This is a genomic window from Blautia sp. St.27G3 (assembly GCF_059728505.1).
In genome coordinates this window covers 806,773-863,700 of record NZ_BAAGFO010000002.1, presented here as the reverse complement: position 1 = coordinate 863,700, position 56,928 = coordinate 806,773, and the positions used below count along the sequence as shown (strand labels likewise).

Below are 56,928 nucleotides of genomic sequence, written 5' to 3'. Positions count from 1 at the left end.
GCGATAAGGCATTTGCGGTAAAAAATTTCCGACTAATACCATTAAGCCCCCCACGATAAGCACAATGCCTTTCATGTAATTCATTTGCAAACCGCAATACTTAGCTATCGTGACAAAATAGAAAAGAAAAATTCCAAGTCCAAAGAGGTTAATTACAGTTAGAGTAATATCATTTCTCACTTCATTGTCGTTTTTGGAGATTTTGTGAGGAAAAAAGGCTGCAATAGATAACGCAAGCAAAATAACAAAACAAATCCCAATAAAAACCCAACGGGGAGGGCTTTGCATAAACAAAGGTATTTCGCTGGGAAGGTATTTAAAGCATAAGGCTGTCCCTATAATGAATATAATCAAGAATATCATATTCAGACTTCTATATAGTTTCATTCTCGTTTCCCTCTTTTCCTGTCGATTTATTTGTATCAAAAAACTCCAAAAATGCGCCTAAAGTTGTTTGCAATACAGAAGCATTAAGGGAATAAGTAACGGACATCCCCGTCCGTTCGCCTGTCACTAACCTTGCTTCTTTCAAAATATCAAGGTGTTTTGATATAGCAGGCTTTGAAATCGTAAAGTTTTCACAAATTTCCTTCGCCGTCATATCACCATTTGCGAGCAGCTTTAGGATCTGTCGTCTGGTATCATCAGATAGAGCTTTGAACACAGTAGTCATCTAAACAAATCTCCTTTCCACATAATACTGTATTCATTTTTTCTTGTGTGTAAATTGATGGTAAATCAAATACGGAACAGGTGTAAGCAGCAGGAGAAAATAGTTACTTGCATACCAGCCTGCTTCTCCATTCACATCAAAATGGAAGGGTATCTTGTCTGGAAGGAAAAATGTTGCCACAAACAATATGACAAAGGTTCCAATCAATAGCATCGCAGGGATGATTTTCTTCTTACTCATAGCCTCTTCCTCCTTTTGATTGACATATTTTGAAAGATTACTCTTGATGAGACGCAATTCCTTTACACAAAAGTAAAATTAGAATACATACACTGCACAATAGAAAGGTTATAATGCTTCCGGCAGCGAATCCGTTCTGAAGCATTTTTGCTACCGCAAAGAAATACCCTATTGAAATTGCGATACAAAGCAAAATAGACAAAACCACATTCACATTTTGCTTGATTGCTTCTGTTTCATTTGTCCATTCCAATTTTGGACGTTTCATGTCGATAAATACTCCGATCAAGTTCCATAACGCTGCAAATAATATGCCAACGAAAGAGATTACTCCAATCTGGATAAAACCATAGTTAAAGTAAACCTTGAATATTAAACAATTTATGATAATCCCCATAATCGAGATACTTGTAGAAAACAGGGCTTTCACAAACGCTTGCTGCTTTAATGAATATGGAATGATCTTCGTTATCCAAAAACTTGCCCCCTCTCTGGAAAAACTGCTTGAAGCCACTATATTGATCGCGGATGTAAGTACAATTACCGCAAGTGCAAACAGTACCGCATAAAAGGAAAATTCCGGGGCTGATACCAAGGCTCTTATTTGTTCTATACTCTCTGCGGTTGTACTAATCCGAAAAGACAGCGGCAATAAAAAGGGGGTAATAAAAATCCCAAACAATCCGTTTATGACATACACCGGATTACGGAAAAAAGTTTGATACTCTTTCTTAAAATAGCTTCTCAGCTTTGACGACGAGTTGTATTTCATCGCCTTTAAGCGAATCCGTCCCTCTTTATCATAAATGGCATATTTCTTTCCGATCACAAGCTTACTCAAATAGTAGTATACGCCCATAAACACAGCAGCAAGTATGATGCAGAATAGCTTTAGTCCGGGATGAAAATGGATATACGCATTATAGAACGGGAATGGTACAATAAAATCATTAACCCAGTTCAATAAGTCTCGTTCTGCGCCTATTTGCCCATTTGATAATAGAACGCCGATCACGCTGCCTGCAAAATACACTATGATTCCTGTGACTACCAGCATTGTTCTCGTACGTTTAAGAAGCATGGCAATTTTCAGGCATATTGTCACAAGAACCGACAAAGGGAACACAACAATATGAGGAAGTATCGCTGCCGCAGAGATATATGTAATTATCGCAGAAATGTCTCCCATGTATTGGGTTTGGATTATACACACAGGAAGCAGCAGTAAAATTTCAATCCCATAGCAAAACAAGATTACTGTAATGTACTTACTTGTAAAAATGTCGCATGGCCTCACTGGAAATAGCAGTAAGTGTTCTATATCCTTTGAAAAGCAAAAAATATTTATCAGTAGGAAGGCGCTCACTATCGAGAGTATCATCGCCACTACAAACAGTGCAAGCCGACAAAACAAAGCTCCCAACCCCAGCTCGGAAAGTCCATCATAAAGCTGCCCAAGCATTTGAAAATAGTAGTAATAGAACACGCCTATAATACTTAAAACAAAGCAAGTCAGCACAATAGAGTAGGTATCATGGCGTGCTTTTAACTTATACCGAAAATTCAAAAAGGTGAAATTGATCTTACTTATTGTTTTGCTTAATTGAAAAACCTTTATCCATCGGTACATCATTAACCACCTCCAAATAAATATCCTCCAAAGAAATACAGGAAGGGTTATCTCGAAGCTCGATTGTTTTCTTCATCGTTCCAGCTTGCATGATGACAATTTTATCACACAAATTCTCACAAATTTCTAATATGTGAGATGAAAATAGAACAGATTTTCCGTAAGCCGCTCTGGATTTAATCAATTCCTTTAAGACCTGAACAGCTTCTACATCCAGTCCCGTCATTGGCTCATCTAACACCCAAAGTAGGGGATCATTAACCAGGGATGCTATAATAGCAATTTTTTGCTTTGTCCCATGAGATAATTTTTTAATAGGGCTATTCAGATATTTTTCAACCTGAAACGCTTCTATCAGCGGAGTATAAATTTTAACTCTTGTTTCAGAAGGTACTTCGTACATATCCGCTATAAAATTCAAATATTCCTTTCCGGTAAGATTGTGGTATATATCGTGGCTGTCAGAAACATAGTTAATTTGTTTCTTGTATTGCATGGGATGTAGATACAGCGAGTAGTTACCAAGAAAGATAGAGCCTTTTTCAAGCGGTAGTAACCCCAAAATCAGCTTCAAGGTTGTAGTTTTCCCAACACCGTTTTTCCCTAACAGGCCAACGATTTCTCCATCTAATACGGAAAAAGTAAGATCGGTCAGCACAGGTACAGGAGGTTGATAATGAAAAGACAGGCCGGACACTTCTAACAAAGAGAATACCCCCTTCACAGCTTTTAACCTTTTAGTTAATTAGTTGTTTGTAGTATAGCACTTGGTCTGAGAAATGTCAATACAAGAAGCTAATACCACCACACCAGTACTAGTCTGAAAATCACATTGAACAGTCCTCGGGTTTTATTGCCGCAGACAGGGCAAAGTATCCATTGTGTTTTGCTCAAAACTTTTCCCTCCAAACTATTTTGCTTTTTGTTTTTTCAAAACTATTCCACATACAATTACCGCTGCAAAAAAGATAAAGATTAGATACCATAGATTTTCAAAGCAAAATCCATGATTCAACATCAATCGGTATCCCCAAGAGGCTGGGAAAATTAGTCCTATCGTTTCCCCAAAATCGGGTAGAAACTCAATGGGAAACATAATTCCCGAAAGCATAATTGAGGGCAAAAACACTAATTGTGATGTTGTATCATTTTAGTTGACACCTTACACTCAAGGATTTGATGTATAATCAAAGAGAAATAAGGAGGCAACTACAATGGCAAAAAAACAACGGAAATACGACATGGAATATAAAATCCAAGCCGTAAAATTAGCAAAAGAGCTTGGCGGTGCAAAAGCTGCAGCCGAGTTAGGTATCCCTGAAAACACTATATATGCGTGGACAAAGGCTGCCAGAGAGGGAAGACTGAATGTCGGTTCCGGCTCACATACTCCGGAAACTGCCTTGAATCTTGCAGAAGAACTGGCTCTCCTACGCAGACAGGTCAAGGAGCAGGAAAAGGAAATCCGCCGCCTGAAAGAGGAAAACGAATTTCTCGAAGAGGCAAGCGCTTTTTTCGCCGCCAGCCGTCGGAAGTCTGCAAAAGGCAGAGAATGATGTTCCTTGCCATAAAAACCAAGGACGGCGTTATAAAGGGAAAGATTTCTTTCTACTGCCGGATGCTGAAAGTAACCCGGCAGGGATTTTATAAATATCTGGCAGACAAAGACCGTCCGTGGAAATACCAGCAGTTAGCTGATGCCATGAGGACAGTCGTGTCTGAGGATGAATGCAACGACACTTACGGACGGATCCGTATGTATCAGGCGCTTCTTTTAAAACAGACGGAAGGTGTCCACCTTCCCAGTGAACGCACTGTCTACCGCATCATGGAAGAGATCGGGCTGAGCCATCGCCCGAAACACAGACCAAATGGGATCACCAAAGCAGATCGTGAGGCGCGTAAATCTGAGGACCTGCTGAAAAGGGATTTCAAGTCCAGGGAACCACTCAAAAAATGTATCACGGACATAACCGAGATCAAAGCAAGAGATGGAAAACTCTATGTATCTGCCATATTTGACTGTTTCGATGCTGCAGTTCTGGGCATGGCAATGGATACAAACATGAAAGCCGTACTATGCGAGCGTACGCTTACCAATGCGGTCCGGTCTTACCCGGCGCTCAGGGGAGCCATCATCCATTCTGACCGTGGATCTCAGTACACCAGTGAGACCTACCGCAGAGCAGTAGCAAAGTATGGCATTCTCCAGAGCATGAACAGCGCCGGCGGACGCTGCCATGACAATGCCCGTTGCGAGAGCATGTGGGCTCGGATGAAGGAAGAACTCATCTATGGGAGGCATGACACAGAAAAAATGACAGTAGAGGAACTGAAAACCCTCATCTGGAGATATTTCATCAGTTATTGGAACAACAGGAGGATATGCTCTTCCAATGATGGGCTTCCTCCTATGGTCAAGCGGCAGAGATATTATGAAGCTCTGGATACTGCTGCTTAGGCATTGATATCCTTGCAAAAAAAGTGTCAACCAATATTGACAATATCATTGTGCTATCATCGTCAGTTTCGCTTGATTTTTTACTGTCAATCCTAAAACACTTCCAATGCTTAACGACACAATAATGTATATAGCAAGTGCAAGAAAGAAAACCGGAAGTTGTGTCGGCAAAGTTGCTTCAAATAGAATAGGGGCAAGTAGCACTATCACAACACAGGTAATCATCAAATGAACAAATGCGGAAAGGAACATTGTAACAAGTCCTAAATAGATAGGTACTCCGTTTGCTTTATAGACCTTTTTTATGTCGCTTCCGTAAGTTTCAATCAACGACGGCGGCAATCCGATAAATGCCCCCATTGAAACACTCATTACAATCATAGATTGTATTAGCGTACTTCCCATTTCGGGCATAACGGAAGTAAAAATACCGCTCATAAGTAGAAAGAAAATAAGCGGAACGATATAGCAGGTAACTAAGAGGGACTTACTTCGTATATCCAATTTCCACTGTAACGCAACACCATATAAAAAAACGTTCATTTTGTTTCCCTCCCTGCCATTTCGATAAAATGTTGTTCAAGTGTACCACGGTCAACTTTAATATCTAATATATGAATTTCTTTTTGCTTCAAATCATTAAGCAAGGAAATCAAAGTATCTTCAATATGATCTGTTTCAAAAGTGCTGTTCCCCTGCCTCGTTTTGATATGAATAAAATACTTTTCCCCAATCTTATCTGTCAATTCTGTCGCTGTGCCACAAAAGGCAATATTCCCATTATTCAAAATTGCAATGCGGTCACATAGGTTTTCCACTTCTGCCATATCGTGACCTGCCAAAACAATCGTTTTCCCCTGTGACTTGAGTTTACGAATTTGTTCATGAAGTGAAACCCTACCCAGGGCATCAAGCCCCGCAGTCGGCTCATCGAGAAAAATAATATCTGGATTACCGATAAGTGCAAGGGCAAGATGTAATCGCCTTTTTTGTCCTGTAGATAGTTGGATGTACTGTTTTTTCTCAATTTCTTTAATGCCAAGAGCGTTAAGCATAGTGAAATCAATCTTTGCCCTGTTCCATTTTGAAAATAATCTTACAGCCTCCATCGGTTTGATATGGGCAGGTAAAGAGGATGATTGCAACTGAATGCCCATTTTCCCGTTTACCGTAATTGTACCGCTGTCATATTTTCTCAAGCCCTCAATACATTCAAGGGCTGTCGTTTTTCCCGCGCCATTTACACCGAGCAGAGCGAAAGTTTCTCCCTTTTCAATTTCAAAATCCAGTCCATTGAGAACAATGTTGCTGTCATAGCTTTTCTTTAATCCACGAACTTGTATTGCGCGATTCATCCTTCCACCCCCTCAAACGGATTTTCCCCAAGTCTTGAAAAGTAGACTTGCAAAGCCGGCTCTAAATAGCCGTTTACAATTTTTTGTCTTTCTTCCCAGGCATTTGCAGCGGTATCAATATTTCCGACCTCCATCAATTTTAGAAGCATGCTCATATCACCCTTTGTAAATTCTGTAATTAATCCCCAATATTCTTTTACAACTCGTTGGCATTTTTCACTTTCAGGGGACACGCCTGCCTTTTGAAGTTCTATAATTTCATCACTCAAATGATTAAATCTATCCATAAAATTCAAACCGCTTTCCTTATCAAAACGATTACGGATATGGTCGAGCGTATCATCATCAAAACGTTTAATGAGATAGTAAGAGTCGTTTTTCATTTGCAGATTGACAATAATATCTGCATACTTCTTAAAATTGACTGTCTGCATTTGTAACACTTCTTCCTTTAACTGTTCGATTGCTGTCAAAGAAGCGGTTAGTTGTTCTATTTTCTCTCGTATGCTATCTGCCTGTTCGGTAAGGGCAGTTGCTACATCAGTCGGCGTTTCTAAAGAAATTAAGCGATGCTTTATATCATCCAAAGAAAAACCCAATGATTTCAAAGATATAATTTGATGAAGTATAACTAAATCTTTATCTGTATAAAGTCTTCGCCCACCTTCACTTTCTGCCGAAGGGGATAACAAACCTTCTTTGTCATAGTATTGCAATGTACGGACAGTAACTCCTATTATACTTCATTACGTTACGTCACAAACAAGACCTTTTTCAAAAAATTTGTGGCAGAGATTTCTCCCTGCCGCCGTTCTACTTATGCGAAGATTGTAATACCTTGCGACTGTTTCAGTTGTTCTGTGGGCCTTTCCATATGTTCTTGCGCTTGTATATCAATGTCAGGAAGGTAAGGGTGTTGTGGTCAAGCATTTTTGTAACGCTTATGACTAAAAAAATCAGCTTTTAATTTAAGATGCAAACCGTACCTGATAAGGGGTGCGGTATCCATTATAGCTGTGAGGGCGGATGTGATTATACGTGACATAAGCAAATTCTTCCACTGCCCGATACAGTGCCTCCTCTGTCTGGAAATCGTACAGATTCACACATTCATTTTTCAATGTATTGAAATATCTTTCCATAGGGGCGTTGTCATATGGACATCCTGCTTTGCTCATACTCTGTGTCACATGGACAGATTCACAGAATTCTACAAATGCCTTTGACGTATACTGGGAACCCTGATCGCTGTGGAGTATCAGTTCTCCATTGATCCGGGACTGTGATTCCAGTGCTTTCTTCAAAGTCCGGATAGCAAGACTGCTGGTGATCTGGCGGTCTGTCTCGCTTGCAATGACACTCCGGTCATACAGGTCAACAATGCTGCAATTGTAGCGCACTTCTCCATTTTTCAAAAACAGATACGTGAAATCTGTACACCACTTCTGATTCGCCCTGCCTGCACAAAACTTTTGCTGCAGCCTGTTTTCAAAGATTTTGTGCGGTTTTTCACGCCGGCAGCCCGGTTTCTTTGGGCGGACAAGGGAATACAGCCTCATTTCCGTATTCATGTACTTATGTACGGTAACCGTGCTGTAATGGCAGCCCCTGCGCGCCAGATAGACAGTCATGGTCCGGTATCCTGCTACCCCGTTATGCACATGGTAAATTTCCCTGATCTGCGCTTTTACTGCTTCTTTTTGGGCATGATAAGCCGCCTTCCGGTGTTTCCGGTAGTTGTAATACGCATTCGGACAGATGCCAAGCCGCCTTAGCAGCCAGCGGACCCCGAATTCTCTGTGATGTTCTTCTATAAACCGATAAGCCTCTAATCGATTTCTTTTGCGAAGAATGCCGCTGCTTTTTTTAGAAACAGGTTCTCCTTTCGGAGCTCCTCATTTTCTCTTTTGAGCTTAAGCATCTCCTTCATGTTATCATACTCTGTTTTTGTATCGGGGCTTGTCCGGCATTCTTCTTTGAATTCATTGCACCAGCGGCGCAGCGTTTCTTTGGAGATGTTATACTCCGCGGTGATGCTTTTGATTGTTCTTCCTTCTTCCAAACGGAGACGGACAATCTTTTTCTTAAACTCGGGAGTGTAATTCTGTGGCATAATAGGTACCTCTTTTCTTGTGATTTTGATTATATCTTATTAGCCACTTCTGTTACAACCTTACTTTATCACAACAGAATGGTATGCTATACTTAAACAACAAATCACAATTAATGGAGGGGATACAATGCTTGAAAAGATACCGTCTCAATCAATTATGACTGAATTGCTCGGGCAATCTTTGTTTGAAGTTTGGCAAGAGTTATGTTCGGCTATTGATGAAAAATACGAAATGGAACGATTATGGAATACTGGTGGTAAGAATTGGACTTACGAGTATAAATACCGCAGAGGTGGAAAAACACTTTGTTGCCTATACGCAAAAAATAATTGTGTTGGTTTTATGGTTATCTTTGGAAAAGATGAAAGAACAAAATTTGAAGATATAAGAAGTACTCTTTCTACTGCTGTTTGTAGGCAGTATGATGAGGCAAAAATCTACCATGATGGAAAATGGGTAATGTTTGAACCGACCAATACTGCTGAATTTGATGATTATATGAAATTGTTGGCTATTAAAAGAAAACCGAACCGGAAATAACAATTCATATTTATAGAAAGAGGCAAGCAACTAAAAATGCCAAAAGAAAAATATATTTTTCCGGAATCTGGCGTTATTATTTCCATTCACGATAGAGAATGTAGCGAGTGTCAAAAAATAAAATAGACAACGTACAGTTTACAGAGGTATATTAATGGACGCACAATCATTTTTAATGCGTATGAGGATATCATTCTTTTGCTTGTAGGCGTATACGGTATGATACTTTTGATAAGGGAAATAAGGCAGTCTAAGGCGGTATAATCAAATTGCGGTTTGTAGGGATGAATTAGATTATATTTATGAATCATCACATGAAAGAATATCCACATATTCTTTGTTACATATAGGTTCAGCGCTGGAATGTGGAGTGAGTATTATCGTACAGATAAAAAGGCCTCATATTTAAGAAGGGAAGCTTATGGAATATAATACTACGCTTGGTTACTATGATATCCATGCGGATCGATTTTATAAAAGTACAGTGAATGTTGAATTTGCTACAATGCAAAGGCATTTTTTAGCAAAATTGCGAAGAGGTTCTTACATACTTGATTTTGGTTGTGGTTCTGGACGCGACACAAAATTTTTTCTGGAACAGGGGTATCGGGTAGATGCCGTTGATGGTTCTAAAGAATTGTGCAAGTTAGCGAGCAGATATACGGAAATTGAAGTCAAAAATATGATTTTTCAGGAATTGTCAGAAGTAGGCCGGTATGATGGCATCTGGGCCTGTTCTTCTATATTACATTTACCGATTGACGAACTGGCTGAAGTAATGAGAAAGATGGTAATCGCCTTAAAGGAGAAAGGGATTATCTATACATCTTTTAAATATGGAACTTTTGCAGGTGAGAGAGATGGACGATTTTTCACAGACATGACAGAGGAGACATTTGCCGAATTTTTAAGTAAAATAAAGGGTTTGGATGTGGAAGAGCAATGGATAACTTCGGATGTACGGCCGGGAAGAGGAGAAGAAAAATGGCTCAATCTGATTTTGCGGAAAAGACAGAGATAGATGAATTACAAATAGAATATACAGATGTTATGACTGGTGATAAAAATAGAAATCGATTTTTATACTACCAGTTAAAAAGAAGTATGTTAAACGCAAATAAGATTGATATAATTGTTTCCTTTCTTATGGAATCCGGCGTGAGAATGCTTCTGAAGGATTTGAAAGCGGCGTTGGAGCGTGGCGCTGAGGTAAGAATTCTTACCGGGAATTATCTTGGTATCACGCAACCGTCAGCCTTGTGTTTGATCAAAAAGGAATTAGGCAATCGGGTGGATTTGAGATTTTATAATAATAAGGAACGTTCTTTTCATCCGAAGTCGTATATTTTTCACTATGGTAATATCGGGGAAATATATATTGGGTCTTCCAATATATCAAGGAGTGCGTTAACTTCCGGCATTGAGTGGAATTATCGTTTTAACAGTCAGGATGATAAGAAAAATTTTGGTTTATTCTATGAAACTTTTTTGGATTTGTTTGAAAATCATTCTATTGTGATTGATGATGAGGAACTGACCAGATATTCTAAAAATTGGCACAAGCCAGCTGTATCAAAAGATCTGGCGAAATATGATCTTTTAGAAGAAGACACTGATACGAAAGTTGCGATGCTGTTTCATCCAAGAGGGGCGCAGATCGAAGCGTTGTATGCTTTGGAAGACAGCAGATCAGAAGGTGCAACAAAGGGATTAGTGCAGGCGGCCACCGGCGTGGGTAAGACATATCTGGCTGCATTCGACTCTGCAAAGTATGAGCGGGTCTTATTTGTAGCACATAGGGAGGAAATATTAAAGCAAGCAGCAGTATCCTTTAAAAATGTGAGACATTCGGAAGACTATGGGTTTTTCTATGGAAAACAGAAAGATACTGATAAGTCAGTAATTTTCGCTTCTGTTGCAACGCTTGGCAGAAAGGAATATCTGACAGAAGATTTTTTTTCACCGGATTATTTTAATTATCTGGTCATAGATGAATTTCATCATGCGGTAAATGAACAGTATCAAAGAATCGTAAATTATTTTAAACCGCAATTTTTGTTGGGGCTGACTGCTACGCCTGAAAGAATGGATGGAAAAAACATTTATGAAATCTGCGATTACAATGTTCCATATGAGATTTCTTTGCAAGAAGCAATCAATAAAGGGGCGTTGGTTCCATTCCACTATTATGGCATTTATGATGAAACAGACTACTCATCGCTGCATCTTGTAAAGGGGCATTATGACGAGAAGGAATTGAATGAAGCTTATATTGGCAATGTAAAACGCTATGATTTGATTTATAAATATTACATAAAATACCGCTCCAAGCGTGCACTGGGGTTTTGCTGTTCCAGAAAACATGCGGAAGAAATGGCAAAGGAATTTTGCAAAAGAGGTATAAAGGCTGTTGCAGTATATAGCAATGCGGATGGAGAATTTTCAGAAGAAAGGGATAAAGCAATTGATAAACTGAAGAATCAGGAAATCCGGGTAATCTTCTCAGTAGATATGTTTAACGAAGGTGTAGATATTGCTACACTTGATCTGGTTATGTTTTTAAGACCAACGGAATCCCCCATCGTATTTTTACAGCAATTAGGACGCGGTCTTCGTACCAGTAAAGGCAAAGAGTATTTAAATGTGCTGGATTTTATTGGGAATTATGAAAAGGCAGGACGGGCACCGCTGCTGTTAAGCGGCAGGAAGAGCTTGACCGAAAAATCTGGATATGATTACAGCGATATAGAATATCCTGATGATTGTATCGTTGATTTCGATATGAAATTGATTGATTTATTCAAAGAACTGGATAAAAAAACGTTATCGGTTAAGGAGCGGATAAAGCAGGAATTTTACAAAGTGAAGGAATTGTTAGACGGCAAAGTACCTACTCGAATGGAGCTGTTTACCTATATGGAGGATGATATTTATCAATATTGTATCAAACATGCGAAGGAAAATCCGTTTCGGAAATATATGGAATTTTTGAATGAAATGCAGGAATTGTCTGAGGATGAGAACAAAGTATATTCAGGAATCGGAAGAGAGTTTTTGTCGCTCATTGAAACTACAGATATGCAGAAAGTATATAAGATGCCGATTTTATATAGTTTTTATAACGATGGTGATGTGCGCCTGGCTGTGAAAGAGGAAGAAGTATTAGCAGCGTGGAAAAGATTTTTTGATAATGGAACGAACTGGAAAGATTTTTCTGCGGGCATATCTTATGCTGATTATAAAACGATGACAGATAAGCAGCATCTGAGCAAGGCAAAAAGTATGCCGGTTAGATTCTTAAAGGCCTCTGGAAAAGGTTTCTTTATTGAGAAAGACGGTTATGTGCTTGCGGTTAGGGACGATTTGAGCGAAGTAATAGGAAATGAGGCATTTAAAAAGCATATGAAGGATATTCTGGAATATCGCACGATGGAGTATTATCGTAGGAGATATACCGGGAAAGTGTAGTTGATACTATACATGTGATTGGAGGTACAAGATTTAAAGAGCAAACAGAATTGAAAATGTCACAAGGAAAGTGGCAATTCGCAGTAAAAGCGGATTGTCACTTTTTTATGGAAAAACAGACATTTATGTGATAATTTATTAAGACAAAGAGAAAAACACAACGCAGATAATCTTCCCGAACGGATAAATGAGAATGCAAAGTCCCATAATAAATGTTATAGTTCAACAAATCTGTCATATTTGTGATATCATCACAGAAAATGAAACGAAAAGCAGGTATATTGAAAACACAAAACAAAAACAAGGAGGTACTTAATATGAGATTAAAAGATAAAGTTGCGATCATCACTGGCGGAAGCCGTGGCATTGGGTTTGCCACCGCAGATAGATTCCTGGAAGAAGGAGCAACAGTTATTGTGACAGCAAGTTCTCAGGCCTCTGCAGATAAGGCGGTTGCTCAGCTAAAGGAAAAATATCCTGAGGCAATCGTTGCAGGTATCAGTCCAAACCTGGCAAGTATGGAATCAGTAAGAGAAGCGTTCAAAGAAGTTACCGGTAAATATGGATGCGTCGATATTCTGGTCAATAATGCAGGCGTTTCTGAAAGTACCCCGTTTATGGAATATACGGAAAATACCTTTGATAAAGTTATGGATTTGAACGTGAAGGGTGTGTTCAATGCAACTCGTGCTGCCGCTGAGTGTATGGTGGCCAGAGGAAAGGGCGTTGTTCTTTCCACTTCCTCGATGGTCAGCATTTCAGGTCAGCCCAGTGGTTTTGCTTACCCGGCATCTAAGTTTGCAGTAAATGGTCTGACCGTATCTTTAGCGCGGGAACTGGGGCCAAAAGGAATCCGTGTTAATGCAGTGGCGCCCGGTATTACAGAGACGGACATGATGAAGGCCGTGCCGAAGGAAGTGATTGATCCGCTGATCGCGAAAATCCCTCTGCGTCGCTTAGGACAGCCTGAAGATATTGCCAATGCCTTTGTTTTCCTGGCTTCGGATGAAGCGTCTTACATCACTGGTGTTGTGCTGAGCGTAGATGGTATGGCAAGAAGCTGATATAGGATAAAGACGGGCGGTTTTCGGCCGTCCCGTTTTATAAGGAGGAATCATATGAAAAGCTACATAATCGTGTTACTTTCTTTGCTTCTTTTAGGCGGCTATGGTGTGCCTGATGAGAAAGCGGGCTATCGTCAGATTACAATGGACGAAGCAGCTGTTATGATGGAGCAAGAGCAGAATTACATCATCCTGGATGTCCGGACTGTGGAAGAATTCGATGATAAACATATCCCTGATGCAATCAATATTCCAAACGAAACAATTGGTTCGGAAGAAATATCAGAACTTCCAGACAAGAATCAGCTTATTTTGGTATACTGCCGCAGCGGAAACCGCAGTAAACAGGCATCCGAAAAGTTAGTGGCTTTGGGCTATACGAATATCGTAGAATTTGGTGGTATAATTGACTGGACTGGAGAAACGGTATCGGAATAGATTGACCGGAGGTTGTCGGTCTACAATACGGTGACGAACGTTGTAGTTACAGCAACTAATGCAAAAATGATTCTGAAACAAATTTATGATTGAGATTTCACCTGTTTTAAGAAATTTAATAACTGTTATATTTTGTTATTAAATTCTCCGCAAACCATTGAAAACACTGGATTTGTCGCAGGTGAGCTTTCCCTTATTGTTTCCCTTGTGTTATATCGTCCCACCAGTGTTTACGAACTCTGATAAGGGAAAATACAAGGGCAAAAAAATTATATAAAACAGTATAACACAAAATAAAAGTGACATGGTGAACTGATTGAAATGCTTCTGATTTTTGTAGCAAATCATTGATTGAACGATAAGGAGATAAGATACGATGAGAACAATATTTGCAGAATATAATCCCGGACGAAACAGCATTGATGTTTATACCAGTGCAGACTATATGCTTCGCATTGACTGCTGGGAAGCAGAAAAGAATTTGAGAACCACACCCGGATCAGATTGTGCATTAAACACACTTGCCATTGATGAACCACTAGAATATGCGAGACTGTATCTTGATGGGAATTTACAGATGTGGGTAGATGCAGAAGATTCCTTGACATTATAGTAATGTTCAAAAAAAGCTCTCTGTGCAATGCACAGGAGCTTTTTATATGTAGACCTCTATTTATTTGTGCTGTCTGCATCAATTACAGACTGAATCTGCTTCATAAGGGCATCATAGTTGTCCTTGTTATCAATTCCGCCGAGCATTGGTTCGCCTACAATATTGCCATTTCTGTCAACAAGTATAGTTGTTGGAAAGGCCATGATTTCTGAGGCATATTTACCGGCAGCACTAGAGGAGTCAATTGACAGATTACGATATTTGACACCCTGGCTTTCAAGAACAGAGGCAGCCTCTTTGATAGCTGTTTTATTGCCATCGAAGGTCTCAGTGTTGATGCCAACAACTTCTCCGCCCATTGATTTGATAGCATCATTTAATTCGTTAAGCTTGGATAATTCAGCGACACATGGTTTGCAGCCGGTAAACCAGAAATTGATGACTGTTACTGCATTACCGGAAAACAGGCTGTCATCAACCTTATTGCCATCAAAATCCTCACCGGAAAAATCACTGAATACAGATGAGGCTTTAGAGCTGTCCTTCTTGTTATCGTCTGATGATGTATTTTTGTTTTCAAGCTCTGCTATCTGTTCCTCGATTTTTCGTATGGTTTCAATATCCTCATTAAGTGTTTTAAGCTCATCGTCTGTGAATGAATTCTTGTTTGATTCTACGGTACCGGCAAGATAATCAGCATAATTTCCGTTTGGATCGGCGTCACTTTTGTTCATCATGCCAAATGCCTTGTTCCACACATCAGCGTGATCTGCAAAAAGCTGATTTTCCTGCTGATATAAATCATCAAGCCTGGAATCTGATTTGCCGGATGCTTCTGAGCCGGCTTCAGTCTGAGTGTTCTTAGAATCTGTTGTGGAAGCTTGCTTTACGCCACATGCTGTAAGTGATAATGCTATGCAGAGTGTAAAAATAGAAATAAATGATAATTTGTTTTTCATGAGTAATTTCTCCTTTAAAATAATAGTAAAATGTTTAATAGCTATCTGTTGTCATTTTTTTGACATGATTTTCCCATAAACCGGTAGCAGATGGCGTCCTTCGGACAGGCCTTTATGCAGGCACCGCAGCGTATGCACTCGGGGTGATCCGGTGTCTTACACACATCCACATCCATCTTACATGCCTTTGAGCATTGACCGCATCCGACACATTTACTGCTATCAACGGTGATTTTGAGCAGGCTGACCTTATTAAATAATGAGTAGATTGCTCCAAGCGGACAAATCCATTTACAGAAGGGCCTGTAAAATAAGATACTTAGTACAATCACTGCAATTAAAATCATACACTTGAAAGAAAAAAGCTTTCCCAGCGCAGAACGGATAGCAGCATTTCCAATAGATAACGGTATAGCACCCTCTAAAACACCCTGAGGACAGATATATTTGCAGAAGAACGGGTCTCCCATTCCTATAGAGTTCGTTACAAGCATCGGAAGAAGTATAACGAAAACAATAAGAATGACATATTTTAGGTACCTAAGAGGCTTTAGTTTGGCTGTGGATAATTTCTTTCCGGGGATTTTATGAAGTAAATCCTGAAACCATCCAAATGGGCACAAAAAACCACATATAAATCTGCCGAGAGTTACACCGAGTAAAATAAAAAATCCGGTTATGTAGTATGAAAACTTAAATTTTGATGATCCGACAACTGCCTGAAATGCCCCTATTGGACAGGCTCCTGTCGCGGCAGGGCAGGAGTAGCAGTTTAATCCGGGTACGCATACTGTTTTTGCATTGCCCTGATATATTTTACCCTTAAATAAATTTGGAATATGAATATTGGTCAGCAGCGTTGCTGCGGCCTGTATCCAGCCACGTATTTTTGCCAGTTTTCTTGATAGTAATTTCTTTTCCTTATCCAATTCCGACACACTCCAGACATAGTTTTATTGCTTTACCAAGCACTGTAGCCGCCTCACCTCTGACTGCACCATAGCTTATCATGGATACACCAAGGATAAGCAGAATGATTTGACATGTTTTTTGGTATTTCAACATAATGTTGCTCCTTTTTGTTGTATTGTTGACCAGCTGACTTTGGTATTATACAATATAGGTTGTAAAATTATTGTTAAGAAGCAGGAGAACATTTTGAGATTATTAATTGTTGAGGATGAGAAACAAATATGTGATATGGTTGCAAAGAGTCTGTATGCTGCCGGTTATGAGGTGGATACCTGTTATGATGGGAAAGAGGCTCTTGAATGTATACTGTCGGAGAATTATGATCTGATAGTTTTGGATTTGAATCTGCCGGGGATGGATGGCATGGAGCTTCTTAAGGAGCTTAGAAAATACAATGATGAAACTAAGGTTTTGATATTATCTGCAAGAGGTCAGATTGCTGATAAGGTAGAGGGACTGGATGCAGGAGCAAATGATTACATGGAAAAACCATTCCATCTGCAGGAGCTTGAGGCACGTATCAGAAGCCTGACAAGAAGGAAATTTGTACAGAATGATATATGTCTTAAATGCGGAGAAATAAAGTTTGATACGATTAAACGCGAGGCATATGCAAAGGAAGAGCCGGTTCCACTGACAAGAAAAGAGAATGGTATTTTGGAATATTTACTTATCAATATAAGCAGACCGGTGAGTCAGGAGGAGCTGATAGAGCATGTGTGGGATGCCACGGCAGACAGCTTTAGCGGAGCAATCAGGGTACATATGTCTTCACTTAGAAAAAAGCTTAAGGCGAAGCTGGGATATGATCCCATTCAGAACAAGGTAGGTGAAGGCTATAAAATACGGGAGGAGTCTGACAGATGAAAAGAATGTCGCTACAGTGGAGACTTACGTGCATTACTACATTGTGTATTGCTATTATATGTGGCTGCCTGACTATGTTTGTCTATAAAAATGGTGTGCATTACATCGATTCTCTGCAGGATGCGGTAGAGTCACAGGGGGATGAAAAAGGAAACAAATCAGATGAAATATATATCAGCATACCGGACGATAAGTGGGATGAGTTTGCGGATGAATTTTCGTTTCAGGTGTACAATAATAAGGCCGACTATAAAAGAAACAGTCTGATAATCACGGTTTTGCTGGCGCTTTTGGGAGGTGTCGTCACTTATTTTATAAGCGGGCATGCACTCAGACCAATCAGGGAGTTTTCAGATAAAATTGAAGAGGTACAGGCTCAGAATCTGTCTGATTCAAGAATAGAGGAAAACAATGTTAAGGAACTGAACCAGCTGGGTATTTCTTATAATAAGATGCTTGAGCGTCTGTCGGAAGCATTTGAGATACAGAGACAGTTTACTGCAAATGCAGCACATGAGCTGCGTACTCCATTAGCGTTAATGCAGGTACAGCTTGATTTATATAATTCTGCCTCTCACCCGGGAAATGATGCAGACACTTTGCAGACCATAAAAATGGTTACGGAACAAAATGATAAATTAAACAGGATGGTAAAGACTCTTCTTGACATGAGTGAGCTTCAGACGGTGGGAAGGGATGATAAAATTATATTGGATGCTATTGTTGAAGAGGTTTTGGCAGACCTTGAGCCTCTTGCCGTGGAAAAGAATATAAAGCTGATTGGAAAATGTGAGGATTCCACTATGATAGGCAGTGATATCCTTATTTACAGGCTTGTATACAATCTGGTTGAGAATGCCATCAAATATAATCATCCGCTCGGACAGGTTACAGTAACCGCATATCAGAGAAACAAGCATGTTTATCTGTCTGTAGAAGATACGGGAAGCGGAATACCAAAGGAGCTTAGGGAGAGAGTGTTCGAGCCATTCTTCCGTGTGGATAAATCCAGAAGCCGGGAGCTGGGTGGCGTAGGGCTAGGTCTTGCTTTTGTCCGTGAAATCGTTAGAGTACATGATGGCAGTATTTGTATCAAATCAGGCAAGACTGGGGGAACGATTTTCGAGGTGACTTTTGCACAGCATTCAATGTAGCGTTCCATTTTACACATTTGTCAACGCTATTAAAACAGATTTGCTAAATGAGAAAAATAGAATAATTTGTTATTTGACTGAGAATAATTTCTTCTCAGCGTTTCCGACAACTATTTTCTTTCCTTTGACACCTTCTCACTTATTCTCTGATAGATTTCCTTTGTCTCTGCGTCATTTTCCCCATTTACAACTAATATTTTTCCATCTATGTTCACGACAACATATGAATGGCAGGAGGCATGAGTGTAGCGGATATAATCTCCGAAGATATCGTTTTTGAAGTTTCCCATAGCATACTTCAGGTTTCCAAAACCATTAGTTCTGTAATCATTATCGTTCTGCAATACATTTTCTTCATAAGAAATGCTGTCAATTTGCGAATACTCCCCTGTATAATCATTCCATCCTTTTGCTTCAATGTTAAAATCACGATCATTACAACGAATCTGAATGCTTCCCCAAAACAAAGTCCATATAGTAAACACAATAGCGGAAATTGCGATGATCAGATATATCACACTTTTTTTGTATTATACTGAATTTTTAAGCCTTCTCCGGTTGCCAGCTTTTTCTTATAAAAAGGTAGGAGTAGAGAATGCTAATGATTGCAGCTGCCATAATGCTTATAATATACACAACCAGTGCAGCCATGCTTTCCCCCAAAAGTCCACAAAGCATACATAAAATACCTGATGCCATCCATAATTTGCCGCTGAATCTATGTGTTGCATTCCAGTTTTCTTCATCCATTAAAGACCATACAACTCTTATTCCTATGGTATTATTCTGTTTCACTTTTGGCAAATAATTTCCAATAACCATAAACAGCAGTCCAGTTCCATAGTAAATTACTGCCATAAACAGATTTTCCATATCTGCACCCATATTGACCAGTCTTGCAATACCATTATAGAGTAATGTTATAATTGGTATAATCCACATCGTCATTCCTATAATCTTGCGGCTCTGCTGTCTGTTCCGGTTATCATAAAATATTATTGCCACCAGCGCACAATCCGTCACTACAAAAAACACATTTGCCCACATGCTCTGTGTACTAGTGAATCCTACTAAAACCCCGATGAGCATTACCAGAACAGAACAAATTAATGAACCTCTATATTTTTTTATCATTTCCTTCATCGTCCGATACTCCTTTCAAATCTATAATCCACAACATGACATCTTCCAATACGGAAGTGTTTAATTCATAATAAATAAATTTTCCCTCTCTTTTATTTCGGATTAAATCAGCCTCCTTCAATATTGCCAGATGTCTGGATATAGAAGCTCCCGTTACTGAAAAATGTTCACATATCTCTCCAGCAGAAAGCCGTCCATTCTTCAATAAATTTAAAATCTCACGTCGTATTGGATCTGCCAGTGCTTTTAATGTATCTTGTATACCCAAGAATTCATCACGCTCCTCGTTTAACATTTATCCTAATTGTTAAATGTATTATAATGCAAGATATGTTATCTGTCAACGACTAAATTTTTCTAAAAGAACGTGCTTTGTTCATTAAGGGCAGAGAGGCTTTTTGTCCCTCTGCCCTCAATAACAGATATCTCTTATAGCACTCATCTAACATATCGAAAGACTCTTAAAAATCTAATTCTCCATATCAACAGTATCCTCTTTCTTCCATCCAGTCTTTCACATAGCATCTGATTCCAATATAAACCACATGCACCAGTAATAATAGTGTAATGAGATTTATAGAAATAACAGATTTTATCCAATCTCCAAAATAAATTGCAATGGCTGTGCTTGTAATAACTTCCACAATGCTGATGATATCCCAACAATATTTCCGGTAGATTTTTCCTACCTGATAACCAATCCCAACTATCAGTAATCCGGTTATTATGAATAAAATCCCCATAACAATGGCTACGATCAGCCAGTACATAAGCCCGGAAAGGATACGGTTAGGTATTCCGCTGCTTAACTGTCCGAAAGAATCTGCCCCTATGACAAACTCCCGAAACAAGCTTCCCATTCCTTTTCCTAGCGCACCGAAAAAGATGTTACAGTCGTTAAGGAAAACTGGCGAAAGAATAGCAGTAAACAGTGTTGTAGTTATGCTGTACCATGCCAGCAGGAACAGGATACTTTCATAACCAATCGTCATTTTTTTATATTTCTTTTCCAACTGCCTTTTACGGTTATCGCATTTTTCTTTTGCTTTCTGGTAAGCAGTACGGTCACATTTTTCGCATTTCTCATAAGGCACTTTTTTCTCAACAGCTACCTCAACCGTCTTTTGGTGTGTCTGTGCATAAAGTTTTTCCTGTTCTGCTTTTTCGTACTTAAATTTCCATGCCACGACTTCTGCGTCGGCTCTTTTCCTGTTGTCTGTCTCGCTGATCAATCGTTCCTCTGTTTGCCTTAATCTTGTCCACAATGCTTCGATATTCTCGGCTCTGTTTTCGCTGTTCAATTTCTCGTTCAAGGTCAGCGATTCGCTTAGCTGCCTGTTCAGTTCCTGAATTGTCTGGTCTTTCTGATCCAGTTCGTCCTGCATCTGTTCTGTCATCTGCAGAAGTTCTTCCACCTGCCCGACGTTCTCTGAGTTTCTGCATCCGTTCATCAATCTCCCTCGCTTTCTCTATCTGCTGTTTAAGGTCAGCAATTCGCTGTTCTGTTTCTGCAATAAGCTGTTCTCGCTGTTCAGCTTCTGCGTTAATTCCTGCCATTGCTGATTCTCGGTTTCCAACTGTTCGATTCTGGTTTTCTGTTGCTCGATCTGTGAGAGCAGTTCTTCTGTATCTGGTAAAAGATTCAGCAGCCCGGATAATTCGCTGTTTAAGCTTTTTAAACTCTGGTTCTGTTCCTGAAAAGACAGGAGCTGTCGATCCCGTTCCTGCAATTCCTGTACCATCGCTGCCATAAGATTCTGCTGTTCCTCGATCTGGTTTATCATTGTCTCCATCATGGGAATGACTTCCCGGCTTTCTTCTAATGTCATCCAATCGCTCCTTCCATTGTGTCAATGCACCGGATACCTTTCCGAAAGAAATCTGTATTTTATTCAGCAGTGCATTTTGTCTTTTTATGATCTGGTTTTCTACCACTTTCCATGACGCTGATTGTGTCTGTCCGTTCTGAAATTTCTCATCAATTTTTCTGGCATCCGCACCCTCATGGATCGTCGGTATCTCTAATTTCCCCTGCCTTGCATAAGAACGGTGGTCAATGTGATTTTCCGTTTTCAAATGTGCATTACAGACGTTTGCCCATTCGCTCCGCCATAGTTCACAATTTTTTGGATTGTTCCATCCGGTAGCATCGGTTAATACACGTTTCCACTGTTTACGGTTCCTTGCACCGATTTTCTGATTGCCATTTTCGTCCAATACCGGGATTCGGATTCCATGACGGGCAGGGTTCTTTTTATCCTGCCACCAGTCCGGATGGGATTCATCCTCCACGATATTTCCATTTTCATCTCTGACAAAATCCCAATCCTTGACTTCTTTGTTCCCCCATGAGTGGTCTGGATTGAATGGTCTCATCGTCACAAGTAAATGCACATGAGGATTTCCATCTCCTTTATCATGGATACTCCAGTCCGCACACATTCCCTTATCTACAAAGGTCTTTTGAATATATTCGGTTGTATAATCAATCTGTTCCTGTCGGCTCCATTCTTTCGGAAGTGAAAATTCAAATGACCTGCCGAGTTGTGCATCCGAGGTCTTCTCAATCTTCAAAACTTCATTCCACAAACGCTGTTTCTGAAAAGTAAGTTTAAATTTTTCCAGTGTGGTTTCTTTGTTATCTGCCCTTTTATATCGGGCAGATTTCTGGAACCGTCTGATATTTTCAGCAGGTACATCCTGCCATTCCTGCGGTGCATTTTCACACATCAGCAGGCTGGTATAAACGACTTCTTTTTTCGAAGTATAGCAGCTGATCCTGCCTGTTTCTTCATTTTTCATCACATCGCCATTGAGATAGGCAGATGCCGATATGATGGATTTTCCTTTGCTGCGTCCAACAATCTTTACTGTATAATGAAAAATCGCCATGATCCGTTTCCCCCTTTCTGCCGTATCCGGCTTTGATTTCCGGCAGGTAACCTTTTCCCTAAAAGAAAATGGTATCTGCCGGAACACCCTCTGCATAAGAGTGCCCTGTGCATAACAGCCTGCATGGAATGCGCCCCTCTGGCGAAGAGTGCCTCCTGCGGCATGAGCAGGTCTGGCTGAAAGCCCCGCCGACGGAACGAGCCCGGCAAGCGTAAGCGCAGACCGGTTGCCACCTGTGGCAAACTTATACGGACGACCTCTGGTTGTCCATAAGTGTGCCCTTCATGAAAAAGCAATGAAGGGAATGGAAACTCCACTCCCTCCGGCATTACACTTCCTCCGTATTTGTAACTGGCTCTTTCTGCATTGCCTTTGAGAAGAATTTCCCATTTGCTTCCTGCCTTTTTAAGAAACCGACCAGCTTCGGAATATCTTCTTCCTCAATCGCAGAACCAAGCACTGATTCCACCGCACCGCCGATCTGACAGAGCCTGTGTGTTCGTTTTTTCGTTTCCACATCTTTCTGACGCTTCTTCAGTTCCCGTTTCTGTGCTGCGTACTGTTTCGCTTTTTCAAGGCTTTCCTGTTCTCTTTTTTCCAACTGGAGCAGACGCTCCTCATAACTCTTTGTTGATCTTGCCATAAATATCATCGTCCTTTCTTTTTTTACCAAACATAAGTTCTCTGTTGTCTGTCAGACGAGGTACATGGTATAATCTGCTTGCGTGTAGGTATATCATGGCTTCGGTCTGATAGAACCTTTGGCGGTTTCTTCGGGAACCGCTTTTTTAAGTTGAACCGTTTCTTGTGACGGCTTTTACATTTCCCTTATCCCTCAAGTCCCTGCCCTCGTTGGCTTCCATGAAGAGTTCCAGCATATCCGTTTTGATCAGGACTTTTCTCCCGACCTTTAATACCGGAAGTTTCTTCCACTCCACCAGCTTTCTCAGGGTGTTCCTGCCGATTCCTGTATAATCAGCAGCTTCCTCAATAGATAAGGCAATCTTTCTTTGCGTCATGTGACCACCTCCTTGAAAATTGCATTATGCAATTTCTTTTGTGCTGTCAGTATAACGTGTTTATATCGTCCTGTCAAGCATTACGAAATTGTATCATTTGTTATTGGATTGCATATTGCAATATTATTTGTTATGTGGTATAGTAATGACATACCGAAAAAGGAGGCACATCAGCATGAAAGATAAAGAATTACGCAAGCTGATCGGTAGCAGGGCAAAACAGCGCCGTACAGAATTGAATCTGACACAGCCTTATATCGCTGAGAAGATGGGTGTGACTGCATCTACAATCCAGAGATATGAAGCCGGAACGATTGACAATACGAAGAAAATGGTGCTGGAAGGTCTTTCAGAAGCTCTACATGTATCTGTGGAATGGCTCAGAGGGGAAACAGACGAATACGAAACAGACATTACGGATAAAAGGGAATTACAGATTCGTGATGCAATGACGGATATTCTCAAACAATTACCTCTTGACCTTACGAAAACAGAAGATGCTTTTTCCAAAGACTTACTGCTGTTAATGTTGAAACAATATGAACTGTTTCTGGATTCGTTCCAGTATGCCTGCAAAAATTACAAGGGCAATACAAAAGAAGCGGACATTGCCAAAACACTGGGGTTTGAATCGAATGATGAATATAACGAGATTATGTTTCTCAGGGAGATTACCCATACTGTCAACGCATTGAATGACATGGCAGATATTGTAAGACTCTATTCCAAGAAACCGGAAACAGCAGAACAAAGACTTGCAAATCTTTTATCCGAAGTTATGTATGAGGATTCTGAAACGGTATAGTAAGATAATCGGAGTTATGATATACTTACACGCAAGAAGCATTTCAGCAGTTCCGATTGTCTGATATCGAAAGGAGACATACGATTATGGCAAAAGGATCTGTTAGAAAGAAAGGAAAGAAATGGTACTACCGCTTCTATGTAGAGGACGCAAGCGGCAAAATGGTTCAGAAAGAATACGCCGGAACTGAAAGCAAAAGTGAAACGGAAAAACTTCTCCGCAAAGCACTGGAAGATTACGAAGATAAGAAATTTGTTGCAAAGGCAGATAATCTTACCGTAGGTGAACTTCTGGACATGTGGTCAGAAGAAGAACTGAAAACCGGGACACTCAGCAACGGCACAGTGGAAAATTATCTTGGTGCAATCCGCTGTATCAAAAAACACCCGATTGCAGACCGCAAGCTGAAAACAGTTACCGCCGAACATTTACAGGCGTTTCTCGACCTGCTTACATTCGGTGGCGAGTTTCCAGACGGGAAAGTGAGAAAAGGATACAGCAAAGATTATATCCATTCTTTTTCCGCAGTGTTACAGCAGTCATTCCGTTTTGCAGTATTTCCAAAACAGTTAATCAGTTTCAATCCGATGCAGTATATTAAGCTGAAAAGGCAGGCTGAGGAAGTTGACCTCTTTTCCGATGATGAAGTCGAGGAAGGCACACAGCCGATTTCACATGAGGATTATGAACGGCTCATCAAGTATCTGGAAAAGAAAAATCCACCTGCGATTCTGCCGATTCAGATCGCATATTATGCAGGACTTCGTATCGGGGAAACCTGTGGTCTTACATGGCAGGACATCAACCTTGAAGAACAATGCCTGACCATAAAACGCAGTATCCGTTATGACGGAACGAAGCATAAAAATGTGATTGGAACAACCAAGCGAAAGAAAGTAAGGCTTGTTGATTTTGGAGATACGCTGACTGAAATATTGAAAGCAGCAAGACGGGAACAACTGAAAAGCCGGATGCAGTACGGGGAACTTTACCACCGCAACTACTACAAAGAGGTGCATGTAAAAAACAGGGTGTATTATGAATACTATCACCTTGACGGAACGCAGGAAGTCCCGGCAGATTATAAAGAAATATCCTTTGTCTGCCTCAGACCGGATGGTAGTCTGGAACTGCCGAGTACACTCGGCATTGTATGCAGGTCAGTGTCAAAGAAGCTGGAAGGATTTGAAGATTTTCACTTTCACCAGTTACGGCACACCTACACCAGCAACCTGCTCTCGAATGGGGCGGCTCCGAAAGATGTACAGGAACTGTTAGGACATTCTGACGTCAGTACCACAATGAATATTTACGCTCACTCAACAAGAAAAGCTAAACGGGATTCCGCAAGACTTCTTGATAAAGTAGCGAGCAATGCTTAAATACAGAGAACTTGCCACTGGCAACTTCTCTTACATACTTTGGCATAAAATTTCCCTTATTTCCCTTGCGGATTCCTCACAAGGGCAAAAATAAGGGAAAATACATATCATTTCACTATCTAAGGGGCTGGAAAGCCTGTAAAATAAGGAAAGTTCAGGAAATCTCTCCACAAATTTCGATTATGATATGCGGGTTTGGAATCAGACAGGATTGGGTGACCGGGCAAACAGATTCTAACAGATTCTATTTGTAAGCACAGAAAATTACATCAAATGCCTGTAATTGAAGTTGTTTGCTGAATTAAAATGAAAAAGGAGAAACGGATATGGCAAAGACAGCATGGATTTTTTCATACAAGCTGAAGAAAAATGTGAGTGAGGAACAGTTTATCGAAAAAACACAAAAGTTACACGATGAGGTCATTTCTAAGGCGAAAGGATTTATTTCCTGGGAACATTATTTACAGGGGAATGTGTGGACGGATTTTGTTCTCTGGGAAACAGAAGAAGACGCGAATCATGCTACAACGATAGGAAAAGGAAAAGAAGTAACGGAGGATTTCTATGCCTGTATACAGATGCATACTTGCAGGGCGTTGATTTCGCAGCTTGTAAAGAAATATTAATTGACAAAATTTGACCTATCTGGTAATATATTACTAATATATCACAGGAGAGGCATATGAAGAGTTTAAAAGAAAAAGCATATGAAGTAATACGGGAGCGGATTATTACCTGCGCATATCAGCCAGGGGATTTTATCGACGAAAGAGCATTATGCGAAGAACTGAATATGAGCCGCACTCCGGTCAGGGAAGCTTTGAATGTTTTGGCAGAGGAGGAATTTCTCGATGTTATGCCGCGCAGAGCGATTATTGTTTCACAGATTTCCATGAAGGATATCAATAACCTGTACGATCTTCGCGAACTGCTGGAGCCGGCAAGTGCGGCGCTTGCGGCCAGACAGAGCAGCCAAACCGTGATGTCGGAGCTGCTGGAGCAGTTTCAGAATGTGAATACGCTGGATATCTATCAGTATTCTATTTTGGATAATAAATTACATATGTACATTGCACAGTGTACCGGGAATCATATGCTGGTGAAATTTATGGACAGTCTGATGGCAAAGACTCAGCGGATACGCATTATCTCATCCAAATATGAAGAAAGGAGGAAAAAGGGGTACGCAGAGCACCTCGATATTATTCACAGTATTTTAGAGGGAAGAGAACAGGATGCAAAAGCTGCGATGCAAAGCCATATCCAGGAAGCGCGGGAGGACTTTACACGGGTTCTGCAGGCAAATGGGCGGTACTGTATTTCATAAAATCATATCAGAAGAAGACATATTCCGGTAGGGCAGGGGCTGTTTACGGCAGAATTTTTTGCATCAAAGAAAACAGGCGAGGTATGCAGCGGTGCAAAAAATGTTTGTGTGACAGACCCATAAAAAATGCTTTTTCTGATATATCAGTTAAATATCACAGTAAACATAAGAGAGAAGGAGAGGACACAATGAACAGAAGAACAATGATAGGCGTAAGTGCAGCAGCGTTGATGACAGCAGCAATCTTTGGAAGCGTATCGGTATCCGCAAATGAGAATACAGTGAAAATTGGATTCGCGATTAAATCCACAGGTAGTTCTTTTTACAAAGCACTTGCGACTGGGGTGGAAAAGGCGTGTGCAGAGAAGGACTGGGAATGCGTTGTGCTCGATGCAAACAGTGACCTGACCAGAGAACAGGAAAATATGGAGACACTGATTTCCCAGAACATGGATGTCATTTTGCTGGATGCGATAGATCCGCTTGGCGGCGTTGCACTGGTGAAGCAGGCGGTGGCGGCCGGAATTCCTGTGATTGAAGTAGACGCACCGATTGACGCGAGTGCGGAGGTGATTACAACGGTGTACAACAATAACATCACAACTGCTTATATGGTAGGTCAGTACATTCCTCAGTTTTACGGGGAGGACTGGATCAGCAGCGTTGTGCTCAGTGGTGGAAAGGGCAATACCGGAGGAACTGAGCGGCGTCAGGGAATGATTGCAGGTATTATCGGGACACGACTCGGATTAAGTGAGGAAGATGCTTTCGAGGAGGCAAGAAAATTTGATGACGCGCTAATTTCTACCGGAAAAGCACGGCACGAAGAGGCGAAGTTTGAGATCCTTGGGCAGGCTTATGGCAGCTGGCTTGCAAGTGAAGGACTGACAGGCATGGAGGATCTTCTTGTGGCAAATCCTGATATTAACTGTCTGCTCAGTGAAAACGATGATATGGCTTTGGGAGCGCAGAAGGCAATTACAGCATCCGAAAAGACAGAACAGATTCAGATTTTCTGTGCAGCCGATGGGCAGAAGGAAGGCTATGAACAGATTATGAAGGGTGGACAGTACAGATGCTCTGGTGAAAATAGCCCGGCAAAGGTTGGGGCGCTTGCAGTAGAAATCGCAGGACAAGTGGTTTTGGAGGGAAAGACGGCAGAAGATTATGAGGCGGTTGTGATGACTCCGGCTAATGTTGTTACGTTTGATAATGTAGAAGCGTTCTACGATCCGGATTCAGATTTTTAAGTGCTGTTTCAGGCAATGAAAAACAGGGAGGTCAGATATGACGGATAAACCATTGATAGAAATGAAACAGATCACAAAGAGTTACGGCGGTATCAGAGCACTGAAATGGATTGATTTTCACTTGTATCAGGGGGAAGTGCGGGCTCTTCTCGGTGAAAATGGAGCTGGGAAATCAACATTAATGAAAATTTTGTCCGGTGCAGAGTCTATGGATTCCGGAGAAATTCTGGTAAATGGTGAAACGGTATCTGTAACCTCCCCAAAAAGAAGTAGGGATTTGGGGATTTCTACGATTTATCAGGAATTTATTCTGGCGCCGCAGCTGTCTGTGGCAGAAAATATTTTTCTGGACAGGCTGTCAGAAAGAAAAGGGCTGATTTGCTGGAAAGCACTGTGCCAAAAAGCGGGAGCACTTTTGAAACAGATGGGTTTTGAAAACATTGACCCTATGACAAAGGTAGGAGATCTGCCGGTAGCATACCAGCAGATTGTAGAAATATGCAAAGCATTATCGAGAGAGGCAAGGGTGCTGATACTGGATGAACCGACGGCGGTTCTTACCTTTCATGAAATTGAAAAGCTGTTCCAGGTGATCCGGAAGCTGAGGGACGAGGGTTGGGGAATTATTTATATTTCACACAGGCTAGAAGAGGTTTTTCAAATCTGTGACCGGGCGACGATTTTAAAGGATGGGACATTGGTCGGCGCGTATGAACTGCGGGGGATGGAGAAAAAAGATCTGGTCAATCTTATGGTGGGAAGAACCATGCAGAATTATTACCCACCACGAGAGGTAAATATCGGGCAAGAGGTGCTGCGGGCAGAGCACTTAAAAGCCGGATCACTTGTGGATGACGTCAGTTTTCATGTCCGTGCAGGAGAGGTTCTGGGATTTTACGGGCTGGTTGGTGCAGGAAGGACAGAAACGATGCGGGCGCTCTTTGGCGCGGATGTGTTGCAGGAGGGCGAAATCCAGCTGGAAGGCAATAAGATACAGATCCGAAATCCTTCGGAGGCGGTCAAACATGGCATTGGCCTGCTTCCGGAAGATCGCAAGAAGGAAGGTGTGCTTCTGAAGCTTCCGATTCGGTGGAATACGACGCTGTCAAATATTAAAACCTTCAGTTTTTGGGGGATTCACAACCACAGACGCGAGCAGGAAGTTGCACAAAAAGCACTGAAAGATCTGCATACGAAATATGGGAGCCTGGAGGATGCAGCGAACAGTCTGAGCGGTGGAAACCAGCAGAAAGTGGCTCTGGCCAAATGGCTGGTGGCAGGCTGCAAGGTTGTGATACTGGACGAACCTACGCGCGGCGTTGATATTGGAGCCAAACGGGAAATTTACAGTATTATCAACGAGCTGGCCAGGGCAGGGACCGGGATTGTTGTCGTTTCTTCTGAGATGGAGGAGATTATGAATATCAGCGACCGGATTCTGGTTATGCGCTGCGGAAAGATTACGGGAGAACTGAAAAAAGAAGAGATCACAGAACAGAGGCTTATACAGCTGGCGATGGGGGTATCGTGACATGGAAAAGACAGGAAGAAAATGGGATGTAAGGAGTTTTATCAAACACAACAATATGTATGTCATATTTGCAGCCTTGCTGGTCGTTTGCGTTTTTCTGTCAGAGGATTTTCTGACAGGAAACAATTTGATGAATATCGGCAGGCAGCAGGCCGGACTTACGATGATTTCCATGGGGCTTCTGTATGTGATTATGACGGGTGGGATTGATCTGGCAAGCGGTTCGGTTATGGCGCTGTCCAGTGTCATGGTTACGTTTTGCCTTACAACGCATGAAATGGGAATGGCAGCAGCAGTTGGTATTCCGCTGCTTCTCGGAGGACTGTTTGGACTTTTGTCAGGCGTACTCGTGTCCTGGCTGAATATGGCGCCATTTATCGTTACTCTGGCGATTCAGATCATGGTAAGAGGACTGGCATTTATGATTTCAAATGGTAATCCGGTGCTGGCTCCGGCGAATACAGTGGAAGGGCTGGCTTCCGGTATTTTTCTCGGGCTTCCGGTATTGATTTGGCTGGCGATTGCCGTTGTACTGGTGTTCTGGTTTATCCAGCATTATACGACATTCGGGCGGATGATTCTGGCGGTCGGAAGCAACGATACAGCGGTGTATCTGGCCGGAATCCGTGTAAAATGGTACCGGACAGGAACGTATATCATTGCAGGCATATGTTCTGCACTGGCGGGAATTATTTCTGTTTCCAGAACCGGAATCGGTACGCCTCAAGTAGGTGTGGCGATCGAATCGGATGCGATCGCGGCCTGTGTAATTGGCGGAGCTAATATGATGGGCGGCGAAGGCGACGTGTTTAAAACCGTGATCGGTGTATTTGTACTGGCCCTGATCCGGAATATCATGAACCTGATGGCAGTGCCGTCTTATCCGCAGGATGTAATCAAGGGAATTATCATAATTCTGGCTGTTTTGCTTCAGACGCTGACGTCCAGGAAAAAATAAGGAGAGAGACTGATATGAAAGTGGAATGGAAAAAAATAAAAGATCTCGGGACAGAGGCGCTCAGAAAAGAAGGTATGCAGCCGGAGGATGCAGAAATTACGCTGGATGTTCTTCTGGAAGCAGAGGCGATGGGGATTCATTCACACGGATTAAAAAACCTGAATAATTATGTACAAAAAATCAGATGCGGTACTTTAAACCCGCGGCCGGAACTGCAAGTTGTATATGAAAGCAAAGCAGCGAAGGTACTTGACGCAGACGATGGTATGGGGATGGTAGCGGCTGTGCGTGGGATGGAAACTGCGATAGAACTTGCAAAAAAATATGGAGCAGGGTACTGCTGCGTCAGAAACAGCTGCCATTTTGGGGCAGGAGGCATTTATGCAAACCTGGCGGCCAGACAGGGGATGTTTGCAATGGCTATGAGCAACACAGACCCGAATATGGCAGTCCCGGGCGGAATCGGCATGACGATTGGAAATAATCCGTTTGCTTATGCATATCCGAGAAGAAACGGGGAGACTGTGTTTCTTGATATTGCACTGTCAGCAACAGCTGCGCTGAAAATTAACAAAGCGAAAATGGAGGGAAAAGAGATCCCCGACACCTGGCTTTTGGACGATAAAGGAAATCCGACGACGGAGCCTGGGTGGTATGGAAAAGGAGGTGCGCTTCAGCCAGTTGGCCTGCATAAGGGTTATGGGCTTTCTGTGATGGTTGAGGTCTTGACCTCAGTTCTGTCAGGAGGGAAGATCTGCAGGGATGTCCCGAGCTGGTGTTTTGAGTTGGATAAAAAGAACAGGGCAAGCCATGGATTTTTTGCGATAGATATTGAGAAGCTTTCCGGTCTGGAAGCATTTTATGACAAAACGGAAGAGTTGGAGCGTTACATAAAAGCATCGCGCACAAGAACTGCCGATACGTCTATTTTGATGCCAGGAGAGATGGAATGGGCGAATTATCGGAAAAATTCTGTTTTTGTTGAGATCCCGGAGGATGTGGAGATGGAGCTGAGAAAGCTGATCTCGGAGTCTGAATTTGAAAAGTGCTGCGTGATGGAGAAATGACTTTGCAGCAGGGAGGGCACAATGAAAAAACATAGGATTAAAACGACAGAGTATAAGTATGTTATAAGTCCGTATGAAGAACCGATTGCATACGTAAAATCAGGCGATGTCCTGGAGATTGAGACAGAGGATGCGTTTGCAGGAAAGCTTGACCGGGAGGATAAAAATCCGGAAACAGTGATTCCTTTCTTCAATCCGCTGACCGGCCCGATTTATATTGATGGTGCCAGAACAGGCGATACACTGAAAGTTACGATTCATGGAATCGAGCCGTTGCGTGACTGGGGTGTAAGCAGCATTCAGGGACATTTTGGAGCGCTGGGTGGTACCCATACGACACGGATTTTGAACGAACCGTTGAAAAATCAAGTTTTTTTATATCGGTTGGAGGGCGATGAATACGTGTATAATGACAGGCTGAGGTTTTCTTATGAACCGTTTATTGGGACGATTGCTACGGCTCCGGCAATTGAGGCAGTTTCTGCTCTGACGCCGTTTGCGCAGGGCGGAAATATGGATGTTCCGGATGTGAAACCGGGAAATGTAATCTATTTACCGATTCAAAAGGACGGGGCTTACCTGTATGTCGGAGACTGCCACGCCAGACAGGGGCAGGGAGAAGCGTGCGGGACAGCCCTTGAGATTGCAGCAAAAGTAACCCTGACAGCAGAGGTGGTCCGGGGCAAAAACATAAAATGGCCGAGAATAGAAAATGATCGGGAAATGATGTGCATCGGCAGCGCAAGACCGATGGAGGATGCAGCCAGAATCGCGTGCTGTGAGATGATTGAGTGGATGCAGGAATTTGGATGGACGTCGGAAGAAGCGTATCAGGCGATTACAATGGACGCTGGGCTGTATATCGGAAATATGGTAGACAGCGCATATTCTGTTGTAGCAAAAATGAAAAAAGAGACTGTCGCACGTGGCGGAGGGATGTGGAAAAATGAATAAACTGTGGAGTGTATTAAAAAAAGAAAAGCTGCTTCCGGTTGTCACGATTCAAGACCCGGAACATGCGGCGGGATTGGCAGAAGCATTGTTGGAAGGCGGAATCAGCAGTATGGAGATTACTCTGCGCACGGAGGCAGCGCTTGAGGCTATCCGGTCAGTGGCGGAGCAGTTCCCGGAGATGCAGCTTGGTGCTGGGACAGTATTAAATGGGGCGCAGGCAGAGGAGGCTATAGCGGCCGGCGCCAGATTCCTTGTCTCTCCTGGATTTTCCAAAGCAGTGGCGGAAGTATGCGAGAAAAGAGCGATTGCCTATATTCCGGGATGTGTTACGGCCACAGAGATTATGGAAGCATTGGAGTGCAAAATCCGGGTTCTTAAATTTTTTCCGGCAAAGCAAAGCGGGGGAACTGAGGCTCTGAAGACTTTTGCAGCGGTATTTCCAGAAGCTGTTTTCATTCCGACAGGAGGAATCAATTCAGAAAATGTAAAACAATATTTAGCCCAGGGAAATGTTCTGGCCTGCGGAGGAAGCTGGCTGATTCAGGAAGGAAGCGTTGGCCGAGAGGGTAAGTCCATTGTTTCTGAAGAAATACGAAAGATACAAAGTGAAGGAAGGGCACGGCAAGAGGTGTAAATGAGATGGAAAAATCTGGCATGACAAAAGAAAAAAAGTACAGTACAGAGGTGATAACACTTGGAGAACCGATGGCTGTATACATTGCAGAAGAACTGGGAGATCTCAGAAGTGCGAAACGATACAGGCGCGCGGCTGCGGGAGCTGAATTGAATGTTGCCGTAGGTTTGGCCAGGCTTGGTCATAAAGTCAGTTATCTTGCTAAGCTCGGAAGAGATCCGTATGGTCAAATGATTTTTGATTTTTTAAACAGAGAAGGTGTCGGGACCGGACATATTTTATGGGATGAGACACGCCTGACCGGTTCTTATCTGAAAGCACGGGTGGAGGAAGGGGACCCGGACATTTTTTATTACAGAAAGGATTCCGCGGCTTCCACTTATCATTGTGTAGATGTCAGAACCGGATTTGAGGAAGGCAAAATTTTACATATCACAGGAATTTCGGCAGGAGTCTCCGCATCCATGCGGGAAGCTTTGCAGGAGGCGGTGCATCTTGCAAAGAAAAAAGGGATGCGGATTACTTTTGATCCAAATCTCAGACCAGCGCTTTGGAGAACGGAGGCAGAGATGATCGAAACGGTCAATGGCTTTGCATTTCAAAGTGATATTGTTATGCCAGGACTTGGAGAGGCCAAAATACTGACAGGAGAGCAGGAGATCGGGAAGATTGCGCAGTTTTATTTTGACAGGGGCGTGAAAACAGTGATCATCAAGCTTGGAGCAGCAGGTGCATGTCTGCTTGAACCGGAAAATTACAGGACAATCCGTGGATTTCATACAGACGATATCGTGGATACGGTAGGTGCAGGGGATGCGTTTGCTGCTGGTGTGATCAGTGGGATTCTGGAAGGCACCTCTTTGGAGGAAGCTGTGCGCAGAGGCAATGCAATGGGAGCAATTATAATCTCCAGTCCGGGAGATAACGACGGGCTGCCATGCAAAGAGAAACTGCGGACTTTTTTAAAGTGAGCCTGAAGATATGAGAGAAAAAAAGTAGAAAACCGGGAGATAAAGAAAAGCAAAGAAGGTTGTTAGAAGTTAGAAACTGAAAGTTTGGCGCAGAGCGTTTGTCGAGAATGACAGGCGCTTTTTTGATGAATGACCAAAAGAAACTTTATACTTTAAATATCCTGTGCTATGATAAAAACGGAAAGATAGAGACACATAAATTCAAGGGTTCGCAGGGCAATTGAAGAAATTTTAAAGGAGACATAAAACATATGAGACTATCAAAGAGAACTGAAGTATTTACAGATTCCGTGATCCGAAGAATGACAAGAGTATCCGATGAGTATGAGGCTGTGAACTTATCGCAGGGGTTTCCGGATTTTGCACCACCCAAAGAGATGACGGACCGGCTGGCGCAAGTGGCGGCAGAGGGACCGCATCAGTATGCTCTGACATGGGGCGCACAGAATTTTCGTGAAGCGCTTGCGAAAAAGCAGGAGCATTTTTCCGGGATGAAGGTAGATCCGGAGACTGAGATCGTGGTGACATGCGGAAGCACGGAGGCGATGATGGCCGCTATGATGTCTGTGTGCAACCCGGGGGATAAGGTAGTTGTATTTTCACCGTTTTATGAGAACTATGGAGCGGATGCGATCTTGAGCGGAGCAGACCCTATTTACGTTCCGCTAAAGCCGCCAGCCTTTACATTTGATGCGAATGAACTGGAGGAAGCGATGAAGCAGCCGGGGGTTAAGGCAATGATTCTTTGCAATCCGTCGAACCCCTGCGGCAGAGTGTTTACAAGGGAGGAGCTTTCAGTAATTGCAGACCTGGCGATTCGATACGACGTGTTTGTGATCACCGACGAGGTGTATGAACATATCTTGTACAAGCCGTATGAGCACGTGTATATGGCGACACTGCCAGGGATGAGAGAGCGTACAATCATGTGCAATTCGCTCTCTAAAACATATTCAATTACAGGCTGGCGCCTTGGCTATGTGATTGCTTGTCCTGAAGTGATCGACCGGGTGAAAAAGGTTCATGACTTCCTGACAGTAGGAGCGGCGGCGCCGTTGATGGAAGCAGCGGTTGTTGGGCTACAGTTTGGGGATTCCTATTATGAGTGGTTGCAGGACAAATATACGCATATGCGGGAGCTGTTTACGGGAGGGCTGGAAAACATCGGGCTGACCTTTACGAAGCCGCAGGGGGCATACTATGTTCTCGTAGATATCCGTGAATTTGGCTATGTGGATGATGAGGAATTCTGTGTGGATCTTGCAAAAGAGGTGGGCGTAGGGGCCGTTCCGGGCTCAAGCTTTTTCCGGGAGGATGTGAACCATCTGATCCGGCTGCATTTTGCAAAGCAGGATCAGACTTTGACAGAGGCGTTAGACCGGTTGTCGGGGATCTGGAAATTACGAAAATAGTAATATTGCAGATACCCTGGTAAAGGGAAAAAGTATATGAAAAAAAATGGAATTTATTTAACGCTTGGTGGGAGATTTGTGATTCTGGCGTCGGTTACCTTTCTGTTTCCTCTGGTGATTTTTGCCAGCTTTGCATCGAGAAATTATGGAGAAGCAGTTAATCTGAAACTGGAGCAGATGACAGATGCGGCACTTGGACTGATTGATAAAAATATTGATTATATTATCCGCGACGTGGAAAGCACGGCTAGTTTGATTACAACAAACCGATCCACTCAGGCGCTCTTGCTGGAGAAAGATCCGGAAAGGTATAAGCTGGAATACCGGGAGAAAGAGCTGGCGGTAAAAAATCTTCTGATTAATGTAACGAATAATAAAGACTTTTTTGAAACAGTCTATTTGGGCAATCAGTATACTTCAGTGAACAAATATCGAAGCAGTATTGCTTCCGAGGCGATTGAAAGCTATGAGGCGATGATCGAAAACGACTGGTATCGCGAATTGACTGAGCAAAAGGGAAAAGGCGTCTGGTATAAGGGAAATGAGATTCCGGGTTTTACCGATAATCTTTTGATTTATGCGAAGTCGATTCTGAACATGAACAATCCCAGGCCAATCGGAATTTTACTGGTTGGAATTGGAGAATCCCCTTTTTCACAGATATTTTCGGATCAGCAGGTTGACTTTAATGCGAAGATCCTGATTTCACAGAATGATCAGATTATTTTTGAGTATTCCCCTTCGGAAGATGAGTTCCTCTCCTCCCTGACGCAGGAACAGAACAGAAGGCTGATCCGTTCGGATGGCATTGTGGATATTTCGAAAAAAGTGTATGTCCGTCATATCGAAAACCGGTTTTCCAGCTGGCAGATTACAAGTGTCGTGCCTTATAAAGAATTTCAGGCGGAGCGAATGGGGTCAAGCCGACTCTTTTTTTCCATTGCGGCGGGCTGTTTTCTGGCCGGCGTTCTGCTGATGTGCTTCTTCAGTCACGGTATGACGAGAACGCTGAAAAAGCTGAGGAATTACGTGGAGGCGCTGCGGCAGGGAGATACAGGTACAGAAGTGACGTTCTCCTCAAGAGATGAAGTCGGCATGGTTGGAAATGAGCTGGTCCGGGTGGTTTCGGAAAATCACAGGCTGATGCAGAACCTGTACCAGTCCATGTACAAGGAAAAGGAAGCGGAGCTTATGGCGTTACAGGCACAGATCAATCCGCATTTTCTGTATAATACGCTGGATTCCATTTTCTGGATGGCGCAGGAATATCATGCGCAGGAGATTGGAGAAATGGTAGTTGCGCTTTCCAATGTGTTTAAGCTCAGCCTGAACAAAGGAGAAAAATTCATAGAACTGGGAAAAGAGCTGGATCTGGTAACAAATTATCTGGAGATTCAGAAAATGCGTTTTGGAAGTGCATTGCGGACAGAGATTGACGTTCCGGAAGAATTAAAAAAGGTAAAAATTCTGAAATTTATCATACAGCCGCTTGTGGAAAATTCTGTTTTGCATGGATTGGCGGAGAATGGGATGGCAGGTACGATTCGGGTGACGGCAAAACAGGACGGCGCCTGCCTGAACATAGCTGTGGAGGATGACGGTCAGGGATTTTCCGGAACTTTTGAAAAAGCGCTCCAAAACGGGTATGCGCTGAAAAATGTGGAAGAGCGGATAAAGCTTTGCTATGGCGAGGACTGCGGAATCTTTATGGATCCGGAGGTTTCGGCAGGATGCCGCATTTTGCTCAGGCTGAAGGTATGGGAAGAGGAGCAATGAAACGATGTACAGAATATTTTTGGCAGATGATGAGTTTAAGGTGATTAATGGGATGCTTCGAAGCATCGACTGGGAAAAGTTGCAATCGGAGGTAGTCGGTTATGCCCAGGATGGGGAGGAGGCGATGGAAAAGATAAACAGGCTTCAGCCGGACATTATTCTGACAGATATACGGATGCCGAAAAAAAGCGGGCTGGAAGTGATGGAGCAGATGGAGTCGGAACATCCGTGCGCATTTATTATATTCAGCGGATATACCGAGTTTGAATATGCAAAAAAGGCATTGCAGATGAAGGCAGTTGATTATCTGATTAAGCCGGTCAATCTATGCGAAATCGAAGCGTCGATCTGCAAGGCACAAAAACAGATAGAGCAGATGAAGGCAGCTCAGAATCCGGACAGTGTCAGAAGGCGGGAATGGCTGGAAGCTATTTTAGATGGAAAAAAGCCGGAAGAGAGTTTCTTTCGGGAAACACAGCGTTTTTGTGTGACAGTACTTCATTATGCACGCGATCTGGCAACAGAGATTGGCGATAAAATTGTGTCGATTTTGTCTGAAGAAATGACGGAAGAGCAGGAGTATATTGTGCTGAAAAACCGCAAAGAACTGGTTATTCTTGTCGCGGGGGAAAATGAAAGAGAGACGCAGGGAAGGCAGCGTTCTTTGGCGGAACATCTGAAACTTCTGGCGGAGGAAGTGCCACAAAAACTGTACTGGGCGCAGAGCAGGGGCGTGTGTGGCACAGAGCAGATTGAAAATGCTTATACAGAGGCGGCCGACCGGGTGGAAATGCATGAGTTTTTCTGTGGTTACCAGGAAGAGTGTGGAGGCAGGGAAAGGAATTTTCAACAAAAAGATATGATTCCATCTGTAACCAGGGAAATTCTGTGCACGGATTCGAGCCGGGAAGCAGAACGGGTGATTTTGGATTTTTTTCAGGGAGCTGCAGAATCCGGCTATACACCGAATCAGATCAGGGGTCTTTGCCTGGAACTGTACTACAGTTTAAAATACTATTATCAGAAAGAGTATCCGGAAATTTTACTTTCTGAGCAGGGGCAGGATGATTCAGATTACTTTCGGAAGTCTTCAGATCTTTTAAATTTAGAGACCATAAAAAACAAAATACTTTCCTTTTATGAACTGGTGAACCGACGGTTGCAAATGCATCAGTCTTATTATCAGCAGCGGATGGTGCACAGGTGCAAAACGTATGTGGAGGAGCATCTGGGCGAGCCGATTACGCTGACAACAGTGGCAGAGTCTGTGAATATGAATCCGGCTTATTTAAGCCATGTTTTTAAGAAAGCAACAGGGAGCAATCTGTTTGATTATATTACAGAACGCAGAATCGTGGAGGCGAAGCATCTCCTGAAAACGACGTATCTGAAAATATTTGAAATTGCAAAGGCAGTCGGGTATCCGGATCAGAGATATTTCTGTCAGGTGTTTAAGAAGAAAGCGGGAATGACGGCTGTGGAATACAGAAATAAAAAATAGCCAAGGAGCTGACACGAATGTTATGGTGTGTCAGCTCCTTTATTAGCCTGTGCAGGCGGAATAAAAACGGTACTGCCCGGTATTATAGCGCGGGAGTGCGCGAAAAGCGCTTTTATATTTTTTCGGGAAGCATACAGGAAAGGTTTGTCACAGTCAGCTTTCCTCCGTGTGCAAAGAAGCCCCAGTGCGTTTGATGCAGCTGGTAACATCTTGCGGTAAGCGCCGTTTTTTCGCCAAGGTACAGAATACAGATATCGGTATCAACGAGAAGCGTAAACGAAAGCGGCTGATTGGGCAGCAGTGCCACCGGGCGTTCCAGACCGGCGTCGAAGGGACGGTCATTTTCAAAGTGATTCGGAATGACCGGTTCGGTCAGAGTACTTCTTGGCCACTGGTCAAAAACGACGCGCTGATACAGAGGTTCCAGGCGATAGAAATATCCGCAGTCACCGGTAACGTCTGTGTGCAGCTGGAGGCCGAAGGAAACGGTTCCAGAAGAAAAGGAAAGCGCTCCGGTTATACGGCAGCAGCGTGGAAGCAGGTCAAAAAAAACGGAAGAAAATTTTTCAGCGCCGTCTATCTGAAGTGCACAGCGTGTGATGTCTGTGCCGCCGGATGTCCTTGCCGGACACAGTGGAAACGGTATGCAGAAATGTTCCAGCAGTGTACGCGGTGGCCTGACGGATAGTGTGCCGTCGTCTTCCTGGTGTAGCTGATGTACGGCAAGATTGCCGGCCCATTCCCATTTGCCGAAATCGTTTTCACCGGATTTGGTGGGAATCCATCCGAAGATGAAACGGTCTTTATTATTTCCGGCTGTCTTGGCGCCATAAAAGGCGCGGCCGTCAAAGGTGTCGTTTGCCGGTGTGAGCCAGGGACCATCGGGAGAACGGCTTATGCAGTAATGGGTGGTATATTTTTCAGAAAAAGTTGAAAAAATCAGATACCACCAGTCTCTATACTGAAAACAGTCCGGGCATTCGTGTGTCATATAAAGGCCCGGAGCATAGAAGGTTTTTCCGGGAGTCCAGTGAAGCAGATCGCGGGATTCCATGGAGGCCAGGCAGCCGCTTCTGCGCAGGCTGCCGTTTGTGAGCCGCGCTGCCAGCAGCATCAGATAGCATTCACGTTCTTTCCAGTAAAAGACGAAGGGATCTCTCCAGTCAAACACATCATAGCCCTGACAGGCCTGCATCAGAAAAGCAGTATCCTTTTGCCAGTGAATGAGATCGTTTCCGATTGCATGTGCAATGTACTGAAGCGGACGCCCATCCTGCATAAAAGCAGGATGGGCGGAATTTTGAGCCGTATAAAACAGGTGATATGTTCCGTCTTTGCCGGTAATCACCGAGCCCGTATAGCAGCTTCGGTCCGCATCTGTTTCATTTCCCGTGGGAAGAACCGTTCCCTTGTTTTCATAATGAAAGAAATCTTTTGTAAGAACGAGATCCCAGGTGGTTTTTTCCGCCGGAATGCCGTTGATTCTCCGTTCATTTAAATAATAAAGATAGAACGTCCCGTTTTCAAAATAAGGGATAATATCGCCCGCCCAGGAAGTGTCCGGTTTATAAAAAATGTGGTACATGATTTATTCGTCAGCTCCGAAGTAATCGGCAGCGTTCGCTTCAATAGAGGCGTCAATGGCGTCTGCGAATTCTTCCGGAGTAATGGCACCGAGGCAGAGGGAGACGGCCTGGCTTCCGAGCAGTTCGTTTGTGGTAGGATCAAGCTCCAGGTCCGGAAGATTGATGACGCCATCTGCAGTTCCCATATCAGCTACTACTTTGTTTGCCAGCTCGTTGTCAAACGGCGCTTTTCCGTCTGCGACACACGGGAAGGAACGGCCTTCACAGGCTTTGCCGATGTTGTGCGCATAGAAATTAATAAAGGATTCCATTTCTTCGTCAAAGGACTGCGCGGAGAAACCGATTGGAGTTGAAGAATTTGAGATGAAGGCCAGATTGCCTACCTGCGTTTCACCTTCATTTGCCTTCGGAATCTTGAAGTAGTCAATTTTGCCCTTTACGTCGTCGCTCAGATCATCTGCAACAAATTTTGCGAAATCGCCGGTGCCGATAAAGTACATGGCGGATTTTCCGGCCAGGAAGTAGTCGCGACTGGTCGTGTAATCGTCGCTGGCAAAGCTTTCCTGGAAATATCCGTTTGTACCGAGATCAGCGAGGAACTGTGCTGCTTTCAGACCGATTTCACTGTTCATTTTCTGTTTTCCTCTTGCCAGATCAAGCAGAAAATCATTTCCGCCGTAGCAATAAGTAATCAGCAGCGGGAGACGGAGCAGTACCGGAGATTCTACACCGGAGGTGGCGATCGGTACGATTCCCTTTTCTTTCAGTGTGGCACAGACAGACATGAATTCATCCCATGTCTCCGGCGGTTCCACACCGGCCTGCTCAAAAAGCTCTGTGTTGTACCAGAATACTTCGATCTGGAAATCATTCGGAATACCGAGCTGAGCGCCGTCACGGGTGCGGCCCCATGCAAGAGGCGCTTCCTGAAATACATCCTGTAAATTATATTTTTCAATGGTAGGTGTCAGTTCCTGCACGTAGCCTTCATTTAAAAGCTGAATGGCATACGGATCGGTATCAATATTCCACATATCAGGTACGTCGTTGCTGGAAATCAATATTTTCAGCTTTTGCAGATAGGCGGCACGGTCCGGTACATACTGAAAGTCTACCGTAAAGTTTGGATTGACTTCTTCTTGATACTTTTTCACAACGTCTTCCATATTCATGTAGCAGGAATGCTGCGGCGTAAATACGGTAAGATAGGTAACGTGTTTTTCCGGATGTTCTTCCGCTGCAGATACATTGCAGGCGAGCGCTCCGGCTGTTGTAAAGGTACAGGCTGCGCTCATCAGAAGTGCAGCGATTTTCTTCAAATTTCGGTTCATATGTGTTACCCTCCTTTTTACTGTGTTTGTAATAAACTGTCTTGCAAAATTCAAATTTCGTAACTTAGGAGCTCCTGAAGATAATTCAAGTATATCTGTGGACATCTCCGAAGTAAATAGAGTTATTTTTGGGTTTTTTGCGTTATTGTTTGAATATGCAGATGTCTTGTATCTGTCATAAAAATTATCGGAAATCTTCTAAATATTGCTGACATAAAACAAAGTATTTAGAATATAATTGCGAAAATCCCTTTGCTATAATAAAAAAACAGAAAAATACAGGAGGGATTTTTATGGATCGAATGCTTCGCAACAAAAAAACAATCACACTTTTTTTGCTGCCGTCAATTATTATTTTCAGTGCAACGGTGATTCTGCCGATTCTGTGGTCCGGCTATTACAGTCTTTTTCATTGGAATGGAATCGGAAAAATGAGGTTTGTCGGATTGGAAAATTTCACAAATCTAATGAAGGACCCGTATTTTGCGTCGGCGTTTTTTCATAATGGTATTTATTTAATTGTGAATCTGATCGGGCAGTTGGGAGTCGCGCTTGTCCTGGCGCTTTTGCTGTCACATATCAAGCGAGGCAATACGTTTTTTAAAACACTGTATTTTGCACCGGCGGTTTTGTCTGGCGTGGCAGTCTGTCAGGCGTTTAAAAATTTTTATGCATTGGACCCGCCGGGATTGTTTAACCTGATTTTACAGGCGATAGGACTGGGCGAATTTCAGAGAGTCTGGCTTGGAAATATGGATACGGCGCTTGGCAGTGTAGCGCTGATTGAATGTTACAAAAATATGGGAATTTATCTTGTCATTTTATATGCGGGGCTGATCTCGATTCCTTCTTCCGTGATCGAGTCTGCCAAAATGGATGGCGCCAGAGGCTGGGTGATGTTCTGGAAAATAAAAATGCCGTATCTGAAAAATGTTCTCGGGGCTGCGTTGATTATGGCTGTAAACGGATTGCTGAAAGCTTTTGATATTCCGTATATTACAACCTACGGAGGGCCGGGGGATGCAACGGAGCTGGTGGCTACCTATATGTATAAGACCGCATTTAGCAGTGCAAAGTATGGATATGGCAGTGCAATCGCGGTCGTGATCGCTTTGGAATGTATTGTGTTCGTATCTGTTTTACAGTTTATTTTAAAGAGAAATCAGGAATAGGTTCCGGAAAAGGAGGTTGATTATGAGAAAGAAAAAAACAAAAACGTTTGCGCTGTATTGTACAGCATGTATTGTCCTTATCATAGAATGTTATCCGGTAGTCTGGACCTTCCTTACGAGTCTGAAAACGCAGGAGGAAATCCGGTGGGGCAGCTCGGTTGCGCTGCCAAAGTCATTCTGTCTGGATAATTATGTGAAAGTGCTGGAAGAGTCAAATCTGCTTACATATTTTAAAAACAGTGTGTTTGTCACAATGGTGACGATTTTTCTGTTGATTGTTTTGTCTTCTACCAGTGCGTTTGCGTTGCAAAAGCTGCGGTTTAAGGGACAGGAACTGGTTCTCGCTTTTTTCATGGCAGGAATTACAATTCCGATTCACGTAACGCTGATTCCGCTTTTTCAGATTTATAGGGAAACAGGGATTCTGAATACGCATATTTCGTTGATTCTGCCTCAGATCGGTTTTAATCTCCCCATGTCGATTTATCTGTTTACGGCATTTTATCGTTTTATTCCAGATGAACTGATGGAGGCGGCAGTCATAGACGGCGCGTCTGTGCAAAAAAGTTTTTTGGCGATCATGCTGCCGATGTCGCGCAATACGATTGCGACGATTGTTACCATGAACGCTGTTTTTACCTGGAATGAATTTATTTTTGCCAATACATTTATCAGTAACAATGCGCTGAAAACAATTCCAGTTGGATTGTATGATTTTGTGGGCGAGAAGGGAGCCGTGGACTGGGGCAGCACATTTGCCGCAATTTCTCTGGTGCTCCTGCCGATTCTGGTTGTCTGTTTTGCCTTTGGAAAACAGCTGACAGCGGGCATGGCTGCCGGGGCAATCAAGGAATAACGGATTAAGGAACAATCAGTCAAGGAATTACAAAGAGAAAAGAGCAGGAGAATATGGAAAATGAGGCAGATGGAAAAGAACCAAACGCAAAGCGCAGTACAGATCGTGCAAAGGGAAAGGGAATTGGAGCAGCGTTATGAAAGGTATCGTCCTTACTGGCATTTTACAAGTCCGGGCGGGTGGATCAATGATCCAAACGGGCTGATTTATGCAGAAGGTTTTTTTCATATGTATTATCAGCACTATCCGAATGGTCCGGTGCATGGCCCGATGCACTGGGGGCATGCGAGGTCGAAGAACCTGTTGCAGTGGGAGGTACTTCCGATTGCACTTTATCCGGATGAACTCGGCGAGATTTTTTCCGGAAGTATCGTGTGTGATACGGAACGCACATCGGGATTTGGAGAGGAGGGGGAAGCTCCGTGGGTGGCTGTGTTTACACATCATTATGAAAAGAATGGAAGTTTCTTGCAGAGACAGAGTCTGGCATACAGCCTGGATGGAGGAGTGACATTTGAAAAATATAAAGGAAACCCGGTGCTGGATTTAGGTTTGCAGGATTTTCGTGATCCGAAGGTTTTCTGGTACCAGCCAGAAAGGTGCTGGATTATGGTGGTTGTTGCAGGGCAGTGTGTGAAGGTTTTTCGGTCAGCGAATCTGAAAAGATGGGAGTATCTGTCTGATTTCACGATTACGGGCGGACGGGAACATGAAATATGGGAATGTCCGGATCTTTTTGAGATGGAAACGGAGGACGGCGAAAAACGGTGGGTGATGCTGCTGAGCGCCAATACGCTGGATTACCGATATACAGCCGTCCTGTATTTTGTTGGGGATTTCGATGGACATTCTTTTGTGCCGGAAGAACAGAAGAAGCCGATGCGTCTTGATTTTGGAAGAGATTATTATGCGGCGGTGACTTACGGACAGACGGACGGCCGTCGGATCGTACAAGGGTGGATGAATTGCTGGGCTTATGCACAGAAACTTCCGGAATGTGGTTTCCGCGGGGTGATGACAATTCCGCGGGAACTGAAGCTGAGAAAAACAGCTGATGGATGGCGGTTATTTCAGTTGCCGGTGAAGGAATGCAGGATGATTGCCGGGAGAACTGTTTTTTTGGATGGCGAAAAAAGGCTTGAATTGAGTGGAGAAGCAGTCAGGCTGAGGTTCTGCTGTAATCATGTGAATGGTTGGAAACTGACATTGTGTCATAGATCGCAGCGGCTGGAAATCAGAATTGATGTACAAAACAAGATCATTTCAATGGACAGGACGGGGTGTTTGGCAGAGAGCGCCGGAAAAGAATTTGGGGAAATTTGCAGGATAGAGTATCCATTTCGCGAAAATGAACAAAAATTTGAGCTGTTGCTTGACGTTACGAGTGTGGAATTCTTTTACGGGGATGGAGGAGTAGCCGGGACAATGCTGTATTTTGTCCGGGAACCGTTTACATGGTTGGAAATTACGAAAATAGAATAAAAGAATTAATAATTCCTTTGAGTTTTTGCCTGGATTCTGTGATAAAATAACTGTAAAAATGGCCTTGCGTCAGATTGGAGAAAAATAGAGGGGGAAAAGGATGAGGAGAAAGGCAGAATTTTGGATTGGAGCTGTGATGATGGCTGCTGGCGTTGCGGTGGCAGCAGGAGCTTACGGCACAGGAGAAAGTAAGGCTGCTGAGGTGCAGATGGTAGGAATCATGGAGCAGGTACAGGAAACAGAGCAGCCGGCGCAGGAAACGGAGCAGGTGGGAACAAAAACAGAGCAGCAGAATGCAGGAGGAACGGCAGAGATTACAGAGGATTCTGTATACTGGCCGGTGGTTGCACAGTACCGGGAAGCAGAGGCAAACAATATGTACGCAGATCTTTTTGATTCTGGCGACTGGAGTGCGAAGGGTGAATTTGTAAATATTGAGCTGCTGAATAATGCACGTTTTGTTGAGGATGATATGCATTTTGATGTGTATTACACGATTTTTGATATCAATCAGGACGACATTCCGGAGTTTTTTATCGGGGGAGGCGTAAATAGAGACAGCGTCGTACTTTATGACATGTTTACGAATGACGGAGAGAACGTGGTTCCTGTTTTTGAGGTCAGTACTCTGGGTTACCGTTCGAATCTGAACGTATACGAAGATAACAGCTTTGCCGTATATGGCAGCAGTGGAGCGGCGACAAACAGCGTGTGCTATTATACGCTGCCGGCGCAGGGAACGCAGCCGCAGCAGATCGAGGAATACGGAATGCGGGATGGCGTATGTTACCATAAAACCGGGGACGACAGTTCGGTCGAAATTTCACAGGACGAATATTTTGCCAAAACGGATGAGTTCACACAGAACCTGAAGCAGTTTTCGTGGAACCAGGTGACTGGAAAAGAATAAATCTGCCGGGAGATGGAGAATCAAAGAAAGCGACAGGGAGGATAAAAGCAATGAAAATCATTCTCTCACCGGCGAAAAAGATGAGGGAGCATACAGACGATCTTGCACCTCTTGGACTGCCGGTATTTCTCGAAGATACGAAACAGATTCTGGCATGGCTGCGGGGCCTTTCCTATGCAGAAATGAAAAAGCTTCTGGCCTGCAATGATCAGATTGCAGGCCAGAATTTTGCACGTTTTCAGGATATGGAGCCTGCGCGTGCGCTGACGCCTGCGCTTTTGTCTTATGATGGAATTGCCTATCAGTATATGGCGCCGTCGGTGTTTGAAGAGAAGCAGTTTGCTTACGTACAGGATCACCTTCGCATTCTGTCCGGCTTTTACGGAGTGCTGCGGCCCATGGACGGGGTTGTGCCGTACCGGCTGGAGATGCAGGCAAAGGCAAAGACAGGCGGTTCGAAGGATCTTTACGAATACTGGGGAGATAAGCTTTACCGGGAAGTAGTGGATGACAGTCATGTGATTGTCAATCTGGCGTCCAAAGAGTATTCCAGATGTATTGAGAAATATCTGACGAAAACAGATACTTATATTACCTGTGTGTTCGGGGAGCTGGAAGGAGAAAAAATCGTACAGAAAGGCGTTTATGCAAAAATGGCGAGAGGCGAGATGGTTCGCTTTATGGCAGAGTATGAAATCAAGAATCCGGAAGAGATGAAACAGTTTGACCGGCTGGGTTATCAGTTTTGTGCAAAACGCTCTTCAGACAGAGAATATTGTTTCCTCAAATAATTTCCTGAAAATATTTTGAAAAAACCGTTGACCTTCACGTAACGTCATAGGTTAGAGTGACGTTATCAGGGAGAAGGAGGCCAGATAACATGATGACAGTGAAGGAATTATCGAAACGCACAGGTATCAGCGTACGCACGCTTCATTATTATGATGAAATAGGATTGTTTTCGCCTACCGGTAAAAGTGAGGCGGGATACCGGCTTTATGACGATAAAGCCCTGGCGACTTTGCAGCAGATCTTGTTCTTCCGTGAATTTGATATTCCTCTGAAGGAAATCAAATCCATCATGGATACTCCGAACCTTGACAGAAATCAGGTTTTGCAGATGCAAAGAGGAATGCTGGAAGCAAAAAGAGAACGGATTGCCCGTTTGATTTCCAGCATTGACGACATTCTGAAAGGAGAGAACCGTATGGATTTTTCAGTTTTCAACAGGTCTGAGATGGAAGAAATGTTTGAGATTATGGTAGCGCGTATGCCGGAGAACATGAAGCAGATATCGATTCAGGAATTCGGAAATCTGGATGCATGGCGGGAGCACTATCTCGCGGCAGTATCTACGGAAAAAATGCAGAAAGGCTATGCGAAGGTCGTGGAATGGTATGGCGGAAAAGAGAAGTACCTGGACGTTGTGAAACATCCGCTTGCAAAAGAGGTGGCAGAGAGTTTTCAAAAGCGTCTGGCAGGGATCAATGAAAAGCTGCTTGCAAAACGCGGCTGTGACGTGCATTCTTTCGAGGTGAAGGAGATCATCGGAGAATATGGTTTTGTCATGAAGCAGTTGATGCAGGTAAAAACAGAAAAAGGAGTGATGTTGTCAGTAGCCAGAGACTGTCGGGAGGAGCGAGTCCGGAAAGGCTTTGATGAGAAGTACGGAGAGGGAGCCGCTGCATTTGTCGCGGAGGCAATTGAGGCGTTTTACTCCTGAAATGTTTTATCATTGCATGGAGTGGGATAGCGTCCACCGTGTGATGTTACAAAGTCAAACGAAAATATTGATGGACTTTATTATTACTATCAATTTTACAAATTAACATGAATGAATTATACTGGTTCCATCAGAAGACGTAAATCTTTAGAAAAGGGTGGATAAAAGTATGAAAAAACAGTTTTGGACATTGCTTCCGGCTGCTGCACTTCTGGCGGGAAGTTTGGGTATGGCAGGAAGTGCGGAAGAAACATACACGATAGGAATCTGTCAGTTTGTACAGCATGAGGCGCTGGATGCGGCGACGCAGGGATTTAAGGATGCGCTGACGGAGCGTCTGGGGGATCAGGTGACCTTTGATGAGCAGAATGCACAGGGAGATGCATATACATGTCCGACAATTGTAAACGGATTTGTTTCAGCAGGTGTGGACCTGATTCTGGCAAATGCGACGCCTGCGTTGCAGGCAGCGGCAACTGCGACCGGAGAAATTCCGATTCTGGGAACTTCCGTCACGGAATATGGAGTGGCGCTGGATCTTGATGATTTTGACGGAGTAGCAGGCGGGAACATTTCAGGAACGTCAGATCTGGCGCCGCTGGAAGAGCAGGCGGCCATGATTGAAACGCTGTTTCCGGACAAGGAGTCCGTGGGACTGCTTTACTGTTCCGCAGAGCCGAATTCACAGTATCAGGTGGATGTGGTAACCGAGGAGCTGGAGGCAAGAGGTTATACATGTAAATCCTATAGTTTTTCGGATTCCAATGATATTTCTTCTGTTGTGACGACAGCGGCATCGGAGAGCGATGTGATTTATATCCCGACAGATAATACGGCGGCGTCGAATGCGGAGTTGATCGGAAATATCTGCGGTACGGAAGACGTGCCGATCATTACCGGCGAAGAAGGCCCGTGCAAGATCTGCGGTACGGCGACGCTGTCGATCAGCTACTATGACCTTGGATATACGACAGGAGAAATGGCGGCTCGAATCCTGATAGACGGAGAAGATATCTCCCAGATGCCAATTGAGTATGCGCCTGCATTTACCAAGAAATATAACAAAGAAATCTGCGAAAGACTGGGAGTTGAGATTCCGGACGATTACGTGGAACTGGAGGTAGAATAAGCGTTTCTCCACTTTTTCTTGACAATACAGCCGGTATTGGATATACTGACTGCGTAAACTGAATAAGATCTTCAGGGCAGGGTGACTTTTATCGGACCATGACAGTTCGATAAGTGAGAATTCCCTACCGGTGGTATAGCCCACGAGCCGCAAGGCATGATTCGGTGAAATTCCGAGGCCGACAGTATAGTCTGGATGAGAGAAGATACGATAATCTGATTTTAGGTAAGAGATTTTGCTCTGGGATGTGTTTTTGCATTCCGGAGCTTTTCTTTATTTCCGCAGGCAATGGCCAGATGGCTGCAAAGCAGGTATTTGGCGAATGCGGCGAGTCAGATCGCTATGTTTGCATAGCATTTGACGGTGATCGGAGAATATTCAATCCTTGCAGTCTGCCCTGAACATTTTCGTTCAGGGCTGTTTTTATGTACAGAGATACGTAGGCAGAATGATTTTATGCGTATGGCGTTTTGGAGGTGAAAAAAGTTGAATGAGAACAATTTTATGCGCATGGCGCTTGAACTGGCGCAACAGGGCTGTGGCTGGGCAGCACCAAATCCGATGGTAGGAGCAGTAATTGTAAAGGACGGGCGTATCATCGGGCAGGGGTGGCACAGGAAATTTGGCGGGCTTCATGCAGAGCGGGAGGCTCTGGCAGCCTGTACTGAGTCGCCGCGGGGAGCGACGATGTACGTAACTCTGGAACCATGTTGTCATCACGGGAAGCAGCCTCCTTGTGTGGATGCAATTTTGCAGGCCGGGCTTGCACATGTGGTAGTCGGTTCCGAGGACCCGAATCCACTTGTGAAGGGAAAAGGAATCCGGAAGCTGCGAGAACATGGGGTACGCGTGACGGAAGGTGTTCTGCGCGGTGACTGCGACGAGCTGAATGAAGTGTTTTTTCACTATATCAGGACAGGACTTCCGTTTGTTGTGATGAAATATGCGATGACAATGGATGGGAAAATTGCGGCGTACACGGGCGCTTCGAAGTGGATTACAGGGGAGGAGGCGCGAAAGCATGTACAGCTGCAAAGGCACAGATACCGCGCCATCATGGTCGGGGCTGGTACGGTACTGGCTGATGATCCATTGCTTACATGCAGGATGGAGCATGGGAGAAATCCCGTTCGCATTCTGTGTGATTCCAGACTTCGCATACCACTGGATGCAAGAGTGATTGCGACAGCCAGAGAGATTCCCACAATCCTTGCAACCTGTAACCATGACAAAAAGAAGGCAGCTGCGTATGAACAGGCAGGCTGTTATGTCCTGATCGTGGCATCCGAAAACGGACAGGTGGATTTACAGGATTTGATGAAGAAGCTCGGGGATGGCGGGATTGACAGTATTTTGCTGGAGGGCGGCGGTACTCTGAACTGGTCGGCGCTGGAACGCGGGATTGTGCAGAAGGTGCAGGCTTATATTGCCCCGAAACTGCTTGGCGGCAGGGAGGCGAAGACACCGGCAGAAGGGCAGGGATTTTCCTCTTTGGAGCAGGCAGTCCGATTGAAAAACAGCAGGGTACTCAGGCTTGGCACGGATATTTTAATTGAGAGTGAGGTGGATACCGGTGTTTACGGGGATTGTTGAAGAAACAGGTATGGTTGAGCGGGTGCAAAAAGGCAGGAGCAGCGCAGTGCTTACCGTGCAGGCCAGAAAGGTACTGGAAGGAACTGCGGTTGGCGACAGTATTTGTGTAAATGGCGTTTGTCTGACGGTGACAGCGCTCGCAAATGATAGATTTTCGGCAGATGTCATGCACGAGACGTTGAACCGTTCTTCTCTGGCACGGCTTTGCAGTGGAAGCCGGGTCAATCTGGAGCGCGCCATGAGGGCGGATGGACGGTTCGGCGGACATATGGTATCAGGTCATGTGGACGGGGTTGGAAGAATTACAGAGATCCGCAGGGATGATACGGCTATCTGGTATACCGTGCAGTCGGAGCCGCATCTTTTGCGGTATATAGTTGAAAAGGGGAGCGTTGCGGTGGATGGAATCAGCCTGACAGTAGCGGGGGTAAATACGGACAGATTTCAGGTTTCGGTCATTCCTCATACGGTTCAGATGACGACTCTGGGAGAGCGGCGCAGCGGCGATCTGGTAAATATCGAAAATGATGTGATTGGAAAATACGTGGAACGGCTGCTGGCGCCTTTGACGTATGACCAGCCTAAAAGTACGGTGACAAAAGAGTTTCTGGCCCGATGCGGGTATTGAAGGAGGAGAGAACATGGTTTCGTTTGATCGAATTGAAGAAGCGCTTGAGGAATTAAAAAAGGGAAACATAATTCTGGTTACAGATGATCCGGAACGGGAAAATGAGGGGGATTTTATCTGTGCGGCTGAGTTTGCGACAACGGAGAACATTAATTTTATGGCAACGCACGGAAAAGGCCTGATCTGTATGCCGATGTCAGAAGCGTATGGCAGCAGGCTGGGGCTTTGGCAGATGGTACAGCAAAATACGGATAACCATGAAACGGCTTTTACGGTATCGATTGATCATGTGACAACAACGACGGGAATTTCGGCTGCCGAACGTTCTGTTACGGCGCTGCACTGTGCGGATGAAACGGCCGGACCGGAGGATTTTCGACGGCCGGGGCATATGTTTCCGCTGATTGCAAAGAAAAACGGGGTGCTTGAGCGAAGCGGGCACACGGAGGCGACCGTAGATCTGTGCCGTCTTGCCGGACTGAAGGAGTGTGGTCTTTGCTGTGAGATCATGCGGGAGGACGGAACGATGATGCGCACTGCGGAGCTGGCAGAGTTGGCGAAACAGTGGGACATGAAGTTCATTACCATCCGTGATCTGCAAAATTACCGCAAGGTGCGGGAAAAGCTGGTTGACTGTGTGACGGTAGCAGAAATGCCTACAAAATACGGCGATTTTAAGGCATATGGATACGTGAACCGCCTGAATGGAGAGCATCATATTGCGCTTGTTAAGGGGGAGATTGACAACGGGCGTGAGGTGCTCTGCCGGGTGCATTCCGAATGCCTGACCGGAGATACGTTTGGTTCGCTGCGATGCGACTGCGGCCAGCAGCTTTCGGCTGCGATGCATCAGATTGAAAAAGAAGGGCGCGGCATTTTGCTCTACATGCGTCAGGAAGGGCGCGGCATCGGCCTGATCAACAAGCTGCGTGCCTATGAGCTGCAAGAACAGGGGATGGATACGCTGGAGGCGAATCTGGCGCTTGGGTTTGCAGGAGATGAGAGAGAGTATTACATTGGGGCGCAGATTTTGCGGGACCTGGGCGTCAGGAGCCTGCGTCTGCTGACGAACAATCCGGATAAAGTATATCAGCTTTCAGAATTTGGCTTGGACATTGCCTCGCGCGTGCCGCTTCAGATGGAGGCGACAAAGCATGATCTGTTTTATCTGAGGACAAAGCAGGAACGTATGGGGCATCTGTTCAATTACGAAGGATAGGTAATTGCGAAACATTGTGAGGTATATTTTACAGAGGATTGCATTTGAAATTAAGTTTTAACATCAGAAGTATTCAATTTTTGAAGAAAGGAAATCAAAATTATGAGAACATTGGAAGGAAAGTTAGTGGCAAGTGGTATTAAGGTCGGAATTGTGGCGGCGCGTTTTAATGAATTTATTACTTCAAAGCTGCTCAGTGGAGCAGTTGACGGGCTGGTGCGTCATGAGGTTGCGGAAGAAGACATTGATGTGGCGTGGGTTCCGGGAGCGTTTGAGATTCCGCTAATTGCGTCTAAGATGGCAAAAAGTAAAAAGTATGACGCGGTGATCTGCCTTGGGGCGGTTATAAGAGGAAGCACGAGTCATTATGATTACGTTTGCAGCGAGGTATCAAAAGGCATTGCCGCAGTTTCTCTGGCGGCGGATATTCCGGTGATGTTTGGCGTGCTGACGACCGAAAACATCGAACAGGCAATTGAACGGGCCGGTACAAAAGCGGGGAATAAAGGTTATGAATGTGCCGCGGGCGCGATTGAAATGGTAAACCTGATTCGGGAGATAGAAAAATAGTCGGATTGGGATGATAGAATGGAGTTGACAAACATACCGTTGGTATGATAAAGTACAAAACATACTAACGGTATGTTTGGAGGAAAAAAAGTGGCAAGGAATAAACACCCAGAAGAGACGGTTAAGCGAATATTGGATGTTGCCTATAGTCTGTTTATGGAAAAGGGGTACGAAGCTACCTCGATTCAGGATATCATTAACGGGCTGGGCGGGCTCAGCAAGGGCGCAATTTATCATCATTTTAAATCCAAAGAAGATATTCTGATTGCAGTTACGGATAGAATGACGTATGAGTCGAATCAGATGCTTGCCGACATTCGGGACCGCTCTGATTTAAGCGGAAAGGATAAACTGAAAATGATTTTTCAGGCATCTTTGTATCGTCCCGTTCAGGATGAAATTTTCACGGTAGCTCCTGATTTCAGTAAAAATCCGAAGCTATTGTTCAGTCTTTTGCAGGACACCATTTATGATGCTGCTCCGCACTATGTTATGCCGATTATCAGGCAGGGGATCGCGGACGGTTCCATTCGTACAGATTACCCGGAAGAGCTGGCTGAGCTGATTATACTTGTAGCGAATGTTTGGACGAATCCAATGATCTTTGACAGTTCCGAAGAGAAGACGTTTCATAAATTTGTGATATTTCAGCAAATGATGAGAGGATTTGGCCTGGATATTGTGGATCAGCAGATGATTGAGAGAGTGCGAGCGTTGGCGGCGATCTATCAGAGGAAAAAATAGGAGGTAGGGTGCCGCGGGGCTGACTTTGCAGCAATACTTTACTTTTATTTTTTGGGTTCAATACATACCGGCGGTTGGTATTGTTTGATAAAGATGTGTTTTAGAAGATTTTTGCAAGTATTTTTTACAGGGACTGTGAGATGGGAGGATTTTTTTTATGAATCAGATGTTGTTTTCGAGGAATTTTATGTTGGTAGTGATCGGGCAGATTATTTCGTTGTTTGGGAATGCGACGATAAGGTTTGCGCTGCCGTTGTATCTGCTGAATCAGACTGGGTCTTCGGCGCTTTATGGGACAGTTACGGCCTGTGCGTTTATTCCCGCAATCTTGCTGTCGCCGGTCGGCGGGATTGTTGCGGACCGGGTGAATAAGAGGAATATTATGGTAGCTCTGGATTTTTTCACGGCAGCGCTTATTCTGGGATTTGCTTTGCTGATGAATCGTGTGGATCTTGTTTTGCTGCTGACGGTTATGCTGATGCTTTTGTATGGGATTGCCGGCGCGTATCAGCCGTCTGTGCAGGCGAGCATACCTGCACTCGTAAGCCCGGACCATTTTATGGAAGCAAATTCTGTTATTAACACGATCAGTTCTTTTGCGGGTCTGATCGGGCCGGTTCTTGGAGGAATTTTATACAGTGCATATGGACTGGTCCCGGTACTGCGGGTCTGCATGTTATGCTTTTTTGTATCAGCGGTTATGGAACTTTTTATTAAAATGCCGGAAGTAAAACAGAATGTCGGAGAAGGGATATGGAAAACGGCAAAAGCAGATTTTACGCAGAGCATCCGGTTTATCAGGAAGGACAGACCGGCAATCGGACAGGGGCTGCTTGTGATCTGTGGGGTGAATTTGTTTCTGTCAGCAATGCTGATTGTCGGAATGCCGTATCTGATTACAGAGGTACTGGAGCTGGGAGATGCGGCAAATAAGCTGTATGGCTTTGCGGAAGGTGCCCTGGCAGCTGGCGGCCTCGCGGGAGGTGTCTGCGCCGGCATTTTTGCAAAAAAATTCACGATCAGAAAATCAGGAAATTTGATTGTTGCATGTTCTGTCTGCGTGTTTCCAATCGGTGTGTCACTGTTCTTGTCATCCTCTTCGTGGGTGAGTTACGTGGTTCTGGCGTTATGTTGTTTTGTCATTATGGTGTTTTCTACGATTTTCATCGTACAGATTATGTCGTTTGTGCAGAAAGAAACCCCGTCTCATCTCATTGGTAAGGTAATCTCGGTTATTCTGACTGTTTCGATGTGTTCGCAGCCATTGGGGAATGCGCTATATGGGGTGTTGTTTGAAGCATGCGAAGGGTTTGAGTTTGCTGTCGTTTTATTTTCAGGCGCGGTTTCTTTGCTGATTGCAGTTGGTACAAAGCACATATTCTGTGGTTTTGAAGGATAGGCCGAATGTTTTGCAATAAGCTTGGGTGATTTTTTCGGAAAATTTCTGTGTCAAGTTTTGCAGGCAATAAGGTTTTGATTGCATTTTTTTTGATTATATTATATACTTTACCAGGCTGCTGACAAAGCAGTGCAGCTTCCGAATATGAAATTGACAGTTCGAGACCATCCTGTCATAAAACAAAACTAGGGACAACAGTGTAACTTTTCACGTTGTTGTGTACTTATTTGGAGGTGAACGAATATGATAAATAGAGATATGACCAGAGTGCAGAAATTGACGTTTTCTGCCATGGTAATCGCACTGTATGTAACAGTGCTGTACTTTACTCAGAGCTTTTCTTTCGGAGCTTATCAGATCCGGATTGCAACGTCGTTGTATGCTCTTTCTTATCTGTTTCCGTTCCTGGTTTTTCCCCTTGGTCTCGCTAATTTCATAGCAAATATGCTGTTCGGAGGACTTGGTCTTCTGGATATGTTCGGAGGGTGTGTCGTGGGTATTGTGACGACTGCACTGATTGTCGGTATCCGTAAGATGCACTGGAGCCGCTGGCTGATGGTACTTCCGATTGTACTGGTGCCGGGATTTGGTGTGTCCACATGGCTGTCGTATCTTCTGAAACTGCCGTATTTTCCGCTGGCAGGAAGCCTTTGTGTCGGACAGGCGATACCGGCAGTGTGTGGCGTACTGCTGGTAAAGGTTCTGGAACGGGTCTTTGGAAGCAGACCCGTAAAGACGCAGGAAGCATAGGAAGGGTAAGCAGTATGAGCGAACAGAAAGGAGAGAAATATGCAGGGAAGAACGCATGAAGAATTGAAGGATATCACGCTGCTGGGAAATCAGAAGACGAGATATCAGACAGATTATGCTCCGGAGGTACTGGAGACTTTTCCAAACAAACATCCGGATAACGACTATTTTGTGAAATTCAACTGTCCGGAATTTACAAGCCTTTGTCCCATGACGGGCCAGCCGGATTTTGCGACGATTTACATATCCTATGTGCCGGGAGCCCGGATGGTGGAAAGCAAATCTCTGAAGCTGTATCTGTTCAGCTTCCGTAATCACGGAGATTTTCACGAGGATTGTGTCAATATCATCATGAAAGACCTGATTCGGCTGATGGACCCGAAATATATTGAAGTATGGGGGAAATTCACTCCGCGTGGAGGAATTTCGATTGATCCTTACTGCAATTATGGCAAACCGGGAACCTGTTGGGAGCAGGTAGCGCTTGACCGTCTGACGCACCATGACATGTATCCGGAGAAGATAGACAACCGGTAACAGGCAGGAGGAGAAGATGAAAGAAAAAGCGATGGTATTATTCAGCGGGGGCGTGGACAGTACCACCTGTCTGGGTGTGGCGATCGATCGTTTTGGCAAGGAAAATGTGATTCCATTATCAATTGTATA

The 56,928-nt window shown here is 43.8% G+C and carries 61 protein-coding genes, 1 pseudogene and 1 riboswitch (2 of these 63 cut by a window edge); of the genes and pseudogenes, 40 read left to right on the top strand and 22 right to left on the bottom strand.

All coding sequences use genetic code 11. The features are described from left to right. The 6 genes from AC6I2O_RS13615 to AC6I2O_RS13590 all read right to left on the bottom strand — a co-directional run. A protein-coding gene (locus AC6I2O_RS13615) for an SdpI family protein (RefSeq protein WP_497742949.1) crosses the window boundary here: on the bottom strand, positions 1 to 387 show its 5' portion. Its footprint begins 261 nt before the window's first position; the window shows 387 of its 648 coding nt (coding positions 1–387); the start codon lies at positions 385 to 387; its stop codon lies off the left edge, out of view. Next, positions 374 to 673, bottom strand: a complete 300-nt coding sequence (locus AC6I2O_RS13610; RefSeq protein WP_120393775.1) for an autorepressor SdpR family transcription factor — start codon at positions 671 to 673, stop codon at positions 374 to 376. Before AC6I2O_RS13610 ends, AC6I2O_RS13615 begins: the two co-directional genes overlap by 14 nt. Before the next feature lie 33 nt (positions 674 to 706). Then, the gene (locus AC6I2O_RS13605) at positions 707 to 913 is read right to left on the bottom strand and encodes a DUF1648 domain-containing protein (RefSeq protein ID WP_120393774.1); all 207 of its coding nucleotides are present in this window, start codon (positions 911 to 913) and stop codon (positions 707 to 709) included. Positions 914 to 950: 37 nt separating this feature from the next. Next, positions 951 to 2,375, bottom strand: a complete 1,425-nt coding sequence (locus tag AC6I2O_RS13600; RefSeq protein WP_497742986.1) for a permease-like membrane multi-spanning protein — start codon at positions 2,373 to 2,375, stop codon at positions 951 to 953. A 121-nt stretch (positions 2,376 to 2,496) separates the two neighbouring features. Beyond that, complete coding sequence (locus AC6I2O_RS13595) at positions 2,497 to 3,240, bottom strand: ABC transporter ATP-binding protein (RefSeq protein WP_497742985.1); 744 nt, start codon at positions 3,238 to 3,240, stop codon at positions 2,497 to 2,499. A gap of 98 nt (positions 3,241 to 3,338) precedes the next feature. Continuing rightward, positions 3,339 to 3,437 carry a cysteine-rich KTR domain-containing protein gene (locus AC6I2O_RS13590; protein WP_497742947.1) on the bottom strand — a complete coding sequence of 33 codons (99 nt, stop codon included), beginning with the start codon at positions 3,435 to 3,437 and terminating at the stop codon, positions 3,339 to 3,341. Positions 3,438 to 3,757: 320 nt separating this feature from the next. On the opposite strand from AC6I2O_RS13590, the gene AC6I2O_RS13585 reads away from it, so the two are divergent. Both AC6I2O_RS13585 and AC6I2O_RS13580 read left to right on the top strand, forming a co-directional pair. After that, on the top strand, positions 3,758 to 4,099 hold the full coding sequence (locus AC6I2O_RS13585) for a transposase (protein WP_120393883.1): 342 nt from the start codon (positions 3,758 to 3,760) through the stop codon (positions 4,097 to 4,099). After that, entirely contained in the window at positions 4,096 to 5,004 is a 909-nt protein-coding gene (locus AC6I2O_RS13580) for an IS3 family transposase (protein WP_497741599.1), read from the top strand. Before AC6I2O_RS13585 ends, AC6I2O_RS13580 begins: the two co-directional genes overlap by 4 nt. 48 nt (positions 5,005 to 5,052) lie before the next feature. Here the strand turns inward: AC6I2O_RS13580 and AC6I2O_RS13575 are convergent. From AC6I2O_RS13575 to AC6I2O_RS13560, 4 genes and pseudogenes are all read right to left on the bottom strand, one after another. Next, a pseudogene (locus AC6I2O_RS13575) lies at positions 5,053 to 5,547 on the bottom strand (ABC transporter permease); the annotation flags it as partial. Then, complete coding sequence (locus AC6I2O_RS13570; RefSeq protein ID WP_497742946.1) at positions 5,544 to 6,359, bottom strand: ABC transporter ATP-binding protein; 816 nt, start codon at positions 6,357 to 6,359, stop codon at positions 5,544 to 5,546. The gene AC6I2O_RS13570 and the pseudogene AC6I2O_RS13575, both read right to left, overlap by 4 nt. Next, positions 6,356 to 7,099, bottom strand: a complete 744-nt coding sequence (locus tag AC6I2O_RS13565) for a MerR family transcriptional regulator (protein ID WP_497742984.1) — start codon at positions 7,097 to 7,099, stop codon at positions 6,356 to 6,358. Before AC6I2O_RS13565 ends, AC6I2O_RS13570 begins: the two co-directional genes overlap by 4 nt. A gap of 228 nt (positions 7,100 to 7,327) precedes the next feature. Next, a protein-coding gene (locus tag AC6I2O_RS13560; protein WP_497741782.1) for an IS3 family transposase occupies positions 7,328 to 8,472 on the bottom strand; the annotation gives its coding sequence in 2 pieces (ribosomal slippage) (positions 7,328 to 8,229 and positions 8,229 to 8,472; 1,146 coding nt in all). A gap of 127 nt (positions 8,473 to 8,599) precedes the next feature. On the opposite strand from AC6I2O_RS13560, the gene AC6I2O_RS13555 reads away from it, so the two are divergent. The 6 genes from AC6I2O_RS13555 (at position 8,600) to AC6I2O_RS13530 (ending at position 14,596) form a co-directional block, all read left to right on the top strand. Next, positions 8,600 to 9,013, top strand: coding sequence for a DUF3788 domain-containing protein (locus AC6I2O_RS13555; RefSeq protein WP_497742945.1), 414 nt, complete (start codon positions 8,600 to 8,602; stop codon positions 9,011 to 9,013). Positions 9,014 to 9,434: 421 nt separating this feature from the next. After that, positions 9,435 to 10,034 carry a class I SAM-dependent methyltransferase gene (locus AC6I2O_RS13550; protein ID WP_120393766.1) on the top strand — a complete coding sequence of 200 codons (600 nt, stop codon included), beginning with the start codon at positions 9,435 to 9,437 and terminating at the stop codon, positions 10,032 to 10,034. Further along, on the top strand, positions 9,998 to 12,481 hold the full coding sequence (locus AC6I2O_RS13545) for a DEAD/DEAH box helicase family protein (protein WP_497742944.1): 2,484 nt from the start codon (positions 9,998 to 10,000) through the stop codon (positions 12,479 to 12,481). Before AC6I2O_RS13550 ends, AC6I2O_RS13545 begins: the two co-directional genes overlap by 37 nt. Positions 12,482 to 12,798: 317 nt before the next feature. Continuing rightward, on the top strand, positions 12,799 to 13,545 hold the full coding sequence (locus tag AC6I2O_RS13540) for an SDR family NAD(P)-dependent oxidoreductase (protein ID WP_497742943.1): 747 nt from the start codon (positions 12,799 to 12,801) through the stop codon (positions 13,543 to 13,545). A gap of 54 nt (positions 13,546 to 13,599) precedes the next feature. Then, positions 13,600 to 13,983, top strand: a complete 384-nt coding sequence (locus AC6I2O_RS13535) for a rhodanese-like domain-containing protein (RefSeq protein ID WP_120391976.1) — start codon at positions 13,600 to 13,602, stop codon at positions 13,981 to 13,983. Between the two features lie 376 nt (positions 13,984 to 14,359). Then, positions 14,360 to 14,596, top strand: coding sequence for a DUF6061 family protein (locus AC6I2O_RS13530; protein ID WP_074731292.1), 237 nt, complete (start codon positions 14,360 to 14,362; stop codon positions 14,594 to 14,596). Positions 14,597 to 14,652: 56 nt separating this feature from the next. On the opposite strand, the gene AC6I2O_RS13525 is transcribed toward AC6I2O_RS13530, so the two are convergent. The 3 genes from AC6I2O_RS13525 to AC6I2O_RS13515 are packed head-to-tail and all read right to left on the bottom strand — an operon-like array spanning position 14,653 to position 16,620. Beyond that, positions 14,653 to 15,555 carry a TlpA disulfide reductase family protein gene (locus tag AC6I2O_RS13525; RefSeq protein WP_497742942.1) on the bottom strand — a complete coding sequence of 301 codons (903 nt, stop codon included), beginning with the start codon at positions 15,553 to 15,555 and terminating at the stop codon, positions 14,653 to 14,655. Positions 15,556 to 15,596: 41 nt separating this feature from the next. Continuing rightward, positions 15,597 to 16,484 (bottom strand): 4Fe-4S binding protein, encoded by an 888-nt coding sequence (locus tag AC6I2O_RS13520; protein WP_009263529.1) that lies wholly within the window; start codon positions 16,482 to 16,484, stop codon positions 15,597 to 15,599. Beyond that, complete coding sequence (locus tag AC6I2O_RS13515) at positions 16,477 to 16,620, bottom strand: CD1871A family CXXC motif-containing protein (RefSeq protein ID WP_009263530.1); 144 nt, start codon at positions 16,618 to 16,620, stop codon at positions 16,477 to 16,479. The genes AC6I2O_RS13520 and AC6I2O_RS13515 overlap by 8 nt, the downstream gene beginning before the upstream one ends. Before the next feature lie 93 nt (positions 16,621 to 16,713). Here AC6I2O_RS13515 and AC6I2O_RS13510 point away from each other — a divergent pair, with 93 nt between their 5' ends. Beyond that, positions 16,714 to 17,394 (top strand): response regulator transcription factor, encoded by a 681-nt coding sequence (locus tag AC6I2O_RS13510; protein ID WP_497742939.1) that lies wholly within the window; start codon positions 16,714 to 16,716, stop codon positions 17,392 to 17,394. Beyond that, positions 17,391 to 18,548, top strand: a complete 1,158-nt coding sequence (locus AC6I2O_RS13505; protein ID WP_497742938.1) for a sensor histidine kinase — start codon at positions 17,391 to 17,393, stop codon at positions 18,546 to 18,548. Before AC6I2O_RS13510 ends, AC6I2O_RS13505 begins: the two co-directional genes overlap by 4 nt. 110 nt (positions 18,549 to 18,658) lie before the next feature. Here the strand turns inward: AC6I2O_RS13505 and AC6I2O_RS13500 are convergent, their stop codons facing one another. The 7 genes from AC6I2O_RS13500 to AC6I2O_RS13470 form a co-directional block, all read right to left on the bottom strand. Next, positions 18,659 to 19,066, bottom strand: coding sequence for a PH domain-containing protein (locus AC6I2O_RS13500; RefSeq protein ID WP_497742937.1), 408 nt, complete (start codon positions 19,064 to 19,066; stop codon positions 18,659 to 18,661). A 25-nt stretch (positions 19,067 to 19,091) separates the two neighbouring features. Continuing rightward, entirely contained in the window at positions 19,092 to 19,691 is a 600-nt protein-coding gene (locus AC6I2O_RS13495) for an SdpI family protein (protein WP_497742936.1), read from the bottom strand. Continuing rightward, a complete protein-coding gene (locus AC6I2O_RS13490; RefSeq protein WP_117498834.1) occupies positions 19,666 to 19,986 on the bottom strand; it encodes an autorepressor SdpR family transcription factor in 321 nt (106 codons plus the stop codon). Before AC6I2O_RS13490 ends, AC6I2O_RS13495 begins: the two co-directional genes overlap by 26 nt. 187 nt (positions 19,987 to 20,173) lie before the next feature. Continuing rightward, positions 20,174 to 20,878, bottom strand: a complete 705-nt coding sequence (locus tag AC6I2O_RS13485) for a DUF6040 family protein (RefSeq protein WP_497742934.1) — start codon at positions 20,876 to 20,878, stop codon at positions 20,174 to 20,176. Then, a complete protein-coding gene (locus AC6I2O_RS13480; RefSeq protein ID WP_497742933.1) occupies positions 20,862 to 22,583 on the bottom strand; it encodes a MobA/MobL family protein in 1,722 nt (573 codons plus the stop codon). The genes AC6I2O_RS13485 and AC6I2O_RS13480 overlap by 17 nt, the downstream gene beginning before the upstream one ends. Positions 22,584 to 22,911: 328 nt before the next feature. Continuing rightward, on the bottom strand, positions 22,912 to 23,226 hold the full coding sequence (locus tag AC6I2O_RS13475; RefSeq protein ID WP_055273988.1) for a hypothetical protein: 315 nt from the start codon (positions 23,224 to 23,226) through the stop codon (positions 22,912 to 22,914). 145 nt (positions 23,227 to 23,371) lie between these two features. Next, on the bottom strand, positions 23,372 to 23,602 hold the full coding sequence (locus AC6I2O_RS13470) for a helix-turn-helix domain-containing protein (protein ID WP_002578307.1): 231 nt from the start codon (positions 23,600 to 23,602) through the stop codon (positions 23,372 to 23,374). A 175-nt stretch (positions 23,603 to 23,777) separates the two neighbouring features. Here AC6I2O_RS13470 and AC6I2O_RS13465 point away from each other — a divergent pair, with 175 nt between their 5' ends. From AC6I2O_RS13465 to AC6I2O_RS13400, 14 genes are all read left to right on the top strand, one after another. After that, positions 23,778 to 24,407, top strand: coding sequence for a helix-turn-helix domain-containing protein (locus AC6I2O_RS13465; RefSeq protein ID WP_370808161.1), 630 nt, complete (start codon positions 23,778 to 23,780; stop codon positions 24,405 to 24,407). A gap of 86 nt (positions 24,408 to 24,493) precedes the next feature. Beyond that, the gene (locus tag AC6I2O_RS13460) at positions 24,494 to 25,789 is read left to right on the top strand and encodes a tyrosine-type recombinase/integrase (protein WP_497742928.1); all 1,296 of its coding nucleotides are present in this window, start codon (positions 24,494 to 24,496) and stop codon (positions 25,787 to 25,789) included. Positions 25,790 to 26,115: 326 nt separating this feature from the next. Further along, a complete protein-coding gene (locus AC6I2O_RS13455) occupies positions 26,116 to 26,415 on the top strand; it encodes a hypothetical protein (protein WP_497742927.1) in 300 nt (99 codons plus the stop codon). 56 nt (positions 26,416 to 26,471) lie between these two features. Further along, positions 26,472 to 27,116, top strand: a complete 645-nt coding sequence (locus tag AC6I2O_RS13450; RefSeq protein ID WP_120391975.1) for a GntR family transcriptional regulator — start codon at positions 26,472 to 26,474, stop codon at positions 27,114 to 27,116. Positions 27,117 to 27,304: 188 nt separating this feature from the next. Continuing rightward, positions 27,305 to 28,366, top strand: a complete 1,062-nt coding sequence (locus AC6I2O_RS13445) for a substrate-binding domain-containing protein (RefSeq protein WP_497742926.1) — start codon at positions 27,305 to 27,307, stop codon at positions 28,364 to 28,366. A gap of 37 nt (positions 28,367 to 28,403) precedes the next feature. Beyond that, positions 28,404 to 29,897: a sugar ABC transporter ATP-binding protein gene (locus AC6I2O_RS13440; protein ID WP_497742925.1), complete on the top strand. Its 1,494-nt coding sequence runs from the start codon at positions 28,404 to 28,406 to the stop codon at positions 29,895 to 29,897. Between the two features lies 1 nt (position 29,898). After that, positions 29,899 to 30,855, top strand: coding sequence for an ABC transporter permease (locus AC6I2O_RS13435; RefSeq protein WP_497742923.1), 957 nt, complete (start codon positions 29,899 to 29,901; stop codon positions 30,853 to 30,855). A gap of 14 nt (positions 30,856 to 30,869) precedes the next feature. Then, positions 30,870 to 31,922 (top strand): Ldh family oxidoreductase, encoded by a 1,053-nt coding sequence (locus AC6I2O_RS13430; RefSeq protein WP_497742921.1) that lies wholly within the window; start codon positions 30,870 to 30,872, stop codon positions 31,920 to 31,922. Positions 31,923 to 31,943: 21 nt separating this feature from the next. After that, positions 31,944 to 32,876 (top strand): acetamidase/formamidase family protein, encoded by a 933-nt coding sequence (locus AC6I2O_RS13425; RefSeq protein WP_497742919.1) that lies wholly within the window; start codon positions 31,944 to 31,946, stop codon positions 32,874 to 32,876. Beyond that, positions 32,869 to 33,510, top strand: coding sequence for a bifunctional 4-hydroxy-2-oxoglutarate aldolase/2-dehydro-3-deoxy-phosphogluconate aldolase (locus AC6I2O_RS13420; protein ID WP_120391969.1), 642 nt, complete (start codon positions 32,869 to 32,871; stop codon positions 33,508 to 33,510). Before AC6I2O_RS13425 ends, AC6I2O_RS13420 begins: the two co-directional genes overlap by 8 nt. 20 nt (positions 33,511 to 33,530) lie before the next feature. After that, a complete protein-coding gene (locus tag AC6I2O_RS13415; protein WP_497742918.1) occupies positions 33,531 to 34,481 on the top strand; it encodes a sugar kinase in 951 nt (316 codons plus the stop codon). Between the two features lie 251 nt (positions 34,482 to 34,732). Next, complete coding sequence (locus AC6I2O_RS13410; RefSeq protein WP_497742917.1) at positions 34,733 to 35,893, top strand: pyridoxal phosphate-dependent aminotransferase; 1,161 nt, start codon at positions 34,733 to 34,735, stop codon at positions 35,891 to 35,893. 36 nt (positions 35,894 to 35,929) lie between these two features. Beyond that, positions 35,930 to 37,669, top strand: coding sequence for a sensor histidine kinase (locus AC6I2O_RS13405; RefSeq protein ID WP_497742916.1), 1,740 nt, complete (start codon positions 35,930 to 35,932; stop codon positions 37,667 to 37,669). A 4-nt stretch (positions 37,670 to 37,673) separates the two neighbouring features. Then, positions 37,674 to 39,170 (top strand): response regulator transcription factor, encoded by a 1,497-nt coding sequence (locus AC6I2O_RS13400; RefSeq protein WP_497742914.1) that lies wholly within the window; start codon positions 37,674 to 37,676, stop codon positions 39,168 to 39,170. Positions 39,171 to 39,282: 112 nt separating this feature from the next. Here the strand turns inward: AC6I2O_RS13400 and AC6I2O_RS13395 are convergent, their stop codons facing one another. After that, positions 39,283 to 40,755, bottom strand: coding sequence for a beta-fructofuranosidase (locus AC6I2O_RS13395; protein ID WP_497742913.1), 1,473 nt, complete (start codon positions 40,753 to 40,755; stop codon positions 39,283 to 39,285). 3 nt (positions 40,756 to 40,758) lie between these two features. Further along, a complete protein-coding gene (locus AC6I2O_RS13390) occupies positions 40,759 to 42,087 on the bottom strand; it encodes an ABC transporter substrate-binding protein (protein ID WP_497742912.1) in 1,329 nt (442 codons plus the stop codon). Positions 42,088 to 42,380: 293 nt separating this feature from the next. On the opposite strand from AC6I2O_RS13390, the gene AC6I2O_RS13385 reads away from it, so the two are divergent. The 16 genes from AC6I2O_RS13385 to queC form a co-directional block, all read left to right on the top strand. Beyond that, a complete protein-coding gene (locus tag AC6I2O_RS13385) occupies positions 42,381 to 43,259 on the top strand; it encodes a carbohydrate ABC transporter permease (protein WP_120391962.1) in 879 nt (292 codons plus the stop codon). 22 nt (positions 43,260 to 43,281) lie between these two features. Then, positions 43,282 to 44,115 (top strand): carbohydrate ABC transporter permease, encoded by an 834-nt coding sequence (locus AC6I2O_RS13380; protein WP_120391961.1) that lies wholly within the window; start codon positions 43,282 to 43,284, stop codon positions 44,113 to 44,115. 60 nt (positions 44,116 to 44,175) lie between these two features. Further along, complete coding sequence (locus AC6I2O_RS13375) at positions 44,176 to 45,597, top strand: glycoside hydrolase family 32 protein (protein WP_497742910.1); 1,422 nt, start codon at positions 44,176 to 44,178, stop codon at positions 45,595 to 45,597. A gap of 100 nt (positions 45,598 to 45,697) precedes the next feature. Next, the gene (locus tag AC6I2O_RS13370; RefSeq protein ID WP_497742909.1) at positions 45,698 to 46,507 is read left to right on the top strand and encodes a hypothetical protein; all 810 of its coding nucleotides are present in this window, start codon (positions 45,698 to 45,700) and stop codon (positions 46,505 to 46,507) included. Between the two features lie 50 nt (positions 46,508 to 46,557). Further along, the gene (yaaA, locus tag AC6I2O_RS13365; protein WP_120391952.1) at positions 46,558 to 47,298 is read left to right on the top strand and encodes a peroxide stress protein YaaA; all 741 of its coding nucleotides are present in this window, start codon (positions 46,558 to 46,560) and stop codon (positions 47,296 to 47,298) included. Positions 47,299 to 47,387: 89 nt separating this feature from the next. After that, entirely contained in the window at positions 47,388 to 48,230 is an 843-nt protein-coding gene (locus AC6I2O_RS13360) for a MerR family transcriptional regulator (RefSeq protein ID WP_497742907.1), read from the top strand. A 169-nt stretch (positions 48,231 to 48,399) separates the two neighbouring features. Next, entirely contained in the window at positions 48,400 to 49,359 is a 960-nt protein-coding gene (locus AC6I2O_RS13355; protein ID WP_497742905.1) for an ABC transporter substrate-binding protein, read from the top strand. A 63-nt stretch (positions 49,360 to 49,422) separates the two neighbouring features. Continuing rightward, positions 49,423 to 49,570: riboswitch (FMN riboswitch) on the top strand. A gap of 275 nt (positions 49,571 to 49,845) precedes the next feature. Beyond that, positions 49,846 to 50,952, top strand: coding sequence for a bifunctional diaminohydroxyphosphoribosylaminopyrimidine deaminase/5-amino-6-(5-phosphoribosylamino)uracil reductase RibD (gene ribD, locus AC6I2O_RS13350; RefSeq protein ID WP_497742904.1), 1,107 nt, complete (start codon positions 49,846 to 49,848; stop codon positions 50,950 to 50,952). Next, complete coding sequence (locus AC6I2O_RS13345; RefSeq protein ID WP_497742903.1) at positions 50,933 to 51,580, top strand: riboflavin synthase; 648 nt, start codon at positions 50,933 to 50,935, stop codon at positions 51,578 to 51,580. Before ribD ends, AC6I2O_RS13345 begins: the two co-directional genes overlap by 20 nt. A 13-nt stretch (positions 51,581 to 51,593) precedes the next feature. Then, the gene (locus AC6I2O_RS13340) at positions 51,594 to 52,799 is read left to right on the top strand and encodes a bifunctional 3,4-dihydroxy-2-butanone-4-phosphate synthase/GTP cyclohydrolase II (RefSeq protein ID WP_497742902.1); all 1,206 of its coding nucleotides are present in this window, start codon (positions 51,594 to 51,596) and stop codon (positions 52,797 to 52,799) included. A gap of 102 nt (positions 52,800 to 52,901) precedes the next feature. Next, entirely contained in the window at positions 52,902 to 53,369 is a 468-nt protein-coding gene (gene ribH / locus AC6I2O_RS13335; protein ID WP_497742901.1) for a 6,7-dimethyl-8-ribityllumazine synthase, read from the top strand. A 90-nt stretch (positions 53,370 to 53,459) separates the two neighbouring features. After that, complete coding sequence (locus tag AC6I2O_RS13330) at positions 53,460 to 54,113, top strand: TetR/AcrR family transcriptional regulator (protein ID WP_497742899.1); 654 nt, start codon at positions 53,460 to 53,462, stop codon at positions 54,111 to 54,113. A 157-nt stretch (positions 54,114 to 54,270) separates the two neighbouring features. Beyond that, on the top strand, positions 54,271 to 55,512 hold the full coding sequence (locus AC6I2O_RS13325; RefSeq protein WP_120391945.1) for an MFS transporter: 1,242 nt from the start codon (positions 54,271 to 54,273) through the stop codon (positions 55,510 to 55,512). 243 nt (positions 55,513 to 55,755) lie between these two features. Beyond that, positions 55,756 to 56,262 carry a QueT transporter family protein gene (locus AC6I2O_RS13320; protein ID WP_497742897.1) on the top strand — a complete coding sequence of 169 codons (507 nt, stop codon included), beginning with the start codon at positions 55,756 to 55,758 and terminating at the stop codon, positions 56,260 to 56,262. A gap of 39 nt (positions 56,263 to 56,301) precedes the next feature. After that, positions 56,302 to 56,799: a preQ(1) synthase gene (gene queF, locus AC6I2O_RS13315; protein ID WP_120391944.1), complete on the top strand. Its 498-nt coding sequence runs from the start codon at positions 56,302 to 56,304 to the stop codon at positions 56,797 to 56,799. A gap of 16 nt (positions 56,800 to 56,815) precedes the next feature. Then, positions 56,816 to 56,928: the start of a 7-cyano-7-deazaguanine synthase QueC gene (gene queC, locus AC6I2O_RS13310; RefSeq protein ID WP_120391943.1), read on the top strand. The gene runs 580 nt beyond the window's last position; 113 of the gene's 693 nt are visible here — the first part of the coding sequence; it begins with the start codon at positions 56,816 to 56,818; its stop codon lies beyond the right edge, outside the window.

Excerpts from the sequence above, each read along its gene's own strand:
- AC6I2O_RS13395 (WP_497742913.1), bottom strand. The coding sequence starts at position 40,755 with ATGTACCACATTTTTTATAAACCGGACACTTCCTGGGCGGGCGATATT.
- AC6I2O_RS13570 (WP_497742946.1), bottom strand. The coding sequence starts at position 6,359 with ATGAATCGCGCAATACAAGTTCGTGGATTAAAGAAAAGCTATGACAGC.
- AC6I2O_RS13440 (WP_497742925.1), top strand. The coding sequence starts at position 28,404 with ATGACGGATAAACCATTGATAGAAATGAAACAGATCACAAAGAGTTAC.
- AC6I2O_RS13550 (WP_120393766.1), top strand. The coding sequence starts at position 9,435 with ATGGAATATAATACTACGCTTGGTTACTATGATATCCATGCGGATCGA.
- AC6I2O_RS13445 (WP_497742926.1), top strand. The coding sequence starts at position 27,305 with ATGAACAGAAGAACAATGATAGGCGTAAGTGCAGCAGCGTTGATGACA.
- AC6I2O_RS13530 (WP_074731292.1), top strand. The coding sequence starts at position 14,360 with ATGAGAACAATATTTGCAGAATATAATCCCGGACGAAACAGCATTGAT.
- yaaA (WP_120391952.1), top strand. The coding sequence starts at position 46,558 with ATGAAAATCATTCTCTCACCGGCGAAAAAGATGAGGGAGCATACAGAC.
- AC6I2O_RS13465 (WP_370808161.1), top strand. The coding sequence starts at position 23,778 with ATGAAAGATAAAGAATTACGCAAGCTGATCGGTAGCAGGGCAAAACAG.
- AC6I2O_RS13370 (WP_497742909.1), top strand. The coding sequence starts at position 45,698 with ATGAGGAGAAAGGCAGAATTTTGGATTGGAGCTGTGATGATGGCTGCT.
- AC6I2O_RS13480 (WP_497742933.1), bottom strand. The coding sequence starts at position 22,583 with ATGGCGATTTTTCATTATACAGTAAAGATTGTTGGACGCAGCAAAGGA.
- AC6I2O_RS13360 (WP_497742907.1), top strand. The coding sequence starts at position 47,388 with ATGATGACAGTGAAGGAATTATCGAAACGCACAGGTATCAGCGTACGC.
- AC6I2O_RS13515 (WP_009263530.1), bottom strand. The coding sequence starts at position 16,620 with ATGTTGAAATACCAAAAAACATGTCAAATCATTCTGCTTATCCTTGGT.
- AC6I2O_RS13385 (WP_120391962.1), top strand. The coding sequence starts at position 42,381 with ATGGATCGAATGCTTCGCAACAAAAAAACAATCACACTTTTTTTGCTG.
- AC6I2O_RS13525 (WP_497742942.1), bottom strand. The coding sequence starts at position 15,555 with ATGAAAAACAAATTATCATTTATTTCTATTTTTACACTCTGCATAGCA.
- AC6I2O_RS13490 (WP_117498834.1), bottom strand. The coding sequence starts at position 19,986 with ATGTTAAACGAGGAGCGTGATGAATTCTTGGGTATACAAGATACATTA.
- queF (WP_120391944.1), top strand. The coding sequence starts at position 56,302 with ATGCAGGGAAGAACGCATGAAGAATTGAAGGATATCACGCTGCTGGGA.
- AC6I2O_RS13375 (WP_497742910.1), top strand. The coding sequence starts at position 44,176 with ATGAGGCAGATGGAAAAGAACCAAACGCAAAGCGCAGTACAGATCGTG.
- AC6I2O_RS13540 (WP_497742943.1), top strand. The coding sequence starts at position 12,799 with ATGAGATTAAAAGATAAAGTTGCGATCATCACTGGCGGAAGCCGTGGC.
- AC6I2O_RS13455 (WP_497742927.1), top strand. The coding sequence starts at position 26,116 with ATGGCAAAGACAGCATGGATTTTTTCATACAAGCTGAAGAAAAATGTG.
- ribH (WP_497742901.1), top strand. The coding sequence starts at position 52,902 with ATGAGAACATTGGAAGGAAAGTTAGTGGCAAGTGGTATTAAGGTCGGA.
- AC6I2O_RS13410 (WP_497742917.1), top strand. The coding sequence starts at position 34,733 with ATGAGACTATCAAAGAGAACTGAAGTATTTACAGATTCCGTGATCCGA.
- AC6I2O_RS13435 (WP_497742923.1), top strand. The coding sequence starts at position 29,899 with ATGGAAAAGACAGGAAGAAAATGGGATGTAAGGAGTTTTATCAAACAC.
- AC6I2O_RS13535 (WP_120391976.1), top strand. The coding sequence starts at position 13,600 with ATGAAAAGCTACATAATCGTGTTACTTTCTTTGCTTCTTTTAGGCGGC.
- AC6I2O_RS13495 (WP_497742936.1), bottom strand. The coding sequence starts at position 19,691 with ATGAAGGAAATGATAAAAAAATATAGAGGTTCATTAATTTGTTCTGTT.
- AC6I2O_RS13545 (WP_497742944.1), top strand. The coding sequence starts at position 9,998 with ATGGCTCAATCTGATTTTGCGGAAAAGACAGAGATAGATGAATTACAA.
- AC6I2O_RS13380 (WP_120391961.1), top strand. The coding sequence starts at position 43,282 with ATGAGAAAGAAAAAAACAAAAACGTTTGCGCTGTATTGTACAGCATGT.
- AC6I2O_RS13470 (WP_002578307.1), bottom strand. The coding sequence starts at position 23,602 with ATGACGCAAAGAAAGATTGCCTTATCTATTGAGGAAGCTGCTGATTAT.
- AC6I2O_RS13505 (WP_497742938.1), top strand. The coding sequence starts at position 17,391 with ATGAAAAGAATGTCGCTACAGTGGAGACTTACGTGCATTACTACATTG.
- AC6I2O_RS13400 (WP_497742914.1), top strand. The coding sequence starts at position 37,674 with ATGTACAGAATATTTTTGGCAGATGATGAGTTTAAGGTGATTAATGGG.
- AC6I2O_RS13340 (WP_497742902.1), top strand. The coding sequence starts at position 51,594 with ATGGTTTCGTTTGATCGAATTGAAGAAGCGCTTGAGGAATTAAAAAAG.
- AC6I2O_RS13425 (WP_497742919.1), top strand. The coding sequence starts at position 31,944 with ATGAAAAAACATAGGATTAAAACGACAGAGTATAAGTATGTTATAAGT.
- AC6I2O_RS13420 (WP_120391969.1), top strand. The coding sequence starts at position 32,869 with ATGAATAAACTGTGGAGTGTATTAAAAAAAGAAAAGCTGCTTCCGGTT.
- AC6I2O_RS13320 (WP_497742897.1), top strand. The coding sequence starts at position 55,756 with ATGATAAATAGAGATATGACCAGAGTGCAGAAATTGACGTTTTCTGCC.
- AC6I2O_RS13355 (WP_497742905.1), top strand. The coding sequence starts at position 48,400 with ATGAAAAAACAGTTTTGGACATTGCTTCCGGCTGCTGCACTTCTGGCG.
- AC6I2O_RS13600 (WP_497742986.1), bottom strand. The coding sequence starts at position 2,375 with ATGCTTGGGCAGCTTTATGATGGACTTTCCGAGCTGGGGTTGGGAGCT.
- AC6I2O_RS13605 (WP_120393774.1), bottom strand. The coding sequence starts at position 913 with ATGAGTAAGAAGAAAATCATCCCTGCGATGCTATTGATTGGAACCTTT.
- AC6I2O_RS13585 (WP_120393883.1), top strand. The coding sequence starts at position 3,758 with ATGGCAAAAAAACAACGGAAATACGACATGGAATATAAAATCCAAGCC.
- AC6I2O_RS13415 (WP_497742918.1), top strand. The coding sequence starts at position 33,531 with ATGACAAAAGAAAAAAAGTACAGTACAGAGGTGATAACACTTGGAGAA.
- AC6I2O_RS13405 (WP_497742916.1), top strand. The coding sequence starts at position 35,930 with ATGAAAAAAAATGGAATTTATTTAACGCTTGGTGGGAGATTTGTGATT.
- AC6I2O_RS13555 (WP_497742945.1), top strand. The coding sequence starts at position 8,600 with ATGCTTGAAAAGATACCGTCTCAATCAATTATGACTGAATTGCTCGGG.
- AC6I2O_RS13580 (WP_497741599.1), top strand. The coding sequence starts at position 4,096 with ATGATGTTCCTTGCCATAAAAACCAAGGACGGCGTTATAAAGGGAAAG.
- AC6I2O_RS13610 (WP_120393775.1), bottom strand. The coding sequence starts at position 673 with ATGACTACTGTGTTCAAAGCTCTATCTGATGATACCAGACGACAGATC.
- AC6I2O_RS13475 (WP_055273988.1), bottom strand. The coding sequence starts at position 23,226 with ATGGCAAGATCAACAAAGAGTTATGAGGAGCGTCTGCTCCAGTTGGAA.
- AC6I2O_RS13450 (WP_120391975.1), top strand. The coding sequence starts at position 26,472 with ATGAAGAGTTTAAAAGAAAAAGCATATGAAGTAATACGGGAGCGGATT.
- AC6I2O_RS13430 (WP_497742921.1), top strand. The coding sequence starts at position 30,870 with ATGAAAGTGGAATGGAAAAAAATAAAAGATCTCGGGACAGAGGCGCTC.
- AC6I2O_RS13325 (WP_120391945.1), top strand. The coding sequence starts at position 54,271 with ATGAATCAGATGTTGTTTTCGAGGAATTTTATGTTGGTAGTGATCGGG.
- AC6I2O_RS13390 (WP_497742912.1), bottom strand. The coding sequence starts at position 42,087 with ATGAACCGAAATTTGAAGAAAATCGCTGCACTTCTGATGAGCGCAGCC.
- AC6I2O_RS13460 (WP_497742928.1), top strand. The coding sequence starts at position 24,494 with ATGGCAAAAGGATCTGTTAGAAAGAAAGGAAAGAAATGGTACTACCGC.